The organism is Cohnella sp. WQ 127256, from assembly GCF_024519285.1.
Taxonomy (GTDB): Bacteria; Bacillota; Bacilli; order Paenibacillales; family Paenibacillaceae; genus Cohnella.
Map to the genome: position 1 here is coordinate 230,685 of NZ_JAMZCY010000008.1, position 57,671 is coordinate 288,355.

The 57,671-nt window shown below is 49.3% G+C and carries 46 protein-coding genes (2 of these 46 cut by a window edge); 35 read left to right on the forward strand and 11 right to left on the reverse strand.

Going from position 1 to position 57,671, the window contains the following annotated elements:
• On the forward strand, positions 1-995 hold the 3' portion of the coding sequence (locus tag M1K58_RS22605) for an ATP-binding protein (protein WP_256761152.1). The gene continues 2,272 nt to the left of window position 1, outside the view; only the last 995 of its 3,267 coding nucleotides appear in the window; its start codon lies beyond the left edge, outside the window; it ends in the stop codon at positions 993-995.
• A gap of 5 nt (positions 996-1,000) precedes the next feature.
• Positions 1,001-1,258 carry a DUF1294 domain-containing protein gene (locus tag M1K58_RS22610; protein WP_256761153.1) on the forward strand — a complete coding sequence of 86 codons (258 nt, stop codon included), beginning with the start codon at positions 1,001-1,003 and terminating at the stop codon, positions 1,256-1,258.
• Positions 1,259-1,340: 82 nt separating this feature from the next.
• Here M1K58_RS22610 and M1K58_RS22615 read toward each other — a convergent pair whose 3' ends face one another.
• The 3 genes from M1K58_RS22615 to M1K58_RS22625 all read right to left on the reverse strand — a co-directional run bounded on the left by M1K58_RS22615 (position 1,341) and on the right by M1K58_RS22625 (position 3,758).
• Positions 1,341-2,198: a hypothetical protein gene (locus M1K58_RS22615; protein WP_256761154.1), complete on the reverse strand. Its 858-nt coding sequence runs from the start codon at positions 2,196-2,198 to the stop codon at positions 1,341-1,343.
• A 79-nt stretch (positions 2,199-2,277) separates the two neighbouring features.
• Positions 2,278-2,736 (reverse strand): bactofilin family protein, encoded by a 459-nt coding sequence (locus tag M1K58_RS22620; RefSeq protein WP_256761155.1) that lies wholly within the window; start codon positions 2,734-2,736, stop codon positions 2,278-2,280.
• Between the two features lie 2 nt (positions 2,737-2,738).
• Positions 2,739-3,758 (reverse strand): M23 family metallopeptidase, encoded by a 1,020-nt coding sequence (locus M1K58_RS22625; RefSeq protein ID WP_256761156.1) that lies wholly within the window; start codon positions 3,756-3,758, stop codon positions 2,739-2,741.
• A gap of 176 nt (positions 3,759-3,934) precedes the next feature.
• On the opposite strand from M1K58_RS22625, the gene M1K58_RS22630 reads away from it, so the two are divergent.
• Positions 3,935-5,029 (forward strand): ParM/StbA family protein, encoded by a 1,095-nt coding sequence (locus tag M1K58_RS22630; protein ID WP_256761157.1) that lies wholly within the window; start codon positions 3,935-3,937, stop codon positions 5,027-5,029.
• Between the two features lie 178 nt (positions 5,030-5,207).
• Here M1K58_RS22630 and nagA read toward each other — a convergent pair whose 3' ends face one another.
• The 3 genes from nagA to M1K58_RS22645 are packed head-to-tail and all read right to left on the reverse strand — an operon-like array spanning position 5,208 to position 7,995.
• Positions 5,208-6,404, reverse strand: coding sequence for an N-acetylglucosamine-6-phosphate deacetylase (gene nagA / locus M1K58_RS22635; RefSeq protein WP_256761158.1), 1,197 nt, complete (start codon positions 6,402-6,404; stop codon positions 5,208-5,210).
• Positions 6,401-7,129 carry a glucosamine-6-phosphate deaminase gene (nagB, locus tag M1K58_RS22640; protein WP_256761159.1) on the reverse strand — a complete coding sequence of 243 codons (729 nt, stop codon included), beginning with the start codon at positions 7,127-7,129 and terminating at the stop codon, positions 6,401-6,403. Before nagB ends, nagA begins: the two co-directional genes overlap by 4 nt.
• Complete coding sequence (locus tag M1K58_RS22645) at positions 7,126-7,995, reverse strand: MurR/RpiR family transcriptional regulator (protein WP_256761160.1); 870 nt, start codon at positions 7,993-7,995, stop codon at positions 7,126-7,128. The genes nagB and M1K58_RS22645 overlap by 4 nt, the downstream gene beginning before the upstream one ends.
• 360 nt (positions 7,996-8,355) lie before the next feature.
• Here M1K58_RS22645 and M1K58_RS22650 point away from each other — a divergent pair, with 360 nt between their 5' ends.
• The 8 genes from M1K58_RS22650 to xylF all read left to right on the forward strand — a co-directional run bounded on the left by M1K58_RS22650 (position 8,356) and on the right by xylF (position 19,160).
• Positions 8,356-9,072 (forward strand): ABC transporter ATP-binding protein, encoded by a 717-nt coding sequence (locus M1K58_RS22650; protein ID WP_256761161.1) that lies wholly within the window; start codon positions 8,356-8,358, stop codon positions 9,070-9,072.
• Positions 9,056-10,078, forward strand: coding sequence for an efflux RND transporter periplasmic adaptor subunit (locus M1K58_RS22655; protein ID WP_256761162.1), 1,023 nt, complete (start codon positions 9,056-9,058; stop codon positions 10,076-10,078). Before M1K58_RS22650 ends, M1K58_RS22655 begins: the two co-directional genes overlap by 17 nt.
• Positions 10,079-10,120: 42 nt before the next feature.
• Positions 10,121-12,997 carry an ABC transporter permease gene (locus M1K58_RS22660; RefSeq protein ID WP_256761163.1) on the forward strand — a complete coding sequence of 959 codons (2,877 nt, stop codon included), beginning with the start codon at positions 10,121-10,123 and terminating at the stop codon, positions 12,995-12,997.
• Positions 12,998-13,000: 3 nt separating this feature from the next.
• Positions 13,001-13,879, forward strand: coding sequence for an ABC transporter ATP-binding protein (locus tag M1K58_RS22665; RefSeq protein ID WP_256761164.1), 879 nt, complete (start codon positions 13,001-13,003; stop codon positions 13,877-13,879).
• A 177-nt stretch (positions 13,880-14,056) separates the two neighbouring features.
• Positions 14,057-15,034, forward strand: a complete 978-nt coding sequence (locus tag M1K58_RS22670; protein WP_256761165.1) for a sugar ABC transporter substrate-binding protein — start codon at positions 14,057-14,059, stop codon at positions 15,032-15,034.
• Positions 15,031-16,497 carry a sensor histidine kinase gene (locus tag M1K58_RS22675; protein ID WP_256761269.1) on the forward strand — a complete coding sequence of 489 codons (1,467 nt, stop codon included), beginning with the start codon at positions 15,031-15,033 and terminating at the stop codon, positions 16,495-16,497. The genes M1K58_RS22670 and M1K58_RS22675 overlap by 4 nt, the downstream gene beginning before the upstream one ends.
• Positions 16,472-18,013, forward strand: coding sequence for a response regulator (locus M1K58_RS22680; protein ID WP_256761166.1), 1,542 nt, complete (start codon positions 16,472-16,474; stop codon positions 18,011-18,013). Before M1K58_RS22675 ends, M1K58_RS22680 begins: the two co-directional genes overlap by 26 nt.
• A 37-nt stretch (positions 18,014-18,050) precedes the next feature.
• Positions 18,051-19,160 (forward strand): D-xylose ABC transporter substrate-binding protein, encoded by a 1,110-nt coding sequence (gene xylF / locus M1K58_RS22685; protein ID WP_256761167.1) that lies wholly within the window; start codon positions 18,051-18,053, stop codon positions 19,158-19,160.
• Between the two features lie 75 nt (positions 19,161-19,235).
• On the opposite strand, the gene M1K58_RS22690 is transcribed toward xylF, so the two are convergent.
• Positions 19,236-19,916: a hypothetical protein gene (locus M1K58_RS22690; RefSeq protein WP_256761168.1), complete on the reverse strand. Its 681-nt coding sequence runs from the start codon at positions 19,914-19,916 to the stop codon at positions 19,236-19,238.
• Positions 19,917-20,067: 151 nt separating this feature from the next.
• Between M1K58_RS22690 and iolD the strand changes: the two genes are divergently transcribed.
• The 23 genes from iolD (at position 20,068) to hrpB (ending at position 52,950) form a co-directional block, all read left to right on the forward strand.
• Positions 20,068-21,933 carry a 3D-(3,5/4)-trihydroxycyclohexane-1,2-dione acylhydrolase (decyclizing) gene (iolD, locus tag M1K58_RS22695; RefSeq protein ID WP_256761169.1) on the forward strand — a complete coding sequence of 622 codons (1,866 nt, stop codon included), beginning with the start codon at positions 20,068-20,070 and terminating at the stop codon, positions 21,931-21,933.
• Positions 21,934-21,958: 25 nt separating this feature from the next.
• Entirely contained in the window at positions 21,959-22,876 is a 918-nt protein-coding gene (iolE, locus tag M1K58_RS22700; RefSeq protein ID WP_256761170.1) for a myo-inosose-2 dehydratase, read from the forward strand.
• Positions 22,873-23,901: a 5-dehydro-2-deoxygluconokinase gene (gene iolC / locus M1K58_RS22705; RefSeq protein WP_256761171.1), complete on the forward strand. Its 1,029-nt coding sequence runs from the start codon at positions 22,873-22,875 to the stop codon at positions 23,899-23,901. Before iolE ends, iolC begins: the two co-directional genes overlap by 4 nt.
• 43 nt (positions 23,902-23,944) lie before the next feature.
• Positions 23,945-25,390, forward strand: a complete 1,446-nt coding sequence (locus tag M1K58_RS22710) for a CoA-acylating methylmalonate-semialdehyde dehydrogenase (protein WP_256761172.1) — start codon at positions 23,945-23,947, stop codon at positions 25,388-25,390.
• A 49-nt stretch (positions 25,391-25,439) separates the two neighbouring features.
• Positions 25,440-26,498 carry an inositol 2-dehydrogenase gene (gene iolG, locus M1K58_RS22715; protein WP_256761173.1) on the forward strand — a complete coding sequence of 353 codons (1,059 nt, stop codon included), beginning with the start codon at positions 25,440-25,442 and terminating at the stop codon, positions 26,496-26,498.
• Positions 26,499-26,502: 4 nt separating this feature from the next.
• Entirely contained in the window at positions 26,503-27,327 is an 825-nt protein-coding gene (gene iolB, locus M1K58_RS22720) for a 5-deoxy-glucuronate isomerase (RefSeq protein WP_256761174.1), read from the forward strand.
• Positions 27,328-27,418: 91 nt separating this feature from the next.
• Positions 27,419-28,435: a LacI family DNA-binding transcriptional regulator gene (locus M1K58_RS22725; RefSeq protein WP_256761175.1), complete on the forward strand. Its 1,017-nt coding sequence runs from the start codon at positions 27,419-27,421 to the stop codon at positions 28,433-28,435.
• Positions 28,436-28,898: 463 nt separating this feature from the next.
• Positions 28,899-30,869 carry an ABC transporter substrate-binding protein gene (locus M1K58_RS22730; RefSeq protein WP_256761176.1) on the forward strand — a complete coding sequence of 657 codons (1,971 nt, stop codon included), beginning with the start codon at positions 28,899-28,901 and terminating at the stop codon, positions 30,867-30,869.
• A gap of 39 nt (positions 30,870-30,908) precedes the next feature.
• On the forward strand, positions 30,909-31,970 hold the full coding sequence (locus M1K58_RS22735; protein WP_256761177.1) for an ABC transporter permease: 1,062 nt from the start codon (positions 30,909-30,911) through the stop codon (positions 31,968-31,970).
• 3 nt (positions 31,971-31,973) lie between these two features.
• Positions 31,974-33,119 carry an ABC transporter permease gene (locus M1K58_RS22740; protein WP_256761178.1) on the forward strand — a complete coding sequence of 382 codons (1,146 nt, stop codon included), beginning with the start codon at positions 31,974-31,976 and terminating at the stop codon, positions 33,117-33,119.
• A 110-nt stretch (positions 33,120-33,229) separates the two neighbouring features.
• Positions 33,230-34,201: an ABC transporter ATP-binding protein gene (locus tag M1K58_RS22745; protein ID WP_306220655.1), complete on the forward strand. Its 972-nt coding sequence runs from the start codon at positions 33,230-33,232 to the stop codon at positions 34,199-34,201.
• On the forward strand, positions 34,198-35,214 hold the full coding sequence (locus tag M1K58_RS22750) for an ABC transporter ATP-binding protein (RefSeq protein ID WP_256761180.1): 1,017 nt from the start codon (positions 34,198-34,200) through the stop codon (positions 35,212-35,214). Before M1K58_RS22745 ends, M1K58_RS22750 begins: the two co-directional genes overlap by 4 nt.
• Positions 35,207-35,773: an HAD family hydrolase gene (locus M1K58_RS22755; protein ID WP_256761181.1), complete on the forward strand. Its 567-nt coding sequence runs from the start codon at positions 35,207-35,209 to the stop codon at positions 35,771-35,773. Before M1K58_RS22750 ends, M1K58_RS22755 begins: the two co-directional genes overlap by 8 nt.
• A gap of 29 nt (positions 35,774-35,802) precedes the next feature.
• Positions 35,803-36,849 (forward strand): LacI family DNA-binding transcriptional regulator, encoded by a 1,047-nt coding sequence (locus tag M1K58_RS22760; protein ID WP_256761182.1) that lies wholly within the window; start codon positions 35,803-35,805, stop codon positions 36,847-36,849.
• Entirely contained in the window at positions 36,842-37,351 is a 510-nt protein-coding gene (locus tag M1K58_RS22765) for an MgtC/SapB family protein (RefSeq protein WP_256761183.1), read from the forward strand. Before M1K58_RS22760 ends, M1K58_RS22765 begins: the two co-directional genes overlap by 8 nt.
• Before the next feature lie 131 nt (positions 37,352-37,482).
• On the forward strand, positions 37,483-39,876 hold the full coding sequence (locus M1K58_RS22770) for a glycoside hydrolase family 95 protein (RefSeq protein WP_256761184.1): 2,394 nt from the start codon (positions 37,483-37,485) through the stop codon (positions 39,874-39,876).
• A gap of 70 nt (positions 39,877-39,946) precedes the next feature.
• Positions 39,947-41,734 (forward strand): right-handed parallel beta-helix repeat-containing protein, encoded by a 1,788-nt coding sequence (locus tag M1K58_RS22775; RefSeq protein WP_256761185.1) that lies wholly within the window; start codon positions 39,947-39,949, stop codon positions 41,732-41,734.
• Complete coding sequence (locus M1K58_RS22780) at positions 41,727-43,847, forward strand: DUF5054 domain-containing protein (RefSeq protein WP_256761186.1); 2,121 nt, start codon at positions 41,727-41,729, stop codon at positions 43,845-43,847. Before M1K58_RS22775 ends, M1K58_RS22780 begins: the two co-directional genes overlap by 8 nt.
• A 195-nt stretch (positions 43,848-44,042) precedes the next feature.
• Positions 44,043-46,067, forward strand: coding sequence for a methyl-accepting chemotaxis protein (locus M1K58_RS22785; RefSeq protein ID WP_256761187.1), 2,025 nt, complete (start codon positions 44,043-44,045; stop codon positions 46,065-46,067).
• Positions 46,068-46,238: 171 nt separating this feature from the next.
• A complete protein-coding gene (locus M1K58_RS22790) occupies positions 46,239-47,354 on the forward strand; it encodes a sugar ABC transporter substrate-binding protein (RefSeq protein WP_256761188.1) in 1,116 nt (371 codons plus the stop codon).
• Between the two features lie 104 nt (positions 47,355-47,458).
• The gene (locus M1K58_RS22795; protein WP_256761189.1) at positions 47,459-48,979 is read left to right on the forward strand and encodes a sugar ABC transporter ATP-binding protein; all 1,521 of its coding nucleotides are present in this window, start codon (positions 47,459-47,461) and stop codon (positions 48,977-48,979) included.
• 11 nt (positions 48,980-48,990) lie between these two features.
• Complete coding sequence (locus tag M1K58_RS22800; protein ID WP_256761190.1) at positions 48,991-50,166, forward strand: sugar ABC transporter permease; 1,176 nt, start codon at positions 48,991-48,993, stop codon at positions 50,164-50,166.
• 273 nt (positions 50,167-50,439) lie between these two features.
• Positions 50,440-52,950 carry an ATP-dependent helicase HrpB gene (gene hrpB / locus M1K58_RS22805; RefSeq protein ID WP_256761191.1) on the forward strand — a complete coding sequence of 837 codons (2,511 nt, stop codon included), beginning with the start codon at positions 50,440-50,442 and terminating at the stop codon, positions 52,948-52,950.
• A 101-nt stretch (positions 52,951-53,051) separates the two neighbouring features.
• Here hrpB and M1K58_RS22810 read toward each other — a convergent pair whose 3' ends face one another.
• Positions 53,052-53,363: a hypothetical protein gene (locus M1K58_RS22810; RefSeq protein WP_256761192.1), complete on the reverse strand. Its 312-nt coding sequence runs from the start codon at positions 53,361-53,363 to the stop codon at positions 53,052-53,054.
• Positions 53,364-53,677: 314 nt separating this feature from the next.
• Between M1K58_RS22810 and M1K58_RS22815 the strand changes: the two genes are divergently transcribed.
• The gene (locus tag M1K58_RS22815) at positions 53,678-54,889 is read left to right on the forward strand and encodes an RluA family pseudouridine synthase (protein ID WP_256761193.1); all 1,212 of its coding nucleotides are present in this window, start codon (positions 53,678-53,680) and stop codon (positions 54,887-54,889) included.
• A gap of 146 nt (positions 54,890-55,035) precedes the next feature.
• On the opposite strand, the gene M1K58_RS22820 is transcribed toward M1K58_RS22815, so the two are convergent.
• The 3 genes in view from M1K58_RS22820 to M1K58_RS22830 are tightly spaced (each overlapping or abutting the next) and all read right to left on the reverse strand, a layout consistent with a single transcriptional unit that may run on beyond the window.
• A complete protein-coding gene (locus M1K58_RS22820) occupies positions 55,036-56,307 on the reverse strand; it encodes a hypothetical protein (protein WP_256761194.1) in 1,272 nt (423 codons plus the stop codon).
• Positions 56,297-57,472, reverse strand: coding sequence for a glycosyltransferase family 4 protein (locus tag M1K58_RS22825; RefSeq protein WP_256761195.1), 1,176 nt, complete (start codon positions 57,470-57,472; stop codon positions 56,297-56,299). Before M1K58_RS22825 ends, M1K58_RS22820 begins: the two co-directional genes overlap by 11 nt.
• Positions 57,469-57,671: the end of a nucleotidyltransferase family protein gene (locus M1K58_RS22830; protein WP_256761196.1), read on the reverse strand. Its footprint extends 841 nt past the window's final position; the window shows 203 of its 1,044 coding nt (coding positions 842-1,044); its start codon lies off the right edge, out of view; it ends in the stop codon at positions 57,469-57,471. Before M1K58_RS22830 ends, M1K58_RS22825 begins: the two co-directional genes overlap by 4 nt.

The window sequence follows — 57,671 nt, forward strand, 5'->3', positions numbered from 1 at the left end:
CTCTAAGGCTGACTAACTTGATTAACGATTTCCTCGACTTGCAGAGAATGGAGTCCGGTAAACAGAGCTATGACATAGAGACATTTGCGTTAAATCGAATTGCAATGGAAGTCATCGATCAGTATAAGGTCGGGACTAAGCGCAATGTCTTACTTATTGATGAAGCCAAATTTGTGGATGTTGATGTAGATAAGATGAGGATCGTACAGGTATTTACTAATCTAATCAGCAACGGAATTAAGTTCTCACACGAAGACGGTGACGTCAAAGTGAGGATGTATAATGTGCAGGATAAGATCGTGGTAAGAATAGAAGATAAGGGGCTTGGTATTGCGAAGGAGCAGATCGATATTCTATTCCAAAAATTCCGCCGAGTGGACAACAGTACCTCCAGAAAAGTAGGAGGAACCGGTCTGGGACTTGCAATCTGCAAGGAAATCATCGAGAAGCACCATGGCAGGATCGGAATAGAATCCGTCGAAGGGGAAGGAACAAGCGCTTGGTTTGAATTGCCTTTGCGCTCACCGAAAAATGCGCCTGAAGATGATATTGGTGTTCTGATAGACGGGGACAATGAAAATATTCAGAACGTCATGATCGTTGAAGATGATTCGAGTTTGTCTTTACTCTTATCAGAGGAATTGAAGGCAAAGGGCTTCCGGGTCACTCATCATTATAATGCCCAGAAGGCCTTTGAAGAGGCTTTGACTGTACGATTCGTTGGGATCGTCGTGGATATTATGCTGGGAGATGAGTTAGATGGCTGGGATCTTATTCGAATGTTGAAGAATGATGTGCGCACGGAAAAGGTGCCCATCGTTATTTCTTCAGCGCTAGATAAGTCTGATGAGAATCTTCAAGAGTTTTCGATTAATAAATATTTAACGAAGCCTTACCCACCAGGAGAACTGTCCAAAGTGTTTATCGAAATCATTAATATAACTGAACCTAGCGGTGATATATTATTTCCGGATAATATCGAAGATGAGGGATAAGTAGGATGTTGCTGTACACAATACTAATTGTTATTAACGTAGTTACCTTAGCATTAATGGCGCATGATAAGTCGCAGGCAAAGAAACATGCGAGAAGAGTACCCGAGAGAACGTTGTTTCTCTGGGCGGCAATTGGAGGTGCGGCAGGAGCCATCATCGCGATGAGAATATGGCGGCATAAGACGAAGCATCCGACGTTTGTTATCGGGATGCCCGCGATTCTAGTCGCACACGTGCTTCTCGCTGTGTGGATTTATTATTGAGTAACAGGCGTCAAAAGAATGAACAAAGAAGAGGATGCGACAGGTTTTACCCCTGTGCATCCTCTTCTTTGTTATTTATCGCTTATGGAGTTGTTTGAATGAGTTTTTCTAAGATCTTCACGGTGTTGTCCTGATGTTTATCGCTTGTGCGGATAGCTAAGATCGTACGTTCCCCTGACAATTCAATTCCATTGAATATCGGGTTTCCGGTAATATCGATTCCGTAGGGCTCTGGAACGGAATCCTCTTCGTACTGGGCTGTGCGAATCTTATTCTCCGGAATTGGAATAGTAAGTTTAGCAGCTAGGCTATCGGGAGCATTTAATTTAATGAAGGCACCCTGTGCGGCTAGACTCTTAAAGTTTTTCTCATCCGTGATATAGAGATTCGATTTCTCAGTCATTAGCATGAGCACGCTTTTCTGTTGCATGGCCATATCCTGTGGGCTCGTGATTTCTGTCGGAACGAATACGAGCATAGTCTCAATCCTCTGCCAATCAGGAAAGAGCTTTAGCATGTTTTGCTCAAGTATTTTTTCATCTGCGAAGTAAAAGTTGCCGAATATGCTGACAGACAGATCTGCCGGAGGCGTGTTCGCGGCTTCGCGTCTCTTGTCGATGCCCTCTTTAATTAAATATCCCGCGATCAAAACGATAATAATACCGATGATGACATGAAATTTATAATAGTAAAAGAAATGACCTGCTTTTGTTTGCTTTTCCGTCGTAACGAGCTTCTCTGTTTCGATTCCCAACACAAGATTATAGGCTTGATTGATCTGTGTTAAATCTAGTGGTTGATTGCCATCTTCGCCTTCGACTGTGCGTGACTTCTCGGAACGGGCTCTCTTCATCAAAATAAAATAGCGATTTTCAACTTGCTCACGGGTTGCATCCTCATCTAAACCAAGGATTTCGTATGCTTTTCTGAGATCTTCCAATTCGTTCACTCCACTCCAGTCAACAGCCTTCTGTGTCTATCTACTTAAGAATACACGAAGTATAGAAGCACGTGCAAACTTACCATGTTTGGAGCACTGAATCGGTTTTGTTTTCTTTAACAGATGGAGTTATAGTTTCTTGAACTTTGGTTGCCTGTTTCTCTTCAGGAATGATAATCGTCGAGTCTTTGGCATCCATTTTACTAGTTCCGTGGAAGGTAGCACCGGATTCAATGGAAAGCTCCAGTGCGGATAAGTTGCCGTGAAGCTGGCCTGTTGTTTTGATTGTCAATTTACCTGTAACCGCGACATTTCCGACGACTTGTCCAGCGATGACCACATTCCGGGCTTGGATGTCTGAACGCGCAATACCATTTTCCCCAATGGTAATATCTCCCGCGCATTCGATATCTCCAACCATTTGCCCTTCAATACGTAAGCCGGCTTCCGATTTTATTTTCCCTTCGAACGAGGTTCCCTCGCCAATTAAAGTATCCGTCGCATTCAGATCGATTTTTATTTTCTTATTCTTAAACATAGTTAGTTACTCCTCCTGGTTGCCTTTAGATACGGCTGCGGATCAACGTGCTCACCTTTAATGATAACTTCATAATGGAGATGAGGGCCTGTACTGCGTCCTGTTGAGCCAATTTCTCCAATGATGTCACCTTTAGTTACTTTTGCTCCGACTGTGGTCAGAATTTCACTCATATGAGAATAATGCGTACGGATACCGTTTGCATGGGAAATCAGTACATTGTTGCCATGAGAAGTACTACGCCCAGCTTCGATGACCGTTCCGTCAGCTGTTGCATAGATCGCATCTCCGGTATTTCCACCAAGATCCAATCCGGCATGATAGGTGGCCCGTCGAGTAAAGGGATCCTTGCGGATGCCGTAGGTTGAAGTGATTTTGCGAGAGTCTGCCGGCCATATCGTCGGAGTTACCGCGATTATTTTCTGTTGCTTGGCAACATCAATTTTGGTTTGCTCTAGCTCAGGCTTCATAAATTGAATTTGTTCATCTAAGGACAGGAATTGACTTCGGGTTTGCTCGACTAGAAGTCCCATATCTTCCTCAGTAATCGGGAGCTCTTCACCACCTGTCCCACTGTCCATCGAAAATTGCTCAGCATCGTCAGTCTTATTATCGGGAGAGGGTTTGTCGGATTCTTTGGATTTGCTAGAATCGTTTGTCTCAATACCAACCATTTCCTTGAGTTGAGATTCGAGAACCTCGATATCGTTCACTCGTGTATTGATTTTCTGAGCTTGCTCGGACAGATCGACAAGATCAGTCTGAAGCTCATCAATATGCTCGTCCTTGCTCTTGATGATCTGTTCATAATCTCCAGTAGCGGAGGACAATTGCTGCTTAAGCTGCCCAATCTGATTCGTATTTCCACGGTACAGAAGGAATGCTGTAATGCTAATTGCAAGTATTGCGATTGTTGTGATTAGTCCGATTACGAGGATAACTGCTGATAGTTGAAAACGCATCACCGAGCTGTTCGCATCCGGGATCACCATGAAGGTGAATTTCTTATGTCGCCATTTCATGACTTTCCTCCTGCTTTTCTACATCATCATCCCACATTACTTCGACCTATTCGTCAAAAAATCCTTCATTAATTAAAAAAAATGAAACAATCAAGTGGAAAAAGGAGGACTTTGTCGAATTAGGGCGAATCAAATAATACAGCGACGGCCGAGAATTGACGCCGGGGAGGTTCATTATGATTAAGTTAGCAGGAATAGATATTGGTAATGATAGTGTCAAATTGGTTGTAAGTGGGTCTAATGAGCCAGTTATTATACCAAATATCGTATCACCGGGGTACGAAAGGCATGTGCTTCAAGAGGAAGATTCACCATTGAAGGCTCTTGACGTTATGGTATACAGCCCTAAGTTGAAAAAGAAGAGCCAGCGGTATTTTGTTGGACAGCTTGCTTCTGAGGATCAAGATAATGCGGAGCTAGAGGAAACGGACAACAAGGCGACTAGCGATCAATCCCTTATCGTTGCATTGACGGCTTTAGCTTATGCTAGTGTGACGAGCGTAGCTCATACCCTTCAGCCTGGACAAACGATTGATCAGGTTGAATACGTGATTGGTACGGGTTTACCGGTGCGGACATTTGCTCGTTATCATCAGTCATTTGAAGAACGGCTTGTTGGAGAGCATGAGGTTACATTCCTATCGACACCGAAGCTGCGTGGGCGTACGGTTCGTGTAAATATCCGCCGCGCGATTGTTTCTGTTGAGGGAGCAGCTGCATTGTTCCATATGGCGACACATGAGAACCTGCAGGTGAGAGATGAAGAACTTTACTATGGCTGTATCGGGATTTGCGAGATGGGTGCTCTAACCACAGATTTACCTGTCGTGAAACGGATGAGCATAGATAACCAATTTAGCACAGGTGAGCAGTTAGGATTAGCTTCCTACTTGGATTCGATTATGCGTGAAGTAGAAGATCAATTCGGTTATCGTTTTCCGAGTCGGACGAAGCTAATTCAACGAATTCGCAAGCACGAATTCATCATTCAGCGCGTGGGTGAGGGGCAAGCAGATATACGTCCAATCGTCGATAACTACTTTGGCCGTGCGGCGCAGAAGATTGTGGATCTGATTCGTAAACGCTGGAAGAAGTACCCGGATATTCAATGCTTCTATGTACTAGGTGGCGGGGCAGCAGCTCTGAAGCCATACATCCTAGATGCAGCAGAGAACATGCGCCTTCGCTTCGTTGAAGATAGTGAGCTACAGAACGTATATGGCTATCTCAAGCTAGCAAAGAACAAGACCTCTCAGTCAGAGCAGTTATAAATCATACGAATGGTTATCCCATTTGGTTGAAACAGACCAAAGGGATAGCCATTTTTTAACGATTAGGAAGGGGATCAGGTGCTGCGGTAACGCTATTCGTGTTCGGAAGGTGCAAATAAAAAGGAATGGGGATATCCTGAAGGTCAAAGACCGTCAAGGATATCCCCATTCCTTTTTATTATACAGTTACGTTTCTTCCACCAATCCAGATCGTTTGAATGTCTAATGTACCATCCAACTGTAGGAAGTCTGCAGCTTTTCCAACCTCTAACGTTCCGGTTGTGCTATCGATCCCGAGCTGTCGTGCCGGATTCGCGCTTGCCATGCGGCTTGCTTCTTCAATTGAAACTCCGACCTCGCGGACCAAATAGCGGACCGCATTAATCATCGTAAGTGTACTTCCTGCTAAGCTACCTGATTCCTTCAATCGGGCAACTCCACAGGTCATATGAACAGGTAGTCCGCCTAGATTGTATTCCCCGTCAGGCATACCCGCGGCAGACATTGCGTCGGTGACGAGAATAACATTATGCGTCCCTTTGGCACGTGTAATGAGCTTGATGCCTGCCGGATGCACATGATGCCCGTCAGCAATGACTTCAGCGGTAATACGGTCATCGGTAAGCACAGCGCCGACCGTTCCCGGCTCGCGATGATGAAGAGGCTTCATCGCGTTAAAGGTATGCACAGCATGCCGCAATCCATTGTCCGCAGCTGCGATAATTTGGTCGTAGGTCGCATCCGTGTGACCACAGCTCGGAACGATCCCATGTTGATCCAGCTTCCGAATATACTCTAGTGCACCTTCAGACTCGGGTGCCAATGTTTGTATTTTTAGGATGCCTGGAAAGCGAGTCACCCATTCCTCTAACCAGTCTTGCTGGGGAGGAATAATAAAATCGGGATTTTGTGCGCCTTTCCATTTTACGTTGACGAAAGGACCTTCTAAATGCACGCCAACGATTTGTGTGTAGGGCATTGATGTCGACATAAAAGAACGTACGCGTTCAATTACGGCAGTCAAATCCTCACGGGAGGCGGTAAGCGTTGTTGCCAATAAGCTTGTTGTTCCGTTCGAAGCATGGAATTTCGTAATGGCTTCAATGCCGACCTCATCCGCTTCCATGAAGTCGTGACCCGCACCGCCATGAACATGTACATCGATAAAGCCGGGGATAATCCAGCTTCCTTGAACATCAATCGTTTCAATGGAGTGGAGGCTAGCTTTGACTTCATTAGCGTCTGCGTCAGTATTGCTTCCGATATTCGTAATGATTCCATCTTCAACGAGTATCGATCCATCCTCTATTACACCCGATGGGGTTACGATTCGTGCGTTAATAATTTGAAACTTTCCGTTAGCGATGTTGCTCATGCGAGTTTACCCGCGGCCGCAGAATCAAGCAACACAATTAAATTAGGATGTGTCTGCAGCAGAGATGCCGGACAATCCGTTGTAATAGTGCCATGTAAAGCACGTTTAATAATATCTGCTTTGTCTGCCCCTTTGACGACGAGCAGGATTTTTTTTGCTTTAAGAATCGTACCTACACCCATCGTGATGGCTTGCTTTGGCACATCGTCGATCGAGTCAAAAAATCTTGCATTTGCTTCTAATGTTTCTTGTGCTAAATCTACGACATGAGTTCCTTTAATTAAGGCATGCGCGGGCTCATTAAACCCGATATGTCCATTATGTCCGAGACCAAGTAACTGCAAGTCTACTTGTCCGGAAAGCTCAATAGCTTCGTCATATTTGCGGCATTCCTCTGCTGGATCAGCAGCATTACCATCTGGGATGTGACATTGCGATGCAGGTAGATCAATATGATCGAACAGATTGCTGTTCATATAAGAACGGTAGCTTTCTGGATGGTTGATAGGTAGGTTAACATACTCGTCCAAATTAAAAGTCGTTACATCACGGAAGCTGATCATACCTCTTTGATAGTCGTTAACGATTTGTTTATAGATACCGACCGGAGTACCTCCAGTAGCAAGGCCAATTACCGCACGGGGTGTCGTTTGGATTTGACCGATGATGATGTTAGCAGCTGCTTCATTCAGCTTATCGTCGCTGTCGAAAGTAATAATGTTCATTTTGATTTTCTCTCCTCTTTGCTAGTTGTATATCGTTCAACCGTCTTATAAGACTGCTCAAGACGGGAAGCGTATTGTTCGAAATGCTCGCTAACGAGTCCAATAAACAGGATGTCGATGACGTGTAGTGTTGCCATTCGCGATGCCATATCCCCGCGACGCATTCCGACTTCTGACGAAGAAGTGAATAGCTTTATGGAGGCTTGATCAGCAAGTGTATTCGCTCCGAATCGAGTAATGGACAACGTAGTGGCTCCTTGCTCGGAAGCACTGCGAAGCGCATGGATCGTTTCTGGAGTTTCACCCGAATAGGAAATTCCGATAGCCACGTCTTTAGAAGTTAAAGAGGCAGATGATGTCAGCTGGAGATGGGGGTCGGAGTATGCAGCAGCCGTTTTCCCAATCTGAATCAGCTTATGGAAGAAATCCTGGGCTACGATACCGGAGGTCGCAGAACCATATAGATCAATACGGTTAGCATGGTGTAACGCTTGAATAGCTAGGCGGAGCTGGGCAAGATCAAGCACCTGAGTCGTATCCGTAATTGAACGCATATGATTCGCAGTAATGGCTCCCACGATATCATGCAGAGCATTGCCTGCGACAATATCTTGATATTGATTCGGGGTGGACGTTTGTTGGACGAGCTCAGTAGCGAGCTTCTGCTTAAAGTCGGGAAAGTTGTGCGAATGAAATGTTTTGCAAAATCGCGAAATGGTAGCTGTACTACTTCCAGATTGTGCTGCTAGCTCGGTAATGGTCATCTGCACGGCTTGCTGCGGGTGCTGGATCAAATACTCGGCTAACGTGCGCTCTTTAAGATGTAAGCTATCCAATCTTTCCTGGATTGCGTTCAGAATGCTCATGACTCACATCCCTTGACTAGAAAATTAGTTTCCTTCAAAAACGATATTACAAGAAAATTAGTTTCATGACCTATCCCTATTGTACAGCAAGCCAATTTAGCTTGCAATCCAGATTTTTACGTTGGAATAACTACCGATCTACATGAACTCCACCCCTTTATCTACAACATTCGGATTTTCAATATTTAACACTTATAAGGTGCGTTTCTATCTTAAACCAAGTTGATGTTATTTACTTTTTGAATCTAAATTGACAGATATTTACGGTGGGCTTATATTGAAAAATAGGAAATAGAAAACGTTTCCACATGTTCAATCACCATGAATGAATAGATGATCCGAGAGGAGATTGCTATACGGATGACGGTAGTTGATGAAGAATTAGCTCCCATTGCCATTAAGGATATTATTCGTGCGGATGGCGTTAAGAGAGTGTTCGGTAGAGGCTCCGGTGCCGTCACAGTTCTTAATGGTGTAGATGTTCAAATTCCAACGGGGAAGCTGGTCGCTTTTAAAGGCAGATCGGGCTCTGGAAAAACGACACTTATTAATCTATTGAGTACTTTGGATCGTCCGACGGAAGGCACGATTACCTTTGATGGCCGTGATCTTACTGCAATGTCCAATAAGGAGAGAGATTTAGTCCGTCGGAAGGAGATGGGACTTATTTTTCAATCCTTTGCGCTTATTCCTCTCATGTCCGCTTACGAGAACGTTGAATTTGTGCTGAGAATTTCCGGAATTCCGGCGAATGAACGCAAGGAGGCTGCTATTCAGGCTTTGGAGCATGTCGGATTGAAGCCAAGAATGCATCATCGGCCCTTCGAGATGTCGGGCGGTGAACAGCAAAGAACGGCTATTGCGCGTGCAATTGCCCACAAGCCGAAGCTGATTCTTGCAGACGAACCTACAGCAGAATTAGATAGCCGAACAGGACTACATATTATTAAGGTTTTCCGGGATTTGGTGGAGTTAAGTGGCATCACAATCATTCTGACTACGCATGATCCAGCTATTATGGAAATCGTGGACCAAGTATATGAACTGGAGGATGGTCAAATTGTCTCGCACAATTAAACAAGCTGTAGTTCTTGGATTAACAATCGTTCTTGGCAGTGCATTGGCTGGATGCTCGCTGCTTCCTAGAGAAGAGGAAGCACTAAATCCACCACTCGTTAAGCCTGCGCAGGAAAATTATACGACTGTTAATGTAGCAAAGGGATCGATTGTCAAATCAATCAATGGAAGTGGAACCTTTGAGTCCATCCAAACGGATGTTTCTCAATTTACGGGACAAGGGGGAAGGATTGATAAAATTTTGGTCAAATCAGGGGATGTCGTTAAAAAAGGCGATGTACTCGTGCAGTTAATATTAGACGGACTAGATTTAAAGTTGAAAGAGCAGCAGCTTGCGTTAGAAAAAGCGAAATATGGCTTTCAGTTAGCTCGTAATGCTGAGGAACAGGAGCTCAAGATTGCGCAGCTGCTGCTTGAAATCGAGCAAATCAAATACGATAGGCTTTCTGAGGAGTATAGCAACAAACAGTTGGTCGCTGGTATTGATGGTCAGGTCGTGTTCGCTGAAACGCTTAAGGAAGGCGACTATATTGAGGCGTACCAGACATTGGTCATCGTTGCTGATCCTAACAATCTTCGGATTGCCATCCGAGTGGATAACCCTGCGGATATTAGAGAGGTTGAGGTGGGGGTAGCCGCGGATATTACGTATAAACAAGACAAGGTTGTAGGGAAGGTTGTTCAAACCCCATCCTCCTCACCGGAAACGCTAAACAAAGATTTAGCAGAAAAATATGCGAAGACAATATACATTGAGGTTCCTAAGCAACCGAAAAACGTCAGTATCGGTTCAATGGCAGATGTGAAGATCATTACACAGCAACGTGACAATGTACTGAAGATCCCACGCAGTGGGCTGCGCTCGTATCTCGGTCGAAATTTCGTAAGGGTGCTGGAGGATGGCAAGCGACTAAGAGAAGTTGATGTCGAAACGGGACTGACCGGATCTACTGAAATTGAAGTCGTTCAAGGGCTGACGGAAGGCCAAGTTATCGTTATGCAATAATGATTCGGTATTCAGCATTCTTAGAGTTAGGGAGGCTATGGTGTGGCCTTATTTGTCATGATCATCCGTAAAATGGTTCAAAATAAATGGCTCGTTTCCAGTATGTTTTTCGGTATTTTAATGACTGTTGCGCTTGTTGGCACGATGCCCATCTATTCTGAGGCGATTTTAAGTCGCATGCTCGTCAAGGACTTAGAAACGTTCCAGAAGGAAAAAGGGGTCTATCCAGGGTCACACTGGACGATGATGGGCTTCTATAACGAAAAAAGCGAGCAGCGGGCAAAGCTTATAGCGTCGATGGATCAATTCATGGAGTTCGAAGCCGGGCCAGGATTTGGTATCCCCGTAAAGGAGCTTGTGCAAGAACGACGTACCAAACAAGTCACGCTTATTCCTGAAGGGGAAGCGATAGATAAGAAGAAAAAGGTAACTGCATCGCTCCGATCCTACAGCGATCTTGAGGAGCATATTAAGCTCGAGGATGGAAGAATGCCATCCAAGCAGCCTGTCGAGGGTGTTTACGAGGTGCTCCTCACGGAACAAGCGCTGAGCAACTTCAAAACAGTATTAGACAAAGTATTTGTCCTGCAGGATGATAAAATCTTAGGCACTATAAAAATTAAACCTGTTGGTGTTTTCAGCAAAAAGCAAGATGATGATCCTTACTTTCGGAATGTGAGCCTTAGTGACTTAAACTCGGTATTCGTCATTCATGATGGGATTTTTAATGAGCAGTTCATTAAGGGGAATACAATCCCGGTTGTATCAAGCGGTTGGTTCTTCGTACTGGATTATTCCAAAATGGAGCTTAGGAACGTAAATGACTTTCTAGCGACGGATAAAGCGATTAAGGCTGCGGTGAAAAAGAAAGTCGTAACGTTCCAGTCTGAGTTCACTGTTCCTGCGTTAACAACGATCGAAAAGTATTTTGAACGCTCCAAGCAGTTGGGCAAGCTTATGTGGTCATTGAACGTTCCTGTTCTCATTATGCTTGGCTTCTATATGTTCATGGTAGCGAATTTGATTATTGATCGGCAGAAAAATGAAATCGCCATATTGCGAAGCAGAGGAGCTGCAAGATGGCAAATTATTCTCTCCTATGCGGTTGAAGGACTGCTGCTTTGTGGAATTGCTTGGTTTGTAGGGCCGTTTGTCGGAATGGGACTGACGAAGATTCTTGGAGCTTCTAACGGTTTTCTGGAATTCGTCCAACGGTCTCGCATGACAGTTCACTTGAATGATCAGGCGTTCCTCTATGGAGGAATCGCAGCAGCTGTGTCCCTTCTCATGATGCTTATTCCAGTGGTGTTGGCTACCCGCGTATCTATTGTCGGACATAAACAACAGCTTGCTCGTATGCAGCGGACACCCTTTTGGCATAAAGCATTTTTGGATGTCGCTGCTTTGGCCATATCTATTTATGGGTTATATACCTTTCAGAATCGATTGAAGGATATGAGAAGCTTAGGCTTGAAAACGGACGATCTGAAAATCGATCCCTTGCAGTTTGTCATGCCAGCTTTGTTCGTTGTTGGAGCGGGCTTGCTGCTGCTGAGGTTGTACCCTTACGTCCTTAAGCTAATCTATTGGGCGGGGCGCAAATGGTGGCCTCCGTCTCTCTACGCTACGCTCATTCAAGTGGGTCGCTCGAATAGTCAATACCAGTTTCTCATGGTGTTCCTGATTATGACCATTGCGATCGGAGTATTTAGTGCAGGGGCCGCTAGAACACTCAATATTAATACGGAGCATCGGATTCGTTATAGTCACGGAGCGGATTTTGTCTTGCAGTCGCAATGGCAAAATGATGCCCCCCCACCTCCAGCTCCGGGAGGTCCACCCGCTGCTCAAGCAACGCTGGTTCCAAAGGTTATTCATTATCTGGAGCCGAGCTTTGACCCCTATTTGAAATTAACAGGTGTTGAGCAGGCAGCCAAGGTGTTCATAAAAAATAAAGTGGGCTTCTATTCTGGGGAGAAATCGGGTACGGCTACACTCATTGGTGTGGATAGTGACGATTTTGGTAGAACATCTTGGTTTCCAGATCAGTTATTAAATTATCCATTCTATGAATACTTGAACTTGATCGCAGCCGATCCTCGTGCGGTGCTTATTTCTCGAACGTTAGCAGAGCAACGTGATGTGAAGACGGGAGACACGATAAGTGTAGGCTGGGAAAACGTAGATTCACAGCCTTTCGTCGTCTTCGGCATCATCGATTACTTCCCGACCTTTAACCCGAATCCGCCATTAGGCTCGATTGATGCTTCTGAAACGGATGCGAAGAGCAATGCACCGATGCTGATTGTTGGGAATCTAAGCCGCATTCAATTTCAGTTGGCACTAGAGCCCTATCAGGTTTGGTTAAAGATGAAGCCTGGGTACTCTAATGCAGAATTTTATGAGAGTATTGAAAAAAATAAGCTCCCTCTTATTAGTATTACGAATACGAAAGAGGACTTAACGAAGGCCAAAAATGATCCTTTCTTGCTTGCACTTAATGGGATTCTAACTTTAGGCTTTATTGTTTCTATATTGATTAGCTTCGTGGGCTTCTTGCTGTATTGGATATTATCACTTAAAGGACGAACGCTACAGAACGGAATTATGCGGGCCATCGGTTTGTCGCTGCGTCAATTGATAGGTATGCTTGCCATAGAGCAGCTACTCACCTCTGGTGTCGCAATTCTGATCGGTGTTGTGGTCGGTAATGTGGCTAGCCAGCTATTCGTTCCGAATTTCCAAATTGCCTTTAATCCAAGCAGTCTCGTTCCCCCATTCAAGGTTATGTTCGAAGCGATTGATTTTATCCGTCTCTATTCCATTGTTATCATTATGCTTCTACTCGGGCTTGGCATATTGTCTATCATGCTCTCCCGTATTCGCGTTCATCAAGCGTTGAAACTAGGGGAGGATTAACCGATGATCAAATGCGAAGGTTTGGTGAAAATATACAAAGCTGCTGATCTCGAGGTATTTGCATTACAAGGCTTAGATTTGCAAATAGAAACAGGAGAGCTGATGGCGATCATCGGCAACAGTGGAAGTGGCAAGTCCACGCTGATGAATATGCTAGGTGGATTAGATCGTCCATCTGCTGGGATGCTTGAAATTGATGGCAAGAATATGCTGAAAATGTCCGAGCGCGATCTCGTACGATATAAGAGGGAAAGCGTTGGATTTGTATGGCAGAATAACGCTCGGAATTTAATTCCTTATTTGACCGCGCTCGAGAATGTGGAGCTGCCAATCCTGCTTAAGGGAAAACGCAGAAGATTACGCGCACTGGAGCTGCTGGAAGCGGTCGGGCTCACTCATCGCAAGAACAATAAGCTCCATCAGCTGTCCGGTGGTGAACAGCAGCGCGTAGCCATTGCCATTGCTCTGGCGAATCATCCAAAGTTGTTGCTGGCGGATGAGCCGACAGGCTCGGTAGATTCGCGTATGGCAGATCAAATTCTTGATCTCTTCCGTGAGCTTAACCGGACGATCGGGATTACCGTTGTCATCGTTACTCATGATCCTCTGCTCGCCAAGAAGGTCGATCGAGTTGTTTCTATTCGAGACGGGAAGATTTCATCGGAAATGCTGCGACGTAAATCGTATTCCGAAGAGCTGGCTGAGCTGGAGCGGGGCATCGTTCAAACCGAGGAAGACTCGCATGTTGAATATGCCGTGCTAGACAAAGCAGGCCGTCTACAGGTGCCAGCAGCCTATCTCGAATCTATCGGCGTTAAGGATACGAATAAAGTGAAGCTAGAGCTTGTGGAAGGCAAGATTGTGCTAACCTCACCACAGTAACCTGTAGGTATAATAGAATGACAGGAGCTGTCCCTATCGTCATCGGAAGATGAATATATGGACAGCTTCTGCATTTGAAGTCTTTCATTCCAATTTTGTGAGTTTATGAATCTATTGCTCATTTGTTGGCAGATGATATGATGGTATCAGTCTAATAGGGAATAGGAGACAGTCCTCTTGCGAAAAACGGTTATTCTCGTATTGGGAGTCGTATGCGTCGTCCTTTTTTATTTTACATTTGTTACAGCTGACAAAGTATTTCGCTCTGATTGGCAGATGCCCCAGACTTCTGATCATAAGCAGGCGAAGTACCGCCTAGTTCTGATCACTCAAGAGCTGGGAACTTCATTCTGGGACAAGGTCGGCAGCGGTGCACTTGAGGAGGCGCAACGGGCAGGTGCAAGCATCCAGGTTTGGGGAAGCTACAGCAAAAACCAAGAAGATTTTTTGAAGAAGATCGAAATTGCAATTGATTCCAAAGTAGACGGAATTATCGTACAGGGATTGGATTCAGATGAGTTCAAAAACTTGACGAAGATTAAAGCGGCATTCTATGGTATCCCTATTATCACCGTGGCAAATGACGTGCCGATGGCGGAAAGCCTTAGAAGAACCTATGTCGGTTCCGATCAGTTTATGGCCGGTCAAATGATCGCCAAACAGTTACTGTCCGATATGGGAACAGAAGGTACGGTCATCCTCATGGGCGACAGTCGTCAAGAGGATTATCAGCAGCAGAGAATGAATGGCATTCATGACGTCCTGAAGCAGTACCCGAAAGTCCATATGGAATATGCGGAAACACTGGACACGAGTGAGCAAGTAATGGCTACTACTAAGGATCTGATGAACCGGTTACCTGAAGTGGATGCATTTATTGCGGTCAATGCGAATATTACAGGGGCCATGATTCAAGAAATCGGTAAGCGCTCTCAAGTTGAGCCTTACCATATTTATTCGTTCGACGACAGCCCTGAAACGCTGTCGTTGCTCAAGCAAGGAAAGCTCGATGGGATGATCGAGCAATCCCCCGAGACGATGGGGAGGATCAGCGTGAATCTTATGATTAAATGGCTAAGTGGAGAGACGGTCCCTCTCGATACGGACGGCTACCTCACCGATATCCGGATGTTAAAGGCGACGGAAGCGCGATGAACAGTATCCAGAAGAAAATATGGACATTAGCCGCCGTCGTCTTGTTCATCATGGTAGCGATTTGGACCACGCTCACCTATTACAACCAGAAAACTCAAAATCAATACAATGATATTTTACAACGGTATTTACGATTGAATGAAGTAACTAGCGCGAGCCAGCAGACAACTACAGCGCTGTACAACTATTTGCTCACTCCGACCGAAGACAATCTAGATCAGCTAAACCTGAGCAAGGAGAAAACCCGTAAAGCGAAAATCGAGGTTATCGATTTGAGGAATACGGAGAACGATTTCACTTTGACCAACTATATGAATTTGATCGACAGTCTTGTTGAAACGACGGACCGTTCGCTCATGCTCCAATCGGAGAAAGAAACCGAGGATTCCGCGAAAACCTTCACGGAGGCTACACGCATTTCCAAGTACATCTCCGATATGACGCTGACCCTACTCGACACAGATCTGAAGACGTACGATCGCTTCTATCGCGGCATTATCGAGCAATCCGCGGAATTAAAGAAGCTTGGGGTATGGCTGTTGCTGCTCATAACTTCTCTACTCCTGCTGTTCACGTACTGGTTCTCGCTAAGTATCACAAGACCGATTCTGAAGTTAACTCAAGCTGCCAAGGAGTTGTCCCGAGGTCGATTTGATCTGCAGATAGAGGTAGAGTCGAATGACGAAATCTCCTTTCTTGCGAAGATGTTTGATCGTATGCGTATTAATATTAATAACCTGATTTCGGAAATCCAGCAGAAGGCACAGCTCGAGAAAGAACTGCAGCAGAACAAGCTACTGCTACAGGAAAGCCAGCTTCGCAGCCTGCAAAGCCAGATTAATCCTCATTTTCTTTTTAATACACTCAATACGCTTTCCAAGAAGGCTTATTTGGAAGGCTCCGAAGAAACGAGCGATCTTCTAGTTAGTGTAGCGGACTTGTTGCGTTATAACTTAAAGCGATTGGATAGATCCGTGACCCTTTACGAGGAAGTTAAGGTGCTGCGACAATACATTGAAATTCAAAGAGCTCGCTTTACAGAGCGTCTTCAATTTTATTCAGAAATCGACGAAGCCTGCTTGCATGTGCAAATACCCGGTCTAACGCTGCAGCCGATTGTTGAGAATGCTGTTATCCATGCTGTTGAGCCTGAGGAGAATGGGGGAGCGATCTGGTTCCGCATTGTCGATAGTGGCGAATGGGTAACGATTGAATTCGAGGACGATGGGCCTGGTATGACGGAGCTCAAAATCAAGCAAATACTGGAGGAGCATCTCGTCGAAACGGAAGGACATTCGACTGGGATTGGCTTTAGTAACGTCGTCAGGCGACTCCGCCTCTTTTACGGCCTTGAGGACGTGATCGGGATTGAAAGTGGTTCGGGGCGCGGCACCAAGGTCATATTAAAAATACCGAAAATAAGGGGGAGCGAGAAGTATGATAAAGCTCCTGATCGTGGATGACGAACAGATCGAGCGGGAAGGCCTCCAGGCGATTTTGCATAAAGGATTTCCTGAGGTCGTCATCGCACAAGCGAATAACGGTAAAATTGCTGTGAAGATGGCGGAAGAGTTTCAGCCTGATTTGATTCTAATGGATATCAAAATGCCTGGGATGAACGGGCTTGAAGCGATCGAACGAATCAACGCGGATAATCCTAGTATCAAGTTCGTCATGGTTACGGCATTCGATACGTTTGAATACGCACGTCTGGCGATCAAGCTTGGTGTGAAGGATTATATACTGAAGCCGAGCAAAGCCGGCGAAATTGTGGCGACGGTCGGAAAAGTACTCAAGCATATTGAGGAAGAACGGAGCACGATTGAGAAGAGCAGAGTGCAGCAAGAAGTGCTGCAAAAGGCATTGCCACTTGTCGAAATGGATGTCGTTACGCAATTGTTGTTCGATCATGTGCATGAAGTGCATTTGGACGAGCTCGTCGGACTGCTGGGCATTCGAACGACGAACGAGAAGTTTGCGATGATCGTCTTGCTGCCGCCGGGCTCAGAGAGCTTCTATTCCGCGATCAAGGAGAAGGTCAGGCAAACAGGAAGCGGGTGGGTGGGCGCTTTGTACGGCCGTCAAATTCCAATCATCGTATTCCGCGATCCGGACAGAACCTTCCGTGCTCAAGCCGTTAATCTCGCGCGCGAGCTTCTCTCTGTTGCGAAGTCCGAAGTTGGTTCAGGCTGGTTCGTTGGAATCGGGAACGCGTGCGGTTCGTTAGATCAAATCCGCCAATCCTATCAAGAAGCGCTAATTGCTAGTATGGATTCATCCCTACCCGTCAAACACCGTTTCTATGAGGATACGCCCGTGCTGGGGGTTACGCGTGATGGGCATCTGGCGAAACAGAGAGAAAAGCAGTTTTTTGATCAAATCCGGCTTGGGCAATGGGAGCAAGTCCGTTCGGACGTCATGGATTTCATTCGGTTATACGAGAATGAAGGTGCAGATCTGCTTCAGACGCAGCAACGTGTATTGGAGCTGCTTTGGATTGCTACGCGGGTGCTTATCGAAATGGGCTTCGAGACAGATACTCCGCTATATTCCTTTCAAGCACAGGATTACCGGCAGCTACGTGCTGAATCGAGCTTCCTGCTCGACCAAATGCGACAGTCGTACATGGAGCATAATGATCGGCTTGAACCTGATACAATTCAGCAAATTAAGCATTATATTATCGAGCATTCGCACGAGGATATTACACTAGAAGCGATAGGGAAGAAAGTGAGCTTAAGCCCGTTCTACATCAGTAAAATGTTCAAAGAGCAAATCGGAGTCAATTATATCGACTTTCTAACGGAATGCCGCATCGAAAAGGCCATTAAATTGATGGGCGATCCAGAAAAAAGCTTGAAAGAAATTACATACGAGGTCGGCTACAACGATCCTAACTATTTCAGCAAGGTGTTCAAAAAAATGTGTGATGCCTCACCAACGGAGTACAGGAAGACGCTCCTTGGCAAGAAAGGTTGACGGTTGATCCTACTCAGCTGATAAGGAGGCTAAGCCAATGAAACGGAGCTTTATGCAACTTAAGCATATCGTGCTTGCTCTGGCGTTGATCTGTGTTGTCTCTGCCTGTAACGGCAATGGAGAGCTAAAGAGTACCCAGGAGCCCATAATGTCAGCTAACTCGTCGCTTCAATCCGATTCAGGTGGTGGTCTCGCACCGGTCGGTGATAAGATCAAAATCGGCTTCTCCATGGACACGTTATTGGAGGAGCGTTGGCTAAAGGACAAGGATCTATTCAAAGCGGCAGTGGAAGCGTTGGGCGCGGAAGTGATTATTATGGCGGCTAACGGGGATGATGCGAAGCAAATCTCGCAAGCTGAAACCTTGATTGGGCAAGGCATTGACATCCTCGTTGTTGTTCCCCATAACGCTGAGGCGACCGCGGTCATTGTCAAGAAGGCTCATTCGGTCGGGATTAAGGTAGTCGCCTACGATCGTTTGATCAAAAACGCAGACATCGATTTGTACGTTTCCTTCGACAATGAGAAGGTGGGGGAGCTGCAAGCGGAAGCGATCACGAAATTGGTGCCCAGAGGCAAATACGTATATATTGGGGGGGCAGATACGGATAACAACGCCCACCTATTCAAAAAGGGTGTATTCAATATCATTCAGCCGATGATCGATAAAGGGGACATCCGGGTTGTATACGACCAGTGGGCTAAGGACTGGACGCCCGTTAACGCATTAGCGAATATGAAAGCTGCGTTAAGTGCAAACGATAATCGGGTTGATGCAGTCATTGCCGCGAATGATGCGACAGCGGGGGGCGTCATTCAGGCACTTACGGCGCAAGGACTCGCAGGTAAGATTCCAGTTGCTGGGCAAGATGCGGAGCTTGCGGCGGCGCAACGAATCGTCGAAGGTACGCAGACGATGACCGTATACAAGCCGATTAAGGCACTCGCCGAGAAAGCGGCTGAGCTTGCGGTCAAGCTGGCTAAGGGAGAGAACGCTGGCACAGACAGAAAAGTGAACAATGGGAAAATCGAAGTGCCATCGGTGCTCCTCTTACCGATCGCCGTCGATAAGTTCAATATCGACGAGACAATAATCGCGGATGGCTTCCATTCGAGGGAAGACGTGTATAAGAACGTGGAGAAATAGAAGGACTAAAATAAGAGACTGTCGTAGAAGGTCGATTCAGACTTTATACGACAGTCTTTTGTGCGCTTAACGGCCTTATAGCGTATCCGCCAACGACGAGAGAAGAGCTCGAAGACGAACCGGGATTTCCTCTCTCAGTTGCCCCCATGAGACGAAAATTTCCGGGTCCCACTCAAGCCGCTCGTATTCGAAGGAAGGCTTAAAGCAGTATTGCTTCAAACAGAGTTCGGAAAGCCTATCGTCGTCTTCTCCGGTTTTAATTTCCCCTCGGAACATCTCAGGCTCTAGGAGGCCGTCCTTGCCGGCTTCTTCCATACAGCAAGATTCCACGTTGGGTAGCAGATGGAATAGCTCAGCTATAGGCGACATCGCATGTTTCCCAGGCTGGGAGAATAGCTTGACGCGCCCCTCATTGGTTACATTGCTTCGATCCCGGAGCAGCCCGACGAGATAGTGTCCATGATAGCTACACTCGCAATGGACAACCTCTCCCTCATGTCCAATGTACACCCATACATGCTCAAGCTCGTACAGATGCTGAATGTCGTAATCCCAATAGATCGCGTATTCGATGGCCATAGCGACGCGATCAGGATCGATTTTAATGGTACGGTCGAACGAGAGGGAAGATGCCGTTTCTTCAAACACGGTGATCCCAACGCGAATCGGCTTGAACGGCTCTCTTACGTCAAAGTAGAGATCGGGAGCGTAGCGGAAAGCGGCTTCCAAATGCGGGCTTGAGGCGGGTTGTTGCATCGTCAAACTCCTCCTAAATAAATAATGATTGCTTTTCATTCGATTATATAGTAAAAATTAATTAAGCGCTTCACTTATTAATATATAATACTTTTTAGTAAAATGAAAGCGTTGTACATTTAAGCGCTTAATGTTTAACAAGGAGGACCTCATGAATACGATCCGGTTAACAATGGCGCAAGCTTTAGTAAAGTTTCTGGACAATCAATATGTATCTGTAGAAGGTATAGAGACGAAATTCGTCGCTGGGGTGATGGGCATCTTCGGCCATGGCAATGTGACTGGCATCGGCGAGGCGCTTGAGAGAAGCCCCGGCGGTCTGACTTTCGTGCAAGGCAAGAACGAGCAAGGGATGACCCATGCGGCCATCGCTTTCGCAAAGCAGAAGCGTCGAACGCAAATTTACGCTTGTACGTCGTCGATCGGCCCGGGAGCGTTGAATATGGTGACCGCGGCTGGAACGGCGACGGTCAATCGCATTCCGCTGCTGCTGCTTCCCGGAGATAACTTCGCCTCAAGGCAGCCGGACCCGGTGCTACAACAGCTCGAGGCGGGTCACGATTATACGATTGCGGCTACGGATTGTTTTAAGCCGGTGAGCAAGTATTGGGATCGAATCGTCAGACCGGAACAGCTTATGAGTGCGGCGCTGAATGCGATGCGGGTGCTGACGGACTCGGCAGAGACGGGAGCGGTAACGCTTGCCCTCCCTCAGGACGTACAGGCGGAAGCCTACGATTACCCTTTAGACTTCTTTAAGAAGCGAGTGTTCGTCCTTGAACGACAATTGCCTTCGGCCGAAGCGTTGGGTAGAGCGGTCGAAGCCGCGAAAGCGAAGCGCAGACCGCTGATCATTGCCGGGGGAGGCGTTCAGTATTCCGGAGCGAATGCGGAGCTGGCGGCTTTCGCCGAGAAGCTTGGTGTTCCGGTTGCCGAGACGCAAGCCGGCAAAGGGGCGATGCGCTGGGATCATCCTCTTAATGTAGGAGGCATCGGGGTGACCGGCGGTCTCGCCGCGAACCGATTAGCCAAGGAAGCGGATTTGATCATCGGTATCGGCACTCGGTACTCCGATTTCACGACGGCTTCCAAGTCCGCTTTCCTCCAAGAGGGCGCACTATTCATTAATATTAACGTCAACAGGGCGGATGCCGGCAAGCTTGAGGGGATTTCTCTTTGCGGCGATGCACGCGAGACGATTCGATTGTTGGGCGAGAAGCTAGAACAAGCTGGATATACGACGGCCTATGGCGACGGAGAGATTGCGAAGCTGAAGGCTGAGTGGGATCAAGAGGTTGATCGGCTTTACGCGCTTGAACGTGAAGACGGATTGGCACAGACGCGCGCGCTCGGCATTATCAACGAGACAATCGGAGAAGAGGCAGTCATCGTTTGCGCCGCCGGAAGCCTTCCGGGCGATCTCCAACGGTTATGGCGAGTTGGACAGCCTAGAGGCTATCATCTCGAATACGGCTTTTCCTGCATGGGCTACGAGGTCAGCGGCGCGTTTGGCGTTGCGCTCGCGGAACCGCGGCGCGATGTGTATGCGTTTGCGGGCGACGGTAGCTACTTAATGCTTCATTCCGAGCTCATCACGAGCTTGCAGGAAAGAAGGAAGATGACGGTGCTGCTGTTCGATAACCACGGCTTCCAGTGCATTCACAACTTGCAGCGAGGGAACGGTAGCGACGGCTTCGGCAACGAATTCCGCTATCGCGAATCGGACACGGGTCGCTATACCGGAGTTCCGTTGCAGATTGATTTCGCCGCTCATGCCCGTAGCCTAGGGGCTGCTTCCTATAAGGCGGGTACCGCTGAGGAACTGCGAGAAGCACTGCGTCTGGCGAAAAACGAGAAACGGACAACATTGATTGAGATATCCGTACTACCGGGAACGAATACGGACGGTTATGAGTCGTGGTGGAACGTCGGCGTGCCAGCTGTGTCGACGAGCGACAAAGTGACGCTGGCGCATGAACAGATGAACGAACGCATTCAACAAGCGAAAGCTTACTAAATATATGGCTTGGGAGGAAGACACGATGGCTTTGTTTCCTTTTCGCCTAGGCGTCCATCCGATCAATTGGGTCGGAGAAGATGTGAAGGAGCATGGGGACGACACGACGTACGAACGAATTATGGACGATATTCAGTCGCTCGGACTGACAGGAACCGAGATGGGGAGGAAGTTTCCAGCTGACATCGTCTTGTTGAAGCGGGAGCTGGCGAAGCGCAACATTCAGCTCGTCTCCCAATGGAAATCCGTATTGTTCTCCGATCCAACTTACCGAGAGCAAGAGCTGGAAGCTTTCAGGCAGCATGCGAGGTTTCTGCAGGAAATGGGCAGCAAGGTAATCAGCACATGCGAGGTAGGCGGTTCGTTGCACTTTGATCCGCGTCGTACGCCGCTCGAACGGGAAATCATTCCACTGGATGAAGAGGGCTGGACCTCTCTGGTCGAAGGGCTGAATGCGGCCGGATGCATCGCTAAGGAATACGGATTGAAGCTCACCTATCATCATCATGGCGGTACAGTCGTCGAGAGTCCGGCGGAGATCGACAAGCTGATGGAGCTGACCGATCCGGAAGTGGTGTACCTGCTGTTCGACACGGGACATGCGCTGTATGGCGGAGCCGATCCGTTAACGTTGCTTCGGAAGCATTACGATCGTATCGCCTACGTTCACCTTAAGGACGTAAGGGAAGCGAAGCTGGAGCAAGCGAAAGCCGAAGGATCGGATTTCGTGACTTGTATCCGGAATGGTGTGTTCACCGTTCCTGGAGACGGCCACATCGATTTTCGGCCTATCGTGCAGGAACTCATCGACCGAGGGTATAACGGCTGGGCGCTGCTCGAAGGCGAGCAAGATCCGGCAGAGCATCCGGCACGAGATTATGCGGCCCGGGCGCTTGACTACTTAAGTTCGTTGCTCCCGGAGCAAGAAGGAGAACGCGCATGACTGTATCTACGTCCTCGAAAGCATCGATATTCCCGACCGGGAGAAAGTTCGATTTTACTGCGATCGGAAGATTGTGCATCGACTTGAATGCAAACGAGATCAATCGTCCGATGGAACAGACGACAACGTTCACGAAGTATGTCGGCGGCTCGCCCGCGAACATCGCGATCGGCATGAGCCGGCTCGGTCGAAGCATCGCCTTCATCGGCAAAATCGCCGACGATCAGATGGGACGTTTCATCCGCGATTATTTGCACAGCAACGGCATCGACGACGGCAACGTTGTGACAGATCGGACGGGGGCGGTTACTGGGCTTGCGTTCACGGAGATTAAGAGTCCTTCCGAGTGCAGCATTCTGATGTACCGGGATAACGTCGCCGATCTGAAGCTCAGTCCGCTAGAAGTGAAAGAGGAACTGATCGCCGCGAGTCAAGCACTGCTGATCTCAGGCACGGCGCTTGCGGCGAGCCCTTCGCGGGAAGCGGTGTTCGTCGCGCTGGACTACGCCCGCAAGCATGGCACGACGGTTATTTTCGACATCGACTATCGGCCGTACACGTGGGTATCATCCGAAGAGACGGCGATCTACTACAATCTGGCCGCGGAGAAAAGCAATATTATAATCGGTACGAGAGAAGAATTCGATGCCATGGAGAAATTTGAGCAGAATCCGGAGCGAAGCGATCGGTACACAGCCTCCAAGTGGTTCAGCCATGCAGCGAAGCTCGTTATTATCAAGCATGGCAAAGAAGGCTCGATCGCTTACACGGAAGACGGACAGGAGCATCGGGCTAAGTCGTACCCTGCTAAAGTCGTTAAAACTTTCGGAGCGGGCGATTCTTATGCCGCAGGATTCATCCACGGCCTGATGTCCGGCTGGTCGGTAGTGAAGAGCATGGCGTTCGGCAGCGCAGCCGCTAGCATAGTCATCTCCAGTCATAGCTGCTCGGATGCAATGCCTACAGCAGATCAAGTGGAACATTACATGGAGCGCTGCGAGCGAGGAGAAATTACGGCTAACTGAAATCTGGCATCAAGTCTCATAGGAAACGGAGTGGACATACGCAATGACCGCAACGCTTAAAAATTGGATCGGCGGAGAATGGGTCGCTTCTTCGACCGAATTTACAGAGAACGTGTACAATCCTGCAACGGAAGAAGTATTGGCCCAAATTCCGCTGTCTACGCAGGAGGACGTCGATAGGGCGGTTGCCGTGGCAAGCCAAGCTTTCGCTTCTTGGAGTAAGACGCCCGTTCCGCGCCGCGCTCGAGTGCTATTCAAATATCAGCAACTGCTCGTAGATCACTGGGAGGAACTTGCCCGACTCATTACGCTGGAGAACGGTAAAAGCCTCGGGGAAGCGCACGGGGAAGTGCTGCGCGGCATTGAATGCGTCGAGTTCGCCGCAGGTGCTCCGACGCTGATGATGGGCAAGCAACTACCGGATATCGCTTCGAATCTGGAATCCGGCATGTATCGTTATCCCCTTGGCGTTGTCGGAGGGATTACGCCTTTTAACTTCCCGATGATGGTGCCGTGCTGGATGTTTCCGCTGGCAATCGCATGCGGTAATGCGTTTGTGCTTAAGCCTTCCGAGCGGACACCCTTGCTTGCGAATAGGTTAGCGGAGTTGTTCCATGAAGCGGGCTTGCCAGCAGGGGTACTGAATATCGTGCATGGTGCGCATGACGTCGTGAACGGTATTCTGAAGCACCCGGATGTTAAGGCGATTTCCTTCGTCGGCTCTCAGCCGGTTGCGGAATACGTGTATACGACGGGAGCGGCGCACGGCAAACGCGTTCAAGCGTTGGCGGGGGCCAAAAACCACTCCATCGTTATGCCCGACGCGGACCTGGATCTCACGGTCAAGGAAATTGTAAACGCAGCATTCGGCTCCGCAGGCGAGCGCTGTATGGCTTGCGCCGTCGTAGTCGCCGTCGGGGATGTAGGCGATGAGCTTGTCGCACGGTTATCCGCCGCTGCAGATCGAATCGCCATTGGTAACGGATTGGAGGAAGGAACGTTTCTTGGACCTGTCATCCGGGAGTCGCATAAGGATAGAACGGTTCGCTACATTGAGAGCGGCGTTGCCGAGGGTGGCGTTCTCGTGAGAGACGGGCGCCAAGACGCTGCCGCGTTGGGAGAGGGCTATTTCCTCGGCCCAACGATCTTCGACCGGGTGGAAAGCCGAATGGCAATCGGGAAAGACGAAATATTCGCACCAGTGCTTTCCGTGATGAGAGTCGATACGTTGGAAGAAGCTATCGTCGTAACGAACCGCTCGGAATTCGCCAACGGCGCCTGCCTGTTCACCGCTAGCGGTGCTAGCATGAGGCAATTCCGTGAGACGATCGACGCGGGCATGTTGGGGATTAATCTAGGCGTACCCGCACCAATGGCGTTTTTCCCTTTCTCCGGGTATAAGAAATCATTTTACGGAGATTTGCATGCGAACGGCACGGACGGCGTTGAGTTCTATACCCGCAAAAAAATGGTAACCGCTCGTTGGTAATGACAAAGAAGAAGCATTTGCAGAAGTAGAATCAGGCTGGAGGAACGACATGAATAAAGTGAGGATCGGCATAATCGGCGCGGGGAGAATTGGGAAAATCCATGCCGACAATTTGAGAAGACATCCGCAGGCGGAAATCGTCGCGATCGGCGATCTATTCGCGGACGATGAATTGGTCGATTGGGCGAATGCAAGAGGAATCCCGGTCGTGACCAACGACAGCGAGGACATCATCAACAATCCGGATATCGACGTGGTGTTCATCTGTTCGTCCACGGACAGTCACGTCCCTCTGATCAAGCAGGCGGCTCGGAAGGGCAAACATATTTTCTGCGAGAAACCGATCAGCATGGATATTCGGCAGACGGAAGAGGCGCTGGAGGAAGTCCGCCGCGCAGGCGTACAGCTGCAAGTCGGCTTTAACCGCAGATTTGATCATAACTTTAGAAGAGTGCGCGGGCATGTGGAAGCGGGAGCGATCGGCGAGGTGCAATTGATCAAGATTACATCGAGAGATCCGATCCCGCCGCCCGAAGACTACATCGAAGTGTCCGGGGGCATCTTCATGGATATGATGATCCACGACTTTGATATGGCCCGTTATTTGTCCGGAAGTGAGGTCGAGGAGGTATTCGCGCAAGGAGGCGTTCTTGTCGATCCGGCGTTCGCGAGATACGACGACATCGATACGGCGATTGTGACTCTGCGTTTCACGAACGGAGCGTTCGGTGTCATCGACTGCAGCCGCAAGGCGGTATACGGCTATGATCAGCGCGCCGAGGCGTTTGGCTCCAAAGGGGTGGCGACGGCAGACAACGATTATCCGAATACAGCAGTACTCAGCACCGAAGATGGTATCTGGAGGGATAAGCCGCCTCACTTCTTCTTAGAAAGATATAACGCGGCTTACGTTCTTGAGACCGAACAATTCATCGATTGCGTGTTGAACGGAAGTGCCGTTCCAGTCAGTGGAGAAGACGGGTGGCAGGCGGAGAAAATCGCCTGGGCTGCCAAGCGTTCGTTGCACGAGCGTCGGGTCGTCAAGCTGACGGAACTGGATGATCGGAATGAAGATGAGCTTGCTGAACGTCAGACTGAAGGGAGGTGAGACTGTGCCACGATTAATCGTAAGTCCAGAGAAGGAGTCGTCCGGAGAGCTTCCCGTGCTGTCGGTGACGCCGGAATCGGCGGGTTGGTCTTATGTCGGGTTCGCGATTCACCGGATGAAGCCCGGCGAGAAGCTAAATCGGATTACCGGGGATCGCGAGTTCTGCCTCGTTCTTCTCGGAGGTAAAGCAAACGTCTCGACAACTCGGAATACATGGGAAGCGATTGGGCAAAGAATGAGCGTTTTTGAGCAAATTCCGCCCTACTCCGTCTACGTTCCGAATGAGGATCGATTCGAGGTTGAGGCTTTGACCGAGGTTGAATTGGCGATAGCCGAAGCTCCTGGTCGTGGCAATTATCCCGCACGCCTGATCGAACCGGCCGACGTTGGTGTCGAGGTGAGAGGGCAGGGGAGTACCCAGCGATTCATCCATCATATTTTACCGGAGGAGCAACCTGCGGACAGCTTGCTCGTCGTCGAGGTGTTTACCCCGGCCGGTCATTGGTCCAGCTATCCTCCGCACAAGCACGACAGGGACGTGCTGCCAGAAGAGTCGCTACTGGAAGAAACGTATTATTACCGCATATCCCCAGAGCAAGGCTTTGCCATTCAGCGGGTGTATACGGACGATGGCTCGCTCGACGAGACGCTTGCGGTCAAAGACGGCGAAACGGTGCTTGTGCCGAAAGGCTATCATCCCGTGTCGGCTCCACCTGGCTACGAAGTCTATTATTTAAACGTCATGGCGGGTCCGAGCCGCGTCTGGAAAATTCGGAACGATCCAGATCACGAGTGGCTCGCAAGCCCCGGAAACATAGCTAAAGATTGATATTGCAAAGGGATTCGAATAATCGGATAATAGCCCAATAGAGGACGCCAGAGTTTTACTCCCGTCTAACCGATTATGAATGAGGTTGCATATGAAAGCGACGACAATATACGACGTGGCCAAGGAAGCGGGAGTGTCCATCGCGACCGTCTCCAATGTCATCAATGACAAAGGCAACGTCGGAAAGAAGAAGCGGGAAGAAATTTTTAAGGTCATGGAGCGCTTGCAGTATAAGCCCAGCGTGATCGCCTCCGCCTTAATGGGGAAGAAGACTTACACGCTCGGCCTACTTATACCGGATGTATCCAACCCGTTTTTCTCGGAGATAGCCCGTTCGGTTGAAGATTTGGCTCATTCCGAAGGGTACAGCGTCATCGTGTGCAGCACGGATAACAAGGACGAACGCGTCGAGAAATATATTCACCTGCTGGAGCAGAAAAGCGTAGACGGCATCCTGATCGGTACGGGTGTCGATAACGCAGACATTCTGACGCAATTGTCGGAGAAATCGGTTCCAATCGTCATGATCGCCCGCGAAACCTCTGAGATTTCCGTTCACAGCGTGCTGACGGACGACTTCAAGGGCGGCTCTCTCGCCGCGGGTCATATGCTGCAGCACGGTCACGAGAGAATGGCGATCTTGTCCGAGAACGCCAATGTCAGCAGCAGCGTCGAACGGGTGAGAGGATTCAGGTTTGCGCTGTTCGAAGCAGGAAAGACGATAAGCGACGATCAAATCCTTCCTTGCCATTCGGGCATTAAGGATGGGAAGATAGCGGCATCGCTGTTGCTGCAATCGGACAGTCGGCCGACAGCCATCTTCTGCTGTAACGACATTCTTGCCATCGGGGCGCTGCAGGCTGCTAAGGAAAACGGGGTAAGGGTGCCCGAACAATTATCGATTATCGGCTTCGATAATACACTATTGTCGACCGTGGTCAGTCCGGCATTGACGACGATCTCGCAACCGATGGATGAGATGGTAAAGCTGGCATTTGGTTTACTTATCGCAACCCCCGAAGGCGGCGGAGACGAGATCAAGCAAAGAATCGTCATGCAACCCGAGCTGGTCGTTCGCGAATCGACAGGTCCATCGCCGAAGGAATAAGCATTCGCTTTACATGTCGTGGAGGAGGGCGTTCAGCCCGAACTTCCCACAGCTGATTTGCAAGCATTACCCAACAACATGAGAAGCTCGCCTAAGATTCGATGAATGAATGCGTTTGGGTACGATACAAACGCTAACTCCCCTCTCAACGCAGATTGATGCGAAGAGACGGGGCAATCGGATCCCTTTTTAGAAGATAATTTAAAGCGTTTACATCATCAGATAGCTTAACGTAAAGCTCAGAGTTTACGAAAATTGTTGTTTAATTTACATGTCGATTAAACCGGTTTAATAATTGGGGCTTATGCTGAACTAGTAGGTGTCGGACGTCCTAAATACGAATAAATTAAACCGGTTTAATACATGAAATAACTAAGGGAGGTGAGGCCGGAGCGAATGCGTAATTGTGATGTATTGCGAAAGAAGAAGGGCAAGGCGCTAAAACATTCATGGAGGGGTTAATATGAAAAAAACCAGAATTTTCTTGGCACTTCTTGTAACAATGGCAGTCATCATCGCGGGCTGCGACAGCAATAATGCTGCGAAACCAAGCACATCCAAAGCTCCGGAACCTACAAAAGTCGCTCAGGAAACGGCTGTGGCTACCAGCTCGGGAACGGCTTCCAAGGAAGCGCCGATATTGGCGTCGCTCGTATCCGAAGGCAAGCTGCCTGCATTGGATCAACGTCTGCCTACAGCATCCGACGTCATGGTCGAAAATGTCGTTGACGAAATCGGTCAATACGGTGGCGACTTGAACATGGCATGGAACGGTCCTTCCGACAAATGGGGCGTCGGAATGATGAACGAAGAAGCACTCTTCCGTTTCAATAAAGAAGGTAACGCGGTTGAACCGAACGTGGCCAAAGGCTACGAAGTCAACGCGGATTCGACGGTATTCACGATCCATCTACGCGAAGGCATGAAATGGTCCGACGGCGTGCCGTTTACGGCCGACGACGTTCTGTTCTACTGGGAGCACATGCTGACGAAAGAAACGTTCGGTAAGAAGATCTATGATGCATACTACTCGGTCGATCCGGTTACGGGCGACAAAGCGTTGGCAGAAGTGAAAAAAGTCGACGACCATACATTCACGGTGACGCACAAGTATCCAAGTGTTCAGTTCCTTGAGCGCGTTGCCATCGACAACAAGTGGTTCTTCGCTCCAGCGCATTTCCACAAGACGATCTTGCCTGAATTTGTTGGCGATGCGAAGACGCTTGAGATTACGAAGCAATGGGGCTACGAGGATCCGAAGCAATTCTTGGTCGAGACAGGCTACTACTTCTGGTTGCATCCGCAAATCCCGACACTTGCCGCTTGGGTAGCGAAAACCGATCCAAACAGCGACCAATTTATTATGGAGCGTAACCCGTACTACTGGAAGACGGACTCCGAAGGCAATCAACTTCCCTACTTGGATCGCATTGTGGAGAACAAAATCCAAGATCCAAGCCAATCGTTGCTTGGTACGCTGTCGGGTGAATTTAACTTCGCTACGATGGATACGACGAATTTCACCGTTCTAAAAGAGAATGAGAAAAGAGCCGACTACCGCGTTATTCCTTGGACGCAACCAACTTGGTCCAGCGCGGGCATTCAATTGAACCAAACGACGAAAGATCCGAACCTGAACAAGCTGTTCCAAGATATTCGTTTCAGAGAAGCAATCTCTATCGGAGTTAACCGTCAAGAGGTTTCAGACATCGTAACGAATGGACTGGCAGAGCCGATCCAAGCTTCCGTTCCGGAAGGCGTTATCGGCTATCAAGAAGGCTGGGCGCAGCATTGGGCGGAGTTCGATACGGAAAAAGCCAACAAGCTGCTTGATGAAATCGGGTTGACGAAGCGCGATAAAAACAACTTCCGCATGTTCGCTAATGGTGCTGATCTGACGCTGACTGTATACGAATCGGATCCGAACAAGAGCACATTCCTTGAATTACTCAGGAAATATTTTGAGGATATGGGTCTGAAAATGAATGTGAAAATGGTAGAGGGTGGCGCACTCTTCGACTTGAAGTATGCGAACGAAGTGCCTATTCATACCGAGGTCATCTCGGTTGCGAACGTAGCATTCCGTCCGGATACACTAGTACCGCTTCGGATTATTACACCTTGGTTCGGTCACTACGGTCTGTACACCCAATCGGGAGGCAAGGAAGGCGTGAAGCCGGAAGGCGATGTCGCCGAAATTCTCGCAATCTGGGATAAGATCAAAGCAAGCAAGAGTAAAGATGAGATCAATCAGCTTGCGAACGAAATCTACAAGCTTCATATGAAAAACCAATGGGTGATCGGTTACGCTGGCCCGACGCCGATGCTGCTCGTCGCGTCGAACAAACTGCACAATGTTCCATCCGGCCTCGTATGGGCTGATGAATACCGCACGGTAGGTCATGCTCATCCGTCCCAATTTTTCCTCAAGTAAGACAATCAGTCTGGTATTAAGGGCGGTAATGGGGAGATCGTGTTCCCCATTGCCGAGTTCCCGAATGAGGTTTTCAACAGCAATGGAGAGGATTGGGGAAGGATGCTCCAATATTCGATTAAACGAATTCTGATGGCGATACCCGTTGTCATGTTCATTTCTTTCATCGTGTTCTATATCATTCAGCTTCCGCCGGGAGATTACGTTTCTAGCTATTCGGCGCAGATGATGGCGGCGGGAGATGTCATGACGCAGGCCGATATGGACCAGATGCGTTCAAACCTGGGATTGGACCGACCGGTATATGAGCAATACGCGATATGGATCAAGAAGATCGTTCTGCATGGAGATTTCGGCTATTCGTTTAACTATAACAAGCCGGTTATGGAAGTCGTAAAGCAATATATGGGGCTGACGCTTGTCGTCTCGTTTGTCACGATGGCATTCCAGTATCTCGTGGCAATCCCAATCGGTATATACACAGCGGTCAAGCAGTATTCTGCAGGAGATTATTTTTTCTCGGGGATTAGCTTCCTTGGCATGGCAACGCCTAACTTCTTGCTAGCGATTATTCTGATGTATCTTTCCTACACGTGGTTCGGAGATCCGCTCCTTGGATTGTTCTCTAACGAGTACGTCAACGCCGCCTGGTCGATGGCCAAAGCGGTCGATCTAATGAAGCACTTAGTCATACCAGTCATCGTCATCGGTTTGGCAAGCACCGCGGATCTCATTCGCGTTATGCGCGGTCAGATGCTGGACGAATTGAACAAGCCTAACGTCATCACAGCTAGAGCCAAAGGCTTGTCCGAAACGAAAATTCTGTTCAAATATCCGACACGCGCCGCATTGAATCCGATCGTCAGTACGTTTGGGTGGTCGTTGTCTTCGATTTTTACAGGCTCCACCATTACCGCTATCGTCTTGAATTTACCGATCCAAGGGCCTGTAATGTATAAAGCATTGCTCGGTCAAGACATGTATCTGGCAGGCTCGTGGCTGCTCTTCATGGCGCTGCTGACCGTGATCGGTACATTGATCTCCGATATTTTGCTCGCATGGCTCGATCCAAAAATCCGCACAGAGTTCAGGGGTAACTAACCGATGAAAACACTGCCCGTATTCAGGAGACACAAGACGGAGGCGCATAAGCCGCCCGCGGACAAGGACTTGAACTACAGCTCGCAATGGAGCCTTATTTTTATCAAGTTCAAGAAGCATAAGCTTGCGCGGATCAGTATGTATGTTCTCGGTTTTCTATACACGATCGCCTTGTTCGCGCAATTTATCGCGCCGTACAGCCTACAAAGCTATGATAGTAAATACGTTAACGCACCACCGATGACACTGCGATTCGTGGACGGCGACGGCAAGTTCCATATTCAGCCGTTCGTGTACGAGCTGAAGTCGGATCGCGACCCAGATACGATGCGTAAAATATTCGTCGCGAATAAGGAGAAGCGTTATTCGCTGCAATTGTTCGCCAAAGGCGAGAAATACAAATTCCTCGGATTGATCTCGACCGATCGGCATTTGTTCGGGGTCGAGCAGCCAGGGCGTCTATTCATGCTAGGGACAGACTCGATGGGTAGAGACATGTTCTCGCGCATCGTGCTCGGCAGCCAAATTTCGCTCAGCATTCCGCTCGTCGGCGTCGCGATCAGCTTCGTGCTCGGCATTTTTATCGGGGGCATCTCTGGTTATTTCGGGGGCTGGATCGACTCGCTCATCCAACGGATTATTGAAATCATTCGTTCGTTCCCGACGCTTCCGCTATGGATGGCGTTATCGGCAGCGATCCCGCCGCGAATACCGATCGTGACGATGTACTTGTATATCGTCATCATCTTCGCCTTCATCGGCTGGACAGATCTGGCGCGCGTCGTGCGGGGCAAGTTTATTTCGCTTAAAAACGAAGATTATGTCATCGCTGCGAAGATCGCAGGTGTCGGCAATACGAAGATTATTTTGAAGCATTTGCTTCCGGGCTTCCTTAGTTATTTGGTCGTCGCCACGACGCTCGCGATTCCACACATGATTATCGGCGAGACGGCGATGAGCTTCCTTGGCTTGGGCATTCGCTCACCGGCGACAAGCTGGGGCGTGCTGCTGCAGGAGGCGCAGAAGATTGAGAACGTCGCATTGTACCCGTGGAAGCTCATCCCGCTCGGCGTCGTAATTATGACGGTGTTGGCTTACAACTTTCTAGGCGACGGATTAAGGGATGCCGCGGACCCGTACAAGAAATAGTCCATTATACAGGAGACAAGCGAGGGGATAGTGTGACGACTCAAACGGCGCAAACGGCCAATAAAGGGCAGTCCCTGCTCTCCGTGCAGGACCTGAAAATCCGGATTCAGATGGATAAAGGAGTCATGCATGCGGTAGACGGGGTCGATTTCGAGATTAAGCGAGGCAAGACTCTCGGTTTGGTAGGGGAGTCGGGCTGCGGTAAAAGCTTGACGAGCCGGTCGATTATCGGCATCAATCCGAAAGAGTGCGAGACGACTGGCATCATTCAATACGATTCCGCGATGGACTCGTCGGAACCGCTAGATTTATTATCCCTGCACCCGAACAGCAAGCAGATCCGATCCATTCGCGGGCGTAAAATCGCGATGATCTTCCAGGAGCCGATGACCGCGTTCTCTCCGATGTATACGATCGGCAATCAGATCATGGAAGCGATCCGAATTCACCGGACGAAAAACAAGAAGGAAGCGAAGAAGATTGCGCTCGAAATGCTTAGCAAAGTAGGTATTTCCGATCAAGAGAAACGTTTTAATCAATATCCGCACGAATTTTCCGGGGGCATGCGCCAACGGGCGATGATCTCGATGGCGCTCTCGTGCAATCCAGAGCTGCTCATCGCCGATGAGCCGACTACCGCGCTGGACGTAACCATTCAGGCGCAGGTGTTGGAGCTTATGAAATCGCTGCAGCAAGAATTCGGAATGGCCATTCTTCTCGTGACGCACGATCTCGGCATCATTGCGCAGATGTGTGACGAGGTCGCCGTCATGTATTTGGGAAAGATTGTCGAGCAGGCGCCGGTAAGGGAGCTGTTCAGTAATCCGAAGCATCCGTATACGAAGGGCTTGATGAAGTCGATGCCGCGTCTTGGCGGTGGCAAGGGCCAGCGACTGGATTCGATCGAGGGCTCCGTACCGATGCCGATAGACATGCCACCGATGTGTGGCTTCTACGATCGCTGCAAGGATCGAATCGAAGGCGTGTGCAATGCGCGAGCAGTCCGCAAAACACAGATTTCCGAACAGCATTCAGTGAAATGTTTCTTGTATTCGGATGAGCGTGGAGGAGAGCCGCAATGACGAAACCGATTCTCGACGTCGTAAGCTTAAATAAAGATTTCCAAGTCAAGTCCAAGAAAGCCTTATTTGCCAAGCCGAACCATGTGCGTGTGCTGGACGATATCTCCTTTGAATTGTACGAGGGTGAGACGCTTAGCATCGTCGGTGAGTCGGGCTGCGGCAAGACAACGCTAGGCAGATGTATCGTTAAAGGAGTTAGCGCTTCTTCTGGCGAAGTGAACTATTACACAGACCAGGATGAGAGGGTTAACTTCCTGAAGCTGAAGGGCAAGGAAGCGAAGCGATTGAGACGGGATATCCAGATGATTTTCCAGGATCCATACTCTTCGCTTAGTCCTAGAATGAGCGTGTTCGACATCATCTCGGAGCCCCTTGTTGCTAACTTCAAGCTGAAGCGATCGGAAGTCGAAGCTAAAGTGACGGAAATCGCCGAGAAGACGGGGCTGAATGCCAGCTACTTGATGCGTTACCCCCATGCGTTCTCCGGCGGACAGAGGCAGCGCATCGCCATCGCTCGGGCGCTGATTACGCAGCCACGGTTAATCGTATGCGATGAAGCGGTATCGGCACTAGACGTGTCGATTCAAGCGCAGATCATTAACCTGCTGAAGGACTTGCAGGAGCAATTCAAGATTACGTATATTTTCATTTCACATGATCTGTCGATCGTTCAGAACATCTCAGATCGCGTCGCGGTCATGCACTTGGGTAGAATCGTCGAACTGGCTACGACGGAATCGCTTTTCGGCGACCCTAAGCACCCCTATACGGAAGCGTTAATGTCGGCCGTTCCTCAGCCCGATCCGGAAGCTCAGAAGAGCCGGATCATTCTCGAAGGAGAGGTGCCGAATCCGGCAAATCCCCCGAGCGGCTGCCACTTCCATCCGCGCTGCGCCTATCGCACCGAGAAATGCTCGCAGCAAGCGCCGGAGCTTCGCGAAGTCGGCGAAAACCACTTCGTCGCTTGCCATTACGCAGAACAACTAAACTTGAGAGGTGTACAACATGATTGAGCAAGCGCCGAGCAACCCTAATCCGAGAAAACTAATTATCTTCCTCGACTGCGGGGACACGATCATCGACGAGGGCACGGAAATTCGAAACGAGGAAGGAACTGTTATTAGCGGCAATGTCATTCCCGGTGCAGATATTATGGTGAAGACGCTAGCGGAGCGCGGGTTTCGGTTGGCCATCGTCGCCGATGGGGGTGCTCAATCCTTCAAAAACCTGCTTGTTCAGAATGGCTTATACGAATGCTTCGAGACGCTAATTTATTCTGAGAATATTCGGGCGACGAAGCCGAGTCCGCGTATGTTTAAGGCCGCGCTCGGCGCAATGGAGCTGAGCGAAGACGATTGTTCGCGTATTCTTATGGTCGGAAACAACTTAGGCCGGGATATGAAGGGTGCCAACAATCTCGGAATGATGAGCGCATTTCTAAGCTGGACGACAAGATATCCGAAGACGCCGGCGGACGAGACGGAACAGCCGACCTATACGATTGCCAATCCGATCGAGCTAATCGATCTAGCGGAAACGCTGGATCAACGAATCACTATGCAAATGTCCTGATATCGTTCGGAGAGAAGGCAGGTGGGGAAATGGCTAAAATCGATGACGTTGCGCGGCTTGCGGGCGTATCCAAGGGAACGGTATCGAACGTCTTCAGCCAGAAGCGCCCAACAAGTAAGAAGGTAACGGAGAAAGTGTTAACGGTATCCAGACAATTGAACTACGTGCCGAATCATATCGCACGAAGCCTTGTGACGAAAAAAACGATGGCGATCGGACTTACGATCCCGCATGGAAATTTTTTCTTAAGCGTGTTTCATACTCAGTTTATTAACGGAGTTATTCTGGAGGCTTCCACCTATGGGTATCGAGTGCTTCTGGACACGATCTCCGCGGACGAGATCAAGACGCCTTCGCTGGCAAGCTATCCGATCGATGGGGCAATCGTGCTCGGTCCGACGGAAGAGGATATGCGAATCACTCTGTTGCACCAGAGCCGAATTCCCTTCGTCACCGTAGGGAAAATCATTCATTCCAACGTATTGGACGCGCCAACGGTCAACAATGACAATCAGCGGATTATATCCGATATATGCAATTATTTGATCGGACTAGGACATCGCGATATCTTGTTCTTGAACGCAAGGCAGCGGACGACCGTCTCCATGGAGAGATCGGAAGCGTTCGCGCAGGCGCTTGGCGAGCTGGGAATCGAGCTTCGGCCGGACATGATGCGTTATAAACCAGATATTCACTCAGATGAGTATTTGACGTACGGGTACGACGAGACGATCGAAGCCTTAAGCATCCGCGGTAACAAAGTGACGGCGATCATCGCGGACGATGATCGGACCGCCTTCAGCGCGATGAACGCGCTCAAGGACTTGGGGCGGAGCATTCCTGAAGATATTTCTTTGTTCGTCATCTGCGGCGACCTGTCGATAATGAATCAGGCTTCTCCGGCTCTCACGGGCATGGATTTGCAGCCTTCAGAACTGGGGGCACAAGCGGTAAAGCTGCTTATGCACAAAACAGGCGTGCTCCAAGGCCATTCAAGCGAGCATTGGATTGTCGACAGCCGCATCGTCGAACGCAGCTCTTGCACCTTTGCAAGAGGAGGCGGGAGAAATGGCTGATTCAGCGAAGTACGTATCGTCTCATCTGGGTGAATACGAGATTTACTTTCGCATCGTGGTGAGCGCATTGCTCGGTCTTCTGATCGGCTTCGATCGGACGCATAAGCATAAGCCGGCGGGTGTTAAGACGTATACTTTCGTGACGGTCGCATCCGCGCTCATAACGATTATATCCATCGAAAGCGTGGATACTTACAGCCACCTGCACGATCGGACGATGATGGACCCGATGCGGCTGACGGCACAAATCGTTAGCGGACTCGGATTCCTAGGTGCCGGACTTATTATGAAAACTGGGTTCGAAGTGAAAGGCTTGACGTCGGCGGCCATGATCCTGTTCGCTGGCGGCGTCGGAATAGGCGTCGGTGCCGGGTTCTACGATATTGTCATCTTCACGATGGGAATTACGTTTATTTTCATTCGAGTAGGAGGATGGATCGAGAAGCGGGAGCATGTACGGTTGGAGAAACGAGTCTCATCTAAAACAAGAACGACTCAATAGTCGGAAGGCGTTGGATGAAAGAAGTAGCCCCAGCCCGATGAGAGGCACGGGGCTTTTTCATTTCTCCTCGTTCGTATAAGAAGAAGTGAAACGCTTTATTAATTGACATCGATGAGGAGAACGCATAGAACATGAACCGGACCAAACGTGAATGGAAGCTGTGGTATCGTCAACCGGCTGTCGAATGGGAGGAAGCGCTCCCGATCGGCAACGGGCGAATAGGAGGTATGGTATTCGGAGGAATCGACGTTGAACGTATCGCGCTCAATGAGGATACACTGTGGGCGGGATTTCCCCGGGACACCGTTAATTATGAAGCGCGCCGATATTTGTCTAAGGCAAGGGAGTTGGTGTTTGCCGGCCGCAGCAAGGAAGCGCAGCAGATCGTGGAGGACAGAATGCTCGGTCCCAATTGCGAGCCGTATTTGCCTTTCGGCGATTTGATGATTACGAATGCGGGCGATCAACAGGAACGGACAGCCTCCTATCAGAGGGAGCTGGAGCTGACCGAGGGATTGGCTGGTGTTTTCTATCGTTCGGATGAACGGACTGCTGTGAGAGGACAATACTTCGCCAGTGTGCCCGATCAGGTGCTCGTCGTTCGCTATGAAGCGCAAGGAGAAGGAAGCTTGAACGTGGATGTGACGCTGACATCGCCGTTGCGATACGAAACGCAGGCGGAGAACGATGCTGTCCTTATCATGCGGGGAAGAGCGCCAAGCCATATCATTCAATCCGATGACGGCGATCATCCGGAGCCCGTTCTTTATGAGTCAGGGCTAGGCACGCCGTTCGAGGCGCGACTGCTCGTTGAGACGGACGGGCAGACGGTTGCCGTTGGAGAGGGAAGCATAGGAATTCGTTATGCTAAGGCGTATACGTTATATATCGCTTTGGAGACGGGGTACGTCGATTATCGGACGATGCCGACGACCGAAGGGCTCGAGCAACGCAATAGACAGCGCGTGGAGAAGGCTGCGGAGCTAGGCTTCGAGAAGCTGTTGAAGCGGCACAGGGATGACCACCGGTCGTTGTTCGATCGCGTCGATCTGAGGCTGGCCGCGGACAACGACAATGGTGCCGCGAAGAACGATCAACCTACGGACGAGCGTCTCGCCGCTTACCGGGAGGGAGGAACGGACGTCGATCTAGAAGCGCTATATTTCCAATATGGACGTTATTTACTGATGGCTTGCTCCCGTCCTGGCACGCAGGCGGCGAACTTGCAAGGCATCTGGAATCCGCTTGTTCAACCCCCTTGGAATAGTGATTACACGGTCAATATCAACACCGAGATGAATTATTGGTTGGCGGAAGTTGGCAATCTGAGCGAATGCCACGAGCCTCTATTCGATCTTCTGGACGACTTGTCAGAGACGGGGAGCCGAGCTGCACGGATATTGTACGGCTGCCGGGGCTGGACGGTGCACCATAACGTCGACGTCTGGCGCATGGCGACACCGACGAGCGGAAGTGCCGGATGGGCGTTCTGGCCGATGGGCGGCGCTTGGATGGCGCGACATCTGTGGGATCGTTTCCTGTTCAACGGTGACCGACGGTTTCTTGGCGAACGGGCATATCCTTTAATGAAAGGAGCAGCTCTGTTCTGTCTCGATTGGCTTGTGGAAGGGCCGAACGGACTTCTCGTCACGAATCCGTCGACCTCGCCGGAAAATACGTATATAACAGCCGAAGGCGAGCGCTGCAATATAACGGTTGCCTCGACGATGGATATTGCCATCATCCGCGAAGTTCTCACCTTCAGCGCGGAATCTGCCCGCCTGCTGGAAGTCGATCCTTCGCTCCGTGCGGAATGGGAAGCGGCGGCGAGTCGCCTTCCGGCTTACCGGATCGGACGTCACGGGGGCATTCAGGAATGGCTGGACGACCACGAGGAATGGGAGCCGGGACATCGTCACAGCTCGCATTTGTACGGGCTGCACCCGGGAACTGAAATTCACGAAGGAACGCCTGAGCTGCTGCAAGCGGCTGCCACGACGCTGGAGCGGAGACTCGCGAACGGTGGTGGGCATACGGGATGGAGCTGCGCGTGGCTCATTAACCAGTTCGCCAGATTAAAGGATGCAGAACAAGCCTATGACAATGTAAGAACGCTGCTGTCCAGATCAACATACCCGAACTTGTTCGACGCACATCCTCCATTCCAGATCGACGGCAATTTCGGCGGACCTGCGGGCATGGCGGAGCTGCTGCTGCAGAGTCATCTCGGCTATATCGAGCTGCTGCCTGCGTTGCCCGCAGCGTGGAGCGAAGGAGCGGTTGACGGACTAAAGGCTCGCGGAGGAGTAACCGTGAGCATGAAATGGGAGAAGGGCAAGCTGACGGAAGTGGAGTTAGAGGCCTCCATCGATGGAGAGATCCACCTGCGATACACTGGAGCCGAATGGAGCGTTGTGGACGAGCAAGCAATAGCTGTCGACTGCTCGGAAGGCAGCTTCTGGGTACAGGCGGGGAACAAATACAGACTCGTTCTCCCGCGTCCAAGCGACGCCATACTGGATTAGCGCAAAGAATTGCGATACTGCAAGCCTTCGGCGTCCACTAGGCGCCGAAGCGGCTTTATGGAGGCAGCAGATGGAAAACTTCACGATTGTCAGATTGACGGATTACGGAGCATCGCCCGATACCGGGAAGGACGCAACGATCCCGATGCGGCTTGCACTGGCAGAGGCCGCACGGACAGAAGGTCCCGTACTGCTTGATTGTCCGCAGGGAAGATACGATTTCTATCCTGCTGACGCGGCCAAAGTCCCTTATTACGTTTCCAATACTGCAAGCAAGGAAGAGAACGGGGACGTTACTAAGACGATCGGCGTTTATATGACGGGCCAGAAAAACCTTGTAATCGAAGGCAATGGCTCATCTTTCGTATACCATGGCAAGATGACGATGATGGTGCTTGACGGCTGCGAGCGAGTCGAGCTCCGCAATTTCAATGCCGATTATGCCTTTCCGACAATGGCGGAGATGACGGTCGAGCGCTCGGAGGAGGGTTGTATCGAGACCGTGGTTCATCCGGATACTCGGTACGCAGTGGAAGACGGAAAGCTGGATTGGATCGGCGAAGGGTGGAAGTTCCGGCAAGGGCCGATGCAAGTCTACGATCCGGTGACCGACATGACGCGCAGAGTCGACAATTGGGTCGCTTCAGCCAGCCAGGTGGAGCCGCTAGGCGAGCGTAGGCTTCGTTTTGTCGGGAAAGAAATCCCCTCGTTGCCGCCGGGAACAGTATTGCAAATGCGAGACGGGTTACGCGATCAAGTTGGTACGTTCGTCACCGGCAGCAGCGATGTCCGTTGGAGTAACGTCGGCATGTTCTATATGCACGGTCTAGGAATCATCTGCCAATACAGCACCGAACTTAGCTTTGACCGAATGAATCTTGCTCCCCAAGAGGGCAGTGGCAGAACAGCAGCAGCGTTCGCGGACTTCATTCATTTGTCTGGTTGCAGGGGCAAAATCTCTGTCACGAATAGCCGCTTCGTCGGCGGGCACGACGATCCTATCAACGTGCACGGCACGCATCTGATCGCGGTCGGCCAGCCTTCGGAGACTGAGCTGATCGTACGCTTCATGCACCCGCAGACTTACGGCTTCGCCGCCTTCCATCCGGAAGACGAGATTGAGTTCGTTCAACCCAACACGCTGGTCGGGTACGGGGTGGGCAAGATCGTGGCTGTCGAGCCGATCAACGTGTTCGATATTCGGTTGAAGTTAGAGAAGTCTGTACCTGCGAGCTTCCGGATCGGTGACGCGATCGAGAACGTGACTTGGACGCCGGAAGTCGAAATCCGGAACAACGACTTCTCCAGAATTCCGACGAGAGGCGTTCTCATAACGACACGCCGCAAAGTCATCATCGCGGACAATCGCTTTAAGCGAATGACGATGAGCGCGATTCTGATTGCGGACGACGCTTTAAGCTGGTATGAATCGGGCAGGGTTGCGGACGTTGTTATTCGAGGTAATGTGTTCACGGAATGCGGTGGTAACGAGCATCCGGTTATTCGGATCGAGCCGGAAAATTCGGCTGTTAGCACAGAGATGCCCGTTCACCGCAATATCCGCATTGAAGGGAATCGGTTTATCATGAATGAAGCGGCGGCGTTGCATGCGAAGAGCACGGAAGATCTCGTCTTCTCGGGCAACGAGCTTGTATTGTCCGATAGGATCAAGACGGAGCTGCCTACTGCTTCGCATATTCATCTGACAGCATGTAAGGACACGGAAATCACGGGCAACGAAGTGATCGGCGGAACACACCGGTTATCCGTACGTTTGGAGAGCATGAACAGGAAGGAACTGCATGGGTACGCGGAGACGGAAATCGAAGTTACGGAGGAAGAGACAACTCATGAGTGACATCAAAAGAGTTCACGTCGTGTTTAAAACGCACTTGGATATTGGATTTACGAATCTGGCGGAACGGGTCATCAAGCAGTACACGGAGGAATATATCCCGAAAGCAATCCAATTGGCCGAGCAGTTGGAGCGGGAATGCGGACAGGCGCGTTTCGTGTGGACGACGGGCTCATGGCTTATTCGTCATTACTTGGACCATGCCTCGAACGAAGGCCGGCTCGCGATGGAGGGGGCAATCTCTCGTGGTCATATTGTCTGGCACGGCTTGCCGTTCACGACGCATACCGAGCTTATGGATCCGCTGTTACTTAAGTATGGATTATCTATTGGTCGGGAGTTGGACGAACAGTTCGGCAGACACACGATTGCGGCGAAAATGACCGATGTACCGGGTCATACGATTTCCATGGTTCCGTATTTAAGCGCAGCGGGTATTCAATATATGCACCTTGGCGTAAATCCGGCATCCAAACGGCCGGACGTTCCGAGGCTGTTCCGCTGGCAGGCGGACGACGGCTCGGAGATTATTGTGAATTACGCAGGCAACTACGGTGAGCCTGTCTCCGTGGAAGGTTTGGAGGACGTGCTTGAGTTCGCACATACGGGTGACAATTGCGGACCGCCGAATGCGGAGGAAATTCGTCAGCAGTTCGCGGATATTCAGAGCCGTTATCCGGGGGCAGAAGTTATCGCTTCGACGATGGATGCATTCGCGGAGAAACTCGTGGCATTCCGCGACCGACTGCCCGTCATCCGAGAGGAGATCGGGGATACGTGGATTCATGGGACGGGCACCGATCCCCTGAAGCTTGCTCGGCTTCGGGAGCTTGGCCGTCTCCGCGGCGAATGGGTCTCGCAGGGACGATTGGACGAGAATAGCGCCGAATACAAAGGCATGAGTGATGCGATGATGCTCATTGCCGAGCATACGTGGGGACTCGACGTGAAGAAGTGGCTGCCGGATTTCCGCCATTACGCGAAGAAGGACTTTCAGGCGGCGCGGCAAGCCGATGTCGTGGATGTCGAAAATATTCCAGCCAAGTTCGGCTACATCGGCGCGTTCGCGATGAATGAGTTCGATAAGCATTCCCAGGGCATGTTCCAAGCGGAGAAGAGCGTGCGCTCTTATTCGATGATTGAGAGCTCGTGGGCTGAGCAGCGGGGTTATATCGATAGTGCCGTGGATGCTCTTGGTCCTGACATGCGGGAGGAAGCGGTCAGCGCTTTAAGGAAGCTGACTCCGGTTCGTAACGAGGCAGGAAAGATTGCCGAGACTCTTCAGGCCAGAATAAAGTATCGGAGCGGCGCCTATACGCTCGCGTTCTCGGAAAGCGGTGCTCTTATTCATCTGGAGGACGGCAACGGGAAAAGCTGGATTGACGAAGCGAACCCGTTCGGCGCCTATGCTTATGAGACGCTCGGAACGGAGGATTACGAAAGGTACTTCCGCACGTATATGCAGAATTTGCCGATTACGCATCCGTGGGCGGATGCCGATTTCTCCAAGCCGGGTATCGAATTCGTACGGCCGCGGCCTAGCCATCGGATTTACTCGCCAACATTGCTGGACTTGCAGCGAATTCAAGGGGAAGCCTCCGATAAATACGTGCTGCGACTCGCAATGCCGGAGCCATCCTATTCGTTGTACGGCGCACCTAAGGAATTGGAAATCGAATACGTTTTCGACTTCGGAACGGGACAGATTGCAATCTGTTTGCAATGGTTTGGCAAAGACGCGAATCGGCTTCCCGAAGCAAGCTGGTTCGCTTGCGGCCTTAAGGTGGACAATTCGAATTTGTGGACGATGGATAAGCTCGGCAAGCCGGTGTCTCCGCTACGGGTCGTGAAGGGCGGCAATCGCAATCTTCACGCAATTGGAGAAGGGGTCAGCTACGAAGGAGCGGACGGAAAAGTCCGTATCGAGACGCTGGACGCGGCGCTTGTCGCACCGGGCGGCGGAAGGCTGCTGCAGTTCGATCAGTCGTTCGCGTCGCTGGACAAAGGCTGGCATTTTAATTTGCATAACAATATTTGGGGAACGAACTTCCCGATGTGGCACGGAGAGGATGCGAAGTTCAGGTTTAAGCTTGCTCTCGCTTCCTACCTACAATAACAATAAAGGCGCAGCCGATGATCCATCGGGCTGCGCCTTTTGTAATGTGTGGCAACCCTGCAACCGCATAACAAGAAATTGCTAGGGATAACAAATTAGTGAGTATGAAAGAATCCATTCTGTCGAAGGGAGTCGATTACAATTTTAGTGATAGGTTCTATTCAAATCATCCTATTAGAGTAGGTGCTTTCTTCGATGAAAAAAACAACGAGGCGTTCTCTTCGAATGAAGTGGATGGCATTCATCTCGGCAGCGGTTCTCCTTTCATTGCTTGGGTCCACGTTTATGCTCTTTACTACGGTGAAATCCTCGCTCTACGCTACATTCTCGAACAGTAATGCGGTACAAGTTGAAAGCGCTACCAGGGAAGTTAGAATGCGAACGGAGCAGTATGAGAAGTCTCTTGAACAGCTCGCAAAAAGTATTGAAATCACAAGCCGCTATTCAGAGCACGCAGATTCAGCGATTGATCTCCTATTGAAAGAAACGCAAACCAAAGATGAATCCTTGCTTAGCGTTCATTTCACATCGGCTCTCACGGGGGAAACAGACGCAAGAGAAACAGAAACGTATAAGCTTGCTATTCAAAACAAGAAGACATCGTGGACGGACGTACATCAGGATCTAGTGACGAAGAAAATGACGGTATCCATTGTTACACCCGTTATTGTAGAGGATCAATTGTACGGCGTAGTTGGATTCGACATAGATTTGAAAGGCATCGGGGCATTACGCGAGTCCAATGAGATGTTCGGTAATAATAAGCTCATTATTTATGACAACCAGGGTCTGGTTGTAACGTCATTCATGATGGGAATGGACGGAAGAAATATTGATCCGCACGCAACCGGAAAAGTGAAAGGTGCACAGGATGCGATACAAGATCAAGCGATGATGGCCAAGGCATTCAGTTGGGTTGAGCAGATCGCAAATGGGAAAAATAGCGCAGTTCATTTTCAATGGGAAAAAGTCAATTACAGCGGTGAAGTCTCTTTTGTTTATTCTATGAATTGGACTGTGATCTCCTTCGTCGACGATAGGGTGCTAAATGATAGTTTGAATGAGTTTCTGAGAACGAGTGGAATAGCCATCGCTATTGGTATCGTCATTGGGGCGATTGCGGCCTACTATATTGCTACTCAAATGTTCAAGATCATTGAAGAGATACGTGCAAATCTGGCTCGAACGGCTGAGGGAGATTTGGTTTCAGAATTCGCATATAAGATCAATGATGAGATCGGTGATTTGGCCCAAAGCTATAACTCTATGCTTTTTAAGATAAGAGCATTGATACAAAGGGTAGATTTCAGCGTGAAGGCAGTAGAGCAAACGGCAAACGGAGTTTTGCACATTTCGAATGAGAATGTGATTTCTGGACTGGAGGTAGCACGATCAACAGAGGAAATCGCGATGGGGGCCACCAATACCTCCATAGAGGTGGAAAAAAGCTCCGAAGCGGTTCATCAGTTGAGCATGGAAATAGGGTCACTCATCGCGCAGTCCAATGATATTGAGCTTGTACTTGCGGAATCTAGTCATCAAGTTCAGAAAGGCAATACGCAAGTCGAAAACTTAGAAGCTTCTTATAGGCAGCTTGAACAAGCATTTGAGCAGGTTACCGTCATGGTTGATCATTTAAATGATCAATCGCAATCGATTTCATCCGTTACGAAGGCCATCTCCGGTATCGCCGCGCAAACGAATATTTTATCCATTAATGCCTCGATTGAGGCGGCAAGAGCAGGAATGCATGGAAAGGGATTTGCGGTTGTTGCGAACGAAGTGAGAGCTCTTGCGGAACAAGCCAGGCAATCTGCCAAACAAATTCAAGGAACGATATCGGTCATTCTAACGCAAACCAATCATCTGGTAACCGTTGTAAGCCATACGAATGCGATTAACCAAACTCAGAAAAATGCAGTAGCCCAGGTCAGTGAAGCTATGAAAAAAATGAATGTATCGTTGGGGGAGATGCTGACCAAGGTTCGTGAGGAGCTTCATACGATTTCCAGCATCGAGGAACAAAAGGGGGTTGTTGTGACCGCAATAGAAAATATTTCGTCCGTATCCGAGCAGACAACAGCATCGACGCAGGAGATTGCATCTTCAGTAGGCTTACAAACCTCCTCCATTCAGTACGTGTCCAAGCATGCGAATCAACTTGTAGAGCTGGTTGCTGATCTGAAGGAGGCTGTATCGAAATTTAAGGTGGAGGAGTAGGGGGAGGAGGTAGGAGGATTAATTTACTGCTTCATCACCCAGGGAGTAGAAAGGATAAAAAAGTATAGAAGGTAGTAAAAGAGTGCTATTATATCGCGTCACAATTGGGCAATTTTGGTGATAAATTTGATTTAGTTAGTCGATGAAACCTATTTGAGAGGGGTAAATAAAATGAAAAAAGGCTTCAAATCAATTGCACTTATGCTAGTGGTTATGATGTTCGCGGTTATCGTTGCAGCATGTAATAAGAACGAGAGCAAAGTTAGCGTGGGGATCGTATTGCCTACCAAAGATGAGCCAAGATGGGTACAGGACGAGCAAAGATTCAAAGACGCATTAAGCGGCACAAAATATACGACTGAAATTTTGTTCAGCCAAGGTTCTTCCGCTAAGGAAAAAGAAAACGTAGAAACTTTAATCAATAAAGGCATTAAAGTTCTAATTATCTGCCCTCAAGATGGTGATGCAGCGGCTTCAGCTGTTGAAGCCGCTAAAAAAGAAAAAATTAAAGTAATCGCCTACGATCGTTTGATCACAAACACGGACGCTGTAGACTACTACGTAACGTTCGACAGCGAAGCTGTAGGTGCTGCTCAAGCTCAATACCTGGTTGACCATGCCAAAGGATCCGGCGAGCCATTGTACTTGTACGCTGGTGCAGCTTCTGATAACAATGCTTTCTTGTTCTTCAAAGGTGCTTGGAAAGTGCTACAACCTAAAATCGCGGACGGTACATTCAAAATCGCAAACTCCAGCGAAGCGATCGCTTTGAAGGACACAGCTAACTTTGAATTGCCACGTGATCGCGACCAGCTAAGCAAAATCATCGGTCAGATTACGACAAACTGGGATGCCAACGAAGCTAAGAACAAAGCTCAAACTCACTTAACTGCAGCGGCTGCCGACATGAAAGGCGATGTGGCAATCCTTGCACCAAACGATGGCACAGCACGCTCGATTGCTGACGTATTTGCAAGCGACAAAGCCATTACAAGCTACGTTGTAACGGGTCAAGATGCTGAGAAGGCTTCCATTCAATACGTAATCGAAGGTAAACAATCCATGACGGTGTTCAAAGACGTTCGTACGCTCGTCAAAGACGCGATGGGTATGGCCGTATCGATCCTTGACGGCAAAGCGGTTGCAACTACTGGTGAATACGATAATCAAAAAATCAAAGTCAAAGCGAAACAAACAAACGTTATTACTGTTGACAAAGACAATGTGAAAAAGGAACTCGTTGACTCTGATTACTATAAAGCCGACGACTTCAAAGGTCTGAAATAGAAATCCAATTTAACTAAAAAAACGTATGAATTACGGAATAGTGATAGATTCGTCTATCACTATTCTGCAATTGTAAGAGTTGTTCGGTTAAGGAGTGCATAACGATGAGCGAATACATTTTAGAGATGAATCAAATCTCCAAGGATTTTACGGGCGTCAAAGCGCTCACAGATGTTAATTTCAAAGTCGAAAAGGGCGAGATTCACTGCTTGATTGGCGAGAATGGTGCCGGAAAATCCACACTGATGAAAGTGTTGAGCGGCGTATATCCTCATGGAACGTATCAGGGCGATATCGTGTTCGAGGGCAGCGTACAATGGTTCAACAAAATCAGTGATAGTGTGAAAACAGGCATAGCGATCATTTATCAAGAGCTAGCATTGTTCCCAGACCTCACGGTATATGAGAATATTTTTGCGGGCAACGAAGTGAAGCGCGGTGGGATAGTCAACTGGAACCAGACGATCGTTCAAGCGAAACAAATGCTACAAAAAGTAAAGCTGAACATAAACCCCGAAACGCTCATTAAAGAGTTAGGCGTTGGGAAGCAACAGCTTGTCGAAATTGCCAAAGCCTTAAGCAAAAACGTAAAGCTGCTCATTCTAGACGAGCCGACGGCAGCGTTAAACGAGAACGATAGCGAAAACCTGTTGGAGTTGCTACGCGAGCTCAAAAATCAAGGCATTACTTGCATCATGATTTCGCACAAGCTGAAGGAAGTCATCTCGATTGCGGATAAAGCGACTGTGCTGCGCGATGGTCGGACCATCTGCACGCTTGATGCATCCAAAGGAGAAATTTCCGAGAGCGTCATTATCAAGAACATGGTCGGTCGAGAGATTGACGATATTTATCCGAAGCGGACGAACAAAGTCTTTGGAGATAAGATTCTCGAAATTAGAAAATGGACGGCCTATGACTCCCAGTTAGGCAAGCAGGTTGTAAAAGAAGTCGATCTACACGTCAAAAAAGGCGAAATCGTCGGAATAGCCGGCTTGATGGGCTCGGGACGAACGGAGCTTGCACTAAGCATCTTCGGCAATCCAAAGTCTTATAAATTGCAGGGCGAATTATTGCTGGATGGATCTCCCCGGTTGTTTAAGCATCCAAGTGATGCCATTCAGTCAGGTATCGCCTATGTAACGGAAGATCGGAAGGGTGACGGTTTGTTCTTAATCCAAGATATCAAGAGCAATGTATCCGCGGCGAATCTTCAAGGGATATCCTCAAAAGGGATTATCAATGATAACAAAGAGGTCAAAGTCGCCAACGCCTACAAAGACTCTATGTACATTAAGGCGCCTTCCGTAGAGCAGATCGTCGGTAAACTAAGCGGCGGTAACCAACAAAAAGTGTCTTTGGGAAAGTGGTTATTCGTCGGACCCAAGCTGTTAATCTTGGATGAGCCTACGCGTGGAATTGATGTCGGTGCAAAATTTGAAATTTATACGATTATGAACAAGCTGATCAACGAGGGCATGAGTATTATTATGATCTCATCCGAGCTTGGGGAAGTACTCGGGATGAGTGATCGGGTGTACGTCATGGCGGAGGGCAGAATCAAAGGCGAGTTGTCGAGTGATGAGGCCGATCAGGAAAAAATCATGCATTTTGCTACGCAATAGGAGGAACACCTATGAATTTTTACAAAGAAGCGAAGTCGTTAGTCAAAGTGAATATTCGCGACTACGGCATGTATATTGCCCTATTTGTTATCATGCTCACTTTCTCGATCATGACGGATGGACTGTTCATGTCTTCCCGCAACATTAGTAATCTTCTAGACGCTACGGGTTATATTGCTGTACTTGCTGTAGGCATGACGCTAGTTATTGTCATTCGGCATATCGACTTATCTGTTGGATTTGCAGCCGGATTTTTGGGAGCTATCGCCGCTATTCTCCTGACGGATATGGGCGTACCCTTCTATTTGACGATTCCAATTATTCTCGTCATCGGTATCGTTGTGGGCTTGTTTAGTGGTGTGCTTGTCGCTTCGATTGGAATCCCATCGTTCGTCGCATCATTAGCGGGTATGCTCATCTTCAGGGGAGCACTGCTAAGGGTTACGGAGAAAAGTGGGACGATCATTATCAGGGACGAGAACTTCAACGCAATCGGCAACGGGTTTATTCCTTCGATTGCCAAAGTAAACGGGTTGAACGTGCTTTCGTTAATTGTAGGCGTATGTATTATTTTGTTATATATTTATAGCGAATTTTCGAAGCGTAATAGCAAGATTAAGTACAATTTCGAAGTGGTGTCCAATCGCATATTCGCATTAAAAGTCGTTTTCGTTTCGGCCATTATTGCTTATATTACTTGGATTCTTGCTGGGTATAACGGATTTTCCTGGACTGTTATTATTATGCTGCTTGTTGTCGTAATCTATCACTTCCTAACAACGAAAACCGTACTTGGAAGGCATATTTACGCGGTGGGTAGTAATCCGGAAGCCGCGCATCTAAGTGGAATAAATGTTAAGAAGATTACGTACATTGTATTCGGTTCCATGGGCATGCTCTCGGCGTTGTCCGGTATTCTATTCACTGCCCGCCTTCAATCTGCGACGACGACCGCGGGTACGTTGTTTGAGTTAGATGCAATCGCAGCCGCGTACGTCGGTGGTGTATCCGCAGCTGGTGGAGTCGGCAAAGTGACGGGGTCAATTATTGGAGCTATCGTAATGGCTTCGCTATCCAGTGGGATGAACCTGCTGGGAGTCGGGATCTCCTATCAGTACATGATACGTGGTGCTGTGCTGGCCGCGGCTGTTATCTTCGATGTCATGACTCGTAAACAAAGAAGCTAGTTGGATTTGTACGAAGCAAGCATGCCCTCAACGACCGAAAGGCGCCGACGGTATGTTGTTTGAGTGAGCCGTTCTCGACTCGTACCGCGAATTGCGCGGGGGAGCTGAGAGCGGCTTTTTCGAATCCTTGTAAGCTAGTGGAATAATGGGTGCACGGATTTCGGAAGGTTTTGAAGGTTTCAAGGTGCCGCTGAAAATGATAAGCTGTTCAACATAAGAGAAGTGCGCAGAGGATGAGTCGATTTGTTGGAACGGAAGGAGACCCGGGACGTTATGGAACAGTTGCCCATCGAATTGGTACTACCCGAGTTGCTACAGGTGATGTCCACTCATCGCAACGCGGTGCTGATTGCCGCACCTGGTGCAGGGAAAACAACTCGAGTGCCATTATCGTTACTGGATGAGCCATGGCTTGCCGGACAGAAGATCTTAATGCTAGAGCCTAGACGGTTAGCTGCTCGAAGCTCGGCTAAGTATATGGCGCATACCTTAGGCGAATCCATTGGTGAAACGGTCGGATACCGCGTGAAGATGGACACTAAGGTCGGACCACGAACCCGTATCGAAGTCATTACGGAAGGCGTGCTGACAAGAATGCTGCAAGCTGATCCGACACTTGAAGGGGTCGGCCTAGTTATCTTTGATGAATTTCATGAGAGAAGCCTGCAAGCAGATCTAGGCTTAGCGCTATGTATACAGTCTCAAACCCTACTGAGGGATGATCTTAAGCTCTTAATCATGAGTGCAACCTTGGAGGCGGAGCCCGTTGCAGATTTACTGGGTGGGGCACCCGTCGTCAGCAGCGAAGGTCGAAGCTTCCCTGTAGAGACGGTATATCGACCTAAGCCCAATGGTGGTAGTGGTAGAGGGGTCTTTCTGGAGGATGCTGTCGTACAGGTGATTTCGGATGCGCTACATTCTCACGAAGGGGATTTGCTTGTTTTTCTACCTGGAGTCGGTGAAATCCGATCTGTACAAGCGAAGCTGAGTCGAAGGCTGTCAGGCTATTCTAATGAGATAAGGATCTGTCCTCTTCATGGAAGTCTGACGAGTGATGCCCAAGACCAGGCGTTATCTCCGGCTTCACAGGGACAACGTAAGGTCGTGCTAGCGACCTCTGTGGCAGAAACGAGCTTGACGGTTGAAGGAGTCACTGTCGTTATCGATAGTGGATTAATGAGGGTGTCCCGATTCTCGCCAAGGACGGGCATGTCACGGCTAGACACCGTAACGGTTTCGGCAGCATCCGCAGATCAGCGACGCGGGCGAGCGGGGCGGCTTATGCCTGGAACGTGCTACCGGTTATGGAGCCAAGAGGAGCAACAGAGCTTGGCCCCTCGAAGCGTCCCCGAAATTGTTGAGGCGGATTTGGCCCCTCTATTATTAGAGCTATCCGTATGGGGAGTGCAGGATACATCGGAGCTAGTCTGGCTTGATGCTCCACCAGCACCTGCTCTCCAGCAGGCGCGTGAATTGCTTATTCAGCTTGGCGCGTTAGATAAGACTGGACAACGAGTTACAGCGCACGGCAAACAGATGGCTGAATTCGGGAAGCACCCGCGTATTGCTCATATGCTGATAAAGGCGATCCCCATCGGGTTAGGTCGTTTAGGGTGCGAGTTAGCTGTTTTACTAGGAGAACGTGACTTTATTCGTTATGAAGGGCAAGCACCAACTGCGGATATTCGCGTGAGGTTGGAAGCTCTTCACGGATCTGGAGTCTACTCAGTTGATGAAGGAACGCGAAGGAGATTGTCAGAAGAAGCTAGCCGATTGCAGCGCGAGCTTGGCATACAGCATTCAACGCATACTTCAAAGGATATTCAAGCTTGCGGTCTGCTGCTAGCCTTTGCTTATCCAGACCGAATTGGCCGTCAGCGTGACAATGGGAAATACTTGATGAGTGGGGGAAGAGGTGCGGCATTCCTCAGTGGTCAGACGCTAGCCCACGAGCCCTGGATTGTGGTGGCAGATGTGGACGATTCGGGAACGGACAGTCGGATACGCCTAGCGGCACCTGTAACCTACGAGCAGCTAGAGACACATTTACAAGAAGAAATGAATGTGGAAGCGCATATTTACTGGGATTCTGAATCGAAGTCCGTGCGCGGACGAGCTCGTAAGAAGCTTGGTGCGTTGTTGCTTGAGGAAACACCATTAAGTCGTCCACCAGCGGACCTTGTGCTGCGAACTTTACTTGAGGGGATTCGTACAGAAGGCTTGGAGCTGCTCCCTTGGTCGAAAGCGGCGCGGCAACTGCAGGAACGAACGATATTCATCCGTCATCACGATGCTTCATGGCCGGATTTATCTGATGAAGCTCTGATGGGAACGATGGAGCAATGGCTGGCAGGATATATGGAAGGTATGAAAGGTAGGAACGATCTTCAACGGCTTCAGGTTAAGGATATTCTCGAATCCTTATTATCCTGGGAGCAGCGACAAGAGCTGGAGCATAGCGTACCTACTCATTGGTCTGTGCCAAGTGGGAGTCGCGTGCCGGTTGATTATAGCGATATCCATGCGCCGAGTATCTCGGTCCGATTACAGGAGCTATTTGGATTATCGGAAACACCACGTATCGCGGGGGGGAGAGTGCCGCTTACGTTAAATCTATTGTCTCCTGCGCAACGTCCTGTTCAGGTTACACGAGATTTGGCTAGCTTCTGGAGGAATACCTACTTTGAGGTGCGCAAAGATTTGAAAGGGCGTTACCCAAAGCATTACTGGCCAGATAATCCACTCGAAGCTGAGGCGACACGTAGAGTGAAACCATCAAAGTAGAAGAAAAGAAGAGGCAAGACACGCGTATAACAGCAAGGGGCTCTCCCAATAGGTCACTTCAGACCCTACAGGAAAGCCCCTTTGAAATCGAATAAGATAGATTAGTCAGCGACCGTTTCCGATTCTTCTTCTTCGGAGGATTCGGTTTCGTGCGCGGCAACCTCTGCTAATGCAGGCTCGTCCGCTTCGGCTTCAGCCGTAACTTCCTCTGCCTCGGCAGCTACTTTCTCTTCATCAGAGGAAGCTTCCACAACCGCTTCTTCTTCATCCGCGCTTGCTTCTACAGCTTCCTCTTCCCCAGCTTCAGCTTCTACTTCTTCAGCAACAGCTTCCACTTCTTCTTCTGCTACCGCTTCTGCATCCGCTTCCACTTCTTCAGCTACAACTACTACTTCTTCGTTATCCAAGTCCATCTTGATCAAACCTCCCGGGGTCATGTTAAGGGGACAATCCCCTAATATCTAAGTTATATCTCAAGTCAAAATATGGCAATGGTGTTATTTTGTTGTATTCTGACTAGTTTAATCGAAAGAGAGAACAGTCGTGGTCGTTCGACTTATAACGTCAAAAGTTCTTAAGATTGGAACGAGGGAAAAGTGACGGAAATTCAGTTGAAGGATGCCGTCGGATGATCTTGCATTGACTTTGCTTGGGTGTTCCCGTATATTTGTCGGCAAAGCCCTTCTAATCGTAGCAGGCGTGGAATGGAATCGGGGGAGTTTCTAGCATGAGTGGAGCAGGACGGAATAGACAGAACGGTGCACAGAACGGTGCATATAAACAAAAGGGTAGCAATGAGAGAAACGGACGTAGGGATCGCTCAGAAAATTCAAGTTCACCTAAGAAGTATAATGATCGTGGAGCATCCAGTGGGCGGACTGAACGAGTGGCAAGATCGGAATCCCCTAATCGGGGACAACAAAGACAGAACACAAATGGCGAACGTGGGAATCCCATGAAGCAGTCCATTGAACGAGGTGCCCCACCAAAGCGAACCGGGAACGGTAGTCCATCGGTAAGTCGCGGTGGAAGAAGTAATGAAGGTGGCGGTTCGCATTCGATGATTGGCATGGGTCGCATTAAGGGTGAATGGATGGATATTCGTCTACCCGACAACCTGATCGGTGCACCGATGTCGGTCATCGGCAAAGCGTTACCCCTGCCGCCCAAATTATTATCGAAATTAATGCGCAATCGTGGATGCATTCTGCAAGGTCCTAATCTGAGATTGCATCTGTTTCCTCGGGAGGAAAGAGATTTTCCATCCGATTGGATGGAGCTTAATATCTTGTATGAAGATGAATTTACGCTAATCGTGAACAAGCCTGCTGGCATCGAGGTTCATCCGAGTGAGAAAGGTCAACGAAAGACACTTGCACACGCGGTAGCTGCTTATTATGAGATGTCAGGGAAGGATGTACGGATTCGCCATGTTCATCGTATAGATAAGGATACGACTGGTCCCGTTTTATACGCTAAAAATGAGTTTGCGCACTATCAGTACGATAAGGCAATGCGGGAGAAATCCATCGAGCGCATCTATATGGCATTGGCTGAAGGTTACGTAGAAGGTAATAAAGGTAAAATAGATAAGCCGATTGGACAGGATCGCCATCATTCCACCCGACGTCGGGTTAGTGATACGGGGGATCCGGCTGTGACCCACTTCGAGGTCGTTGAGCGGTTAGCGGATCATACTCTTTTGCGCCTGCGACTGGAGACAGGGCGTACGCATCAAATCCGAGTACATCTTTCCTCGATAAATCATGCACTGGCTGGAGACGGCATGTATGGAGGCACGCGGGGTGTAATATCTCGTCAAGCGCTGCATGGAGAACAACTCATCTGGAGACATCCTTGGACAGGGGAGAAGCAGTCTGTTCGAGCCCCATTGCCAGATGATTTCAATCAAGCAGTGAACAAGCTGCGCCGAAACTAATATAATGGACTTTGTTTGAGATTTTCTACCTAATCATAGAAGAAGCTTCGGTACCCTGTATCTGGGTACGAAGCTTCTTTTAGGTCATGCAGTTAGGTGGCAGTGAACTAGAGAGCGAATAAAGTGCATCGACGATACTTCTTATTCTATTCCCGTAAGCATATCGCTTCCGTCATTAAATAGGAGATCGTAGCTTCCGCACCACAATTGATGTTGGGGCCGTCTTGCATGAGTCCATCGCAGCAGCTGCCATCTTCAGGATCGATCATGGGGACGCGGAGGTCATTATAACCATAATACCAAGCTCTGCACGAATCTCGCAGAGCACGATAATAGGCTGGGCTGTTTACACCAACGTCGACATCTGACTCCATCATCGAGCGCGTGTTTAATTTTGAATGTCCTAGCACTGCGGATTGACTTGAACGGCAGTTATCTGAGCGTGAGTCAATCGTACCCTTGCCATGAGCGCTGCCGACTAATCTCGCGGATTGATCCTGCTCGAACAGTCTCGTTGCCAGAGCAGACTCCTCCAAAGCAAGCGCTAGCTTAAACATCTCGAGCGGCTGCTGATCCCATCGACTGCCCCTTACACAATCGGAGGTGCGCCAGCCCTCGTTGCCGATGGGGCGAAGCCATCCTTCATCGGTGGTCATCGCCTCTAGCAGGAAGTTGAGGCTCTCCATTCCCGTTCTTAAGGTTTCCGTTTGTAATGTATATCGATAGGTTCGCAGCATCGCCCATGGAAGTACCCCATTACTGTAAGTCATCGCAGGCTCAAACCAGCGCCAATTATCGTCAGAGAAATGAAGGAATGCACGATTAAGCAACGACTCCAGACGAACCAAATGATGCTTGAGCTCCCCCATCACATCTAGAGGGAGATCGATAATCCCTTCTCGCGAGGCCTCCAGTAAATGAGCGCAAGTAGCCATGACAAAAGCTTGGCCTCGTAAGGAGTCAATTCTATTAAAAGTAGGCAACGAGCGCTCCACGACGACTCTCGCCGTTTCACGATGAGGGCCATCCAGACGGATCCATGCATCCGCACAAGCCCATATCGAACGACCTTGACAGTCATGGGATAATTCCTCTGGCTCAAGCGTGCGGTTATAGGTAAAGTTATTAAGCCACCAACCATTATCATCTTGAGCCCATAGCATGAACGCCAAATAAATATCAGCCAACCGATTAAGTTCTGACTTATCCTTAGCAAATTCTACATCCTTTGAACAGATGAATAGCCACTCTGTAACTGTCCATAGTGCGCGCGCATTATCGTCAGTCGTATATCCCTCGCGTCGGCGTGGGATGCGACCAAGCGCATGCTCAAGTAATCCAGTATCATCCGTCAAGCGGCGCAAATGGGCGAAGGAAGGATGCGCCGAAGGACGGCTAAGCTTTTCATTACCCAACATCGGCGATTTTGTCTCTCTGTTCCGAAATGACTTGCTGGAACAGCCGCAGGTGTTGCGCCCCCACGTGCGGCCAGTGCATACTTCGCCCGATATCAGAGATGACTCGCTCCCAACTCGTTAACATCCCCGGATAAGTAAACAACTCAATGAGCTTAGAGCTCCATGCCCCGACATCCCCATAAGGCAGTAGCATTTCCTCGTGTAACAAATCCTTAGCATAAACATATGGAGTGGACAATATTGGCCTACCTAAACCTGCTGCATAAGCGAGTGTCCCACTGGTGATTTGACCCATACCTGGATAGGGGGTGAGATAGAGATCGCATGCAGAGATCAGTGATACTAACTGATCCTCAGGCATATAGCGGTTGATCCATTGTACATGATGCTCTAGTCCAAGTTCTTGGATCAGCTCCATTAATTCCTCACGGTAGGCTTCACCTTCATGCTTACGAACTTCGGGGTGGGTCTGTCCGGCAATCACGTAGAGGAGGTCTGGAACCGCATGAACGGCGGAAGCCATAGCATGCAGGATGAGCTCTATTCCTTTGCTTCGTCCGAGTAATCCGAAAGTGAACAACACTTTGCGATTGTCCCAGCCGGCTTCACGTCTAACGTTCACACGGTCAGCCCGATTGGGCACAGGTGTTCCATGCGGGATAAACATGATTTTCTCAAGGGGTACGTCGAAATTGTCTTGTAGGTAACTAATTCCTTTACGATTCATCACAATGATATGGTCGCTCCACAGTGCGATTTCCTTCTGTAGGTCCGAATAAGGAGCAACAGGGTGTTCAAATACCGTATGGAAGGTTGTAACGACCGGCTTCTTTAAGCGATGTAGAAAATCAACGATATGAGAGCCAGCTTCACCACCGAAAATTCCGAATTCATGTTGGAGCGACACGACATCTACGGTACTCTGATTGATCGCATCAGCTACTTTCATATAGTCGTCATTGTCCTGCTTAATGAGAGGAAGCATCCAGGGCTCCTCGTAGTCCGAACGTTCGTCAGGATTGCATACGGTAATGACAGGGTCAAGCATCCGATTTCCCTTCATATTTGTGATCGCTTCGCGCAAATGGTGAGTGTAAGTAGCTAGCCCGCATTTTTTAGGAATATAAGTACTGACGTAAGCGATCTGGGGAAGACGGTTGTTCATCGGCGTTGCACCTCCAAAATACGATTACATACGGCTTCGTGTAAAATATGTGGACCAACCTGCATCCCGGATCCGAAAATACAATCATTTAGCTGAGCCCCAGCGCGGATTTTGCAACGATCCCAGAGGATGGAGTGGGACAAGCGAACTTGATTGCCAATTCTACTCCCGTTCCCAATTACCGCATATGGACCAATAA

What these genes read in the sequence shown, in the direction of transcription:
- M1K58_RS22610 (WP_256761153.1), top strand. Translation starts at nt 1,001, where the DNA reads ATGTTGCTGTACACAATACTAATTGTTATTAACGTAGTTACCTTAGCA.
- M1K58_RS22620 (WP_256761155.1), bottom strand. Translation starts at nt 2,736, where the DNA reads ATGTTTAAGAATAAGAAAATAAAAATCGATCTGAATGCGACGGATACT.
- M1K58_RS22625 (WP_256761156.1), bottom strand. Translation starts at nt 3,758, where the DNA reads ATGAAATGGCGACATAAGAAATTCACCTTCATGGTGATCCCGGATGCG.
- M1K58_RS22630 (WP_256761157.1), top strand. Translation starts at nt 3,935, where the DNA reads ATGATTAAGTTAGCAGGAATAGATATTGGTAATGATAGTGTCAAATTG.
- nagA (WP_256761158.1), bottom strand. Translation starts at nt 6,404, where the DNA reads ATGAGCAACATCGCTAACGGAAAGTTTCAAATTATTAACGCACGAATC.
- nagB (WP_256761159.1), bottom strand. Translation starts at nt 7,129, where the DNA reads ATGAACATTATTACTTTCGACAGCGACGATAAGCTGAATGAAGCAGCT.
- M1K58_RS22645 (WP_256761160.1), bottom strand. Translation starts at nt 7,995, where the DNA reads ATGAGCATTCTGAACGCAATCCAGGAAAGATTGGATAGCTTACATCTT.
- M1K58_RS22650 (WP_256761161.1), top strand. Translation starts at nt 8,356, where the DNA reads ATGACGGTAGTTGATGAAGAATTAGCTCCCATTGCCATTAAGGATATT.
- M1K58_RS22665 (WP_256761164.1), top strand. Translation starts at nt 13,001, where the DNA reads ATGATCAAATGCGAAGGTTTGGTGAAAATATACAAAGCTGCTGATCTC.
- M1K58_RS22675 (WP_256761269.1), top strand. Translation starts at nt 15,031, where the DNA reads ATGAACAGTATCCAGAAGAAAATATGGACATTAGCCGCCGTCGTCTTG.
- M1K58_RS22680 (WP_256761166.1), top strand. Translation starts at nt 16,472, where the DNA reads ATGATAAAGCTCCTGATCGTGGATGACGAACAGATCGAGCGGGAAGGC.
- xylF (WP_256761167.1), top strand. Translation starts at nt 18,051, where the DNA reads ATGAAACGGAGCTTTATGCAACTTAAGCATATCGTGCTTGCTCTGGCG.
- M1K58_RS22690 (WP_256761168.1), bottom strand. Translation starts at nt 19,916, where the DNA reads ATGCAACAACCCGCCTCAAGCCCGCATTTGGAAGCCGCTTTCCGCTAC.
- iolD (WP_256761169.1), top strand. Translation starts at nt 20,068, where the DNA reads ATGAATACGATCCGGTTAACAATGGCGCAAGCTTTAGTAAAGTTTCTG.
- iolE (WP_256761170.1), top strand. Translation starts at nt 21,959, where the DNA reads ATGGCTTTGTTTCCTTTTCGCCTAGGCGTCCATCCGATCAATTGGGTC.
- iolC (WP_256761171.1), top strand. Translation starts at nt 22,873, where the DNA reads ATGACTGTATCTACGTCCTCGAAAGCATCGATATTCCCGACCGGGAGA.
- M1K58_RS22710 (WP_256761172.1), top strand. Translation starts at nt 23,945, where the DNA reads ATGACCGCAACGCTTAAAAATTGGATCGGCGGAGAATGGGTCGCTTCT.
- iolG (WP_256761173.1), top strand. Translation starts at nt 25,440, where the DNA reads ATGAATAAAGTGAGGATCGGCATAATCGGCGCGGGGAGAATTGGGAAA.
- M1K58_RS22725 (WP_256761175.1), top strand. Translation starts at nt 27,419, where the DNA reads ATGAAAGCGACGACAATATACGACGTGGCCAAGGAAGCGGGAGTGTCC.
- M1K58_RS22730 (WP_256761176.1), top strand. Translation starts at nt 28,899, where the DNA reads ATGAAAAAAACCAGAATTTTCTTGGCACTTCTTGTAACAATGGCAGTC.
- M1K58_RS22740 (WP_256761178.1), top strand. Translation starts at nt 31,974, where the DNA reads ATGAAAACACTGCCCGTATTCAGGAGACACAAGACGGAGGCGCATAAG.
- M1K58_RS22745 (WP_306220655.1), top strand. Translation starts at nt 33,230, where the DNA reads ATGGATAAAGGAGTCATGCATGCGGTAGACGGGGTCGATTTCGAGATT.
- M1K58_RS22750 (WP_256761180.1), top strand. Translation starts at nt 34,198, where the DNA reads ATGACGAAACCGATTCTCGACGTCGTAAGCTTAAATAAAGATTTCCAA.
- M1K58_RS22755 (WP_256761181.1), top strand. Translation starts at nt 35,207, where the DNA reads ATGATTGAGCAAGCGCCGAGCAACCCTAATCCGAGAAAACTAATTATC.
- M1K58_RS22760 (WP_256761182.1), top strand. Translation starts at nt 35,803, where the DNA reads ATGGCTAAAATCGATGACGTTGCGCGGCTTGCGGGCGTATCCAAGGGA.
- M1K58_RS22765 (WP_256761183.1), top strand. Translation starts at nt 36,842, where the DNA reads ATGGCTGATTCAGCGAAGTACGTATCGTCTCATCTGGGTGAATACGAG.
- M1K58_RS22770 (WP_256761184.1), top strand. Translation starts at nt 37,483, where the DNA reads ATGAACCGGACCAAACGTGAATGGAAGCTGTGGTATCGTCAACCGGCT.
- M1K58_RS22775 (WP_256761185.1), top strand. Translation starts at nt 39,947, where the DNA reads ATGGAAAACTTCACGATTGTCAGATTGACGGATTACGGAGCATCGCCC.
- M1K58_RS22780 (WP_256761186.1), top strand. Translation starts at nt 41,727, where the DNA reads ATGAGTGACATCAAAAGAGTTCACGTCGTGTTTAAAACGCACTTGGAT.
- M1K58_RS22785 (WP_256761187.1), top strand. Translation starts at nt 44,043, where the DNA reads ATGAAAAAAACAACGAGGCGTTCTCTTCGAATGAAGTGGATGGCATTC.
- M1K58_RS22790 (WP_256761188.1), top strand. Translation starts at nt 46,239, where the DNA reads ATGAAAAAAGGCTTCAAATCAATTGCACTTATGCTAGTGGTTATGATG.
- M1K58_RS22795 (WP_256761189.1), top strand. Translation starts at nt 47,459, where the DNA reads ATGAGCGAATACATTTTAGAGATGAATCAAATCTCCAAGGATTTTACG.
- M1K58_RS22800 (WP_256761190.1), top strand. Translation starts at nt 48,991, where the DNA reads ATGAATTTTTACAAAGAAGCGAAGTCGTTAGTCAAAGTGAATATTCGC.
- hrpB (WP_256761191.1), top strand. Translation starts at nt 50,440, where the DNA reads ATGGAACAGTTGCCCATCGAATTGGTACTACCCGAGTTGCTACAGGTG.
- M1K58_RS22810 (WP_256761192.1), bottom strand. Translation starts at nt 53,363, where the DNA reads ATGGACTTGGATAACGAAGAAGTAGTAGTTGTAGCTGAAGAAGTGGAA.
- M1K58_RS22815 (WP_256761193.1), top strand. Translation starts at nt 53,678, where the DNA reads ATGAGTGGAGCAGGACGGAATAGACAGAACGGTGCACAGAACGGTGCA.
- M1K58_RS22820 (WP_256761194.1), bottom strand. Translation starts at nt 56,307, where the DNA reads ATGTTGGGTAATGAAAAGCTTAGCCGTCCTTCGGCGCATCCTTCCTTC.
- M1K58_RS22825 (WP_256761195.1), bottom strand. Translation starts at nt 57,472, where the DNA reads ATGAACAACCGTCTTCCCCAGATCGCTTACGTCAGTACTTATATTCCT.